This is a genomic window from Streptomyces sp. NPDC001231, from assembly GCF_042896885.1.
Taxonomy (GTDB): domain Bacteria; phylum Actinomycetota; class Actinomycetes; order Streptomycetales; family Streptomycetaceae; genus Streptomyces.
Window position 1 is genome coordinate 301,063 of record NZ_JBIAXS010000003.1, and the last position, 55,135, is coordinate 356,197.

The 55,135-nt window shown below is 72.9% G+C and carries 51 protein-coding genes and 1 riboswitch (2 of these 52 running past the window's edge); of the genes, 27 read left to right on the plus strand and 24 right to left on the minus strand.

Translation table 11 applies throughout. From position 1 onward, the window contains the following. Both ACFY3J_RS05910 and ACFY3J_RS05915 read right to left on the minus strand, forming a co-directional pair. A protein-coding gene (locus ACFY3J_RS05910; protein ID WP_390840369.1) for a xanthine dehydrogenase family protein molybdopterin-binding subunit crosses the window boundary here: on the minus strand, positions 1 to 95 show its 5' portion. 2,296 nt of this gene lie to the left of the window's left edge; 95 of the gene's 2,391 nt are visible here — the first part of the coding sequence; its start codon is at positions 93 to 95; the stop codon falls past the left edge of the window. After that, positions 92 to 598 carry a (2Fe-2S)-binding protein gene (locus ACFY3J_RS05915; RefSeq protein ID WP_390840370.1) on the minus strand — a complete coding sequence of 169 codons (507 nt, stop codon included), beginning with the start codon at positions 596 to 598 and terminating at the stop codon, positions 92 to 94. Before ACFY3J_RS05915 ends, ACFY3J_RS05910 begins: the two co-directional genes overlap by 4 nt. A gap of 253 nt (positions 599 to 851) precedes the next feature. Here ACFY3J_RS05915 and ACFY3J_RS05920 point away from each other — a divergent pair, with 253 nt between their 5' ends. Then, a complete protein-coding gene (locus ACFY3J_RS05920) occupies positions 852 to 2,822 on the plus strand; it encodes a GTP-binding protein (protein WP_390840371.1) in 1,971 nt (656 codons plus the stop codon). A gap of 494 nt (positions 2,823 to 3,316) precedes the next feature. On the opposite strand, the gene ACFY3J_RS05925 is transcribed toward ACFY3J_RS05920, so the two are convergent. From ACFY3J_RS05925 to ACFY3J_RS05935, 3 genes are all read right to left on the minus strand, one after another. After that, positions 3,317 to 4,546, minus strand: a complete 1,230-nt coding sequence (locus tag ACFY3J_RS05925) for a glycosyltransferase (RefSeq protein ID WP_382621267.1) — start codon at positions 4,544 to 4,546, stop codon at positions 3,317 to 3,319. A 100-nt stretch (positions 4,547 to 4,646) separates the two neighbouring features. Continuing rightward, a complete protein-coding gene (locus tag ACFY3J_RS05930) occupies positions 4,647 to 5,495 on the minus strand; it encodes a bifunctional 5,10-methylenetetrahydrofolate dehydrogenase/5,10-methenyltetrahydrofolate cyclohydrolase (protein WP_384181176.1) in 849 nt (282 codons plus the stop codon). A gap of 20 nt (positions 5,496 to 5,515) precedes the next feature. Further along, a riboswitch (ZMP/ZTP riboswitch) is annotated at positions 5,516 to 5,601 on the minus strand. A 233-nt stretch (positions 5,602 to 5,834) separates the two neighbouring features. Then, positions 5,835 to 6,200: a nuclear transport factor 2 family protein gene (locus tag ACFY3J_RS05935; protein ID WP_384181178.1), complete on the minus strand. Its 366-nt coding sequence runs from the start codon at positions 6,198 to 6,200 to the stop codon at positions 5,835 to 5,837. A gap of 176 nt (positions 6,201 to 6,376) precedes the next feature. Here ACFY3J_RS05935 and ACFY3J_RS05940 point away from each other — a divergent pair, with 176 nt between their 5' ends. The 7 genes from ACFY3J_RS05940 to ACFY3J_RS05970 all read left to right on the plus strand — a co-directional run bounded on the left by ACFY3J_RS05940 (position 6,377) and on the right by ACFY3J_RS05970 (position 11,756). Continuing rightward, complete coding sequence (locus ACFY3J_RS05940) at positions 6,377 to 6,676, plus strand: hypothetical protein (protein ID WP_384181180.1); 300 nt, start codon at positions 6,377 to 6,379, stop codon at positions 6,674 to 6,676. Between the two features lie 131 nt (positions 6,677 to 6,807). Continuing rightward, entirely contained in the window at positions 6,808 to 7,893 is a 1,086-nt protein-coding gene (locus tag ACFY3J_RS05945; RefSeq protein WP_225076613.1) for an S-(hydroxymethyl)mycothiol dehydrogenase, read from the plus strand. Beyond that, positions 7,893 to 8,522: an MBL fold metallo-hydrolase gene (locus ACFY3J_RS05950; protein WP_384181182.1), complete on the plus strand. Its 630-nt coding sequence runs from the start codon at positions 7,893 to 7,895 to the stop codon at positions 8,520 to 8,522. Before ACFY3J_RS05945 ends, ACFY3J_RS05950 begins: the two co-directional genes overlap by 1 nt. Before the next feature lie 171 nt (positions 8,523 to 8,693). Next, positions 8,694 to 9,608 (plus strand): SDR family oxidoreductase, encoded by a 915-nt coding sequence (locus ACFY3J_RS05955; RefSeq protein ID WP_384181184.1) that lies wholly within the window; start codon positions 8,694 to 8,696, stop codon positions 9,606 to 9,608. A gap of 146 nt (positions 9,609 to 9,754) precedes the next feature. Then, positions 9,755 to 10,561 carry an SDR family NAD(P)-dependent oxidoreductase gene (locus tag ACFY3J_RS05960; RefSeq protein WP_382621258.1) on the plus strand — a complete coding sequence of 269 codons (807 nt, stop codon included), beginning with the start codon at positions 9,755 to 9,757 and terminating at the stop codon, positions 10,559 to 10,561. Positions 10,562 to 10,710: 149 nt separating this feature from the next. Next, positions 10,711 to 11,406 carry a L,D-transpeptidase family protein gene (locus tag ACFY3J_RS05965; RefSeq protein WP_390840372.1) on the plus strand — a complete coding sequence of 232 codons (696 nt, stop codon included), beginning with the start codon at positions 10,711 to 10,713 and terminating at the stop codon, positions 11,404 to 11,406. A gap of 164 nt (positions 11,407 to 11,570) precedes the next feature. Then, positions 11,571 to 11,756 carry a hypothetical protein gene (locus ACFY3J_RS05970; RefSeq protein ID WP_141355396.1) on the plus strand — a complete coding sequence of 62 codons (186 nt, stop codon included), beginning with the start codon at positions 11,571 to 11,573 and terminating at the stop codon, positions 11,754 to 11,756. Positions 11,757 to 11,823: 67 nt separating this feature from the next. On the opposite strand, the gene ACFY3J_RS05975 is transcribed toward ACFY3J_RS05970, so the two are convergent. Continuing rightward, entirely contained in the window at positions 11,824 to 13,203 is a 1,380-nt protein-coding gene (locus tag ACFY3J_RS05975; protein WP_390840373.1) for a S1 family peptidase, read from the minus strand. Between the two features lie 130 nt (positions 13,204 to 13,333). Further along, positions 13,334 to 14,344 carry a DUF3800 domain-containing protein gene (locus tag ACFY3J_RS05980; RefSeq protein ID WP_390840374.1) on the minus strand — a complete coding sequence of 337 codons (1,011 nt, stop codon included), beginning with the start codon at positions 14,342 to 14,344 and terminating at the stop codon, positions 13,334 to 13,336. A 77-nt stretch (positions 14,345 to 14,421) separates the two neighbouring features. Here ACFY3J_RS05980 and ACFY3J_RS05985 point away from each other — a divergent pair, with 77 nt between their 5' ends. Together ACFY3J_RS05985 and ACFY3J_RS05990 are read left to right on the plus strand one after the other, a co-directional pair. Continuing rightward, a complete protein-coding gene (locus ACFY3J_RS05985) occupies positions 14,422 to 14,802 on the plus strand; it encodes a PPOX class F420-dependent oxidoreductase (protein ID WP_141355390.1) in 381 nt (126 codons plus the stop codon). Positions 14,803 to 14,876: 74 nt separating this feature from the next. Beyond that, positions 14,877 to 16,136 carry a glycosyltransferase 87 family protein gene (locus tag ACFY3J_RS05990; protein WP_390840375.1) on the plus strand — a complete coding sequence of 420 codons (1,260 nt, stop codon included), beginning with the start codon at positions 14,877 to 14,879 and terminating at the stop codon, positions 16,134 to 16,136. Positions 16,137 to 16,170: 34 nt separating this feature from the next. Here the strand turns inward: ACFY3J_RS05990 and ACFY3J_RS05995 are convergent, their stop codons facing one another. Both ACFY3J_RS05995 and ACFY3J_RS06000 read right to left on the minus strand, forming a co-directional pair. Continuing rightward, positions 16,171 to 16,584 carry a Zn-ribbon domain-containing OB-fold protein gene (locus tag ACFY3J_RS05995; RefSeq protein ID WP_384181308.1) on the minus strand — a complete coding sequence of 138 codons (414 nt, stop codon included), beginning with the start codon at positions 16,582 to 16,584 and terminating at the stop codon, positions 16,171 to 16,173. A gap of 146 nt (positions 16,585 to 16,730) precedes the next feature. Further along, the gene (locus tag ACFY3J_RS06000; protein ID WP_384181194.1) at positions 16,731 to 17,492 is read right to left on the minus strand and encodes a TetR family transcriptional regulator; all 762 of its coding nucleotides are present in this window, start codon (positions 17,490 to 17,492) and stop codon (positions 16,731 to 16,733) included. A 161-nt stretch (positions 17,493 to 17,653) separates the two neighbouring features. On the opposite strand from ACFY3J_RS06000, the gene ACFY3J_RS06005 reads away from it, so the two are divergent. Together ACFY3J_RS06005 and ACFY3J_RS06010 are read left to right on the plus strand one after the other, a co-directional pair. Then, entirely contained in the window at positions 17,654 to 18,487 is an 834-nt protein-coding gene (locus ACFY3J_RS06005; RefSeq protein WP_390840376.1) for a hypothetical protein, read from the plus strand. Positions 18,488 to 18,591: 104 nt separating this feature from the next. Then, the gene (locus ACFY3J_RS06010) at positions 18,592 to 19,320 is read left to right on the plus strand and encodes a peptidoglycan-binding protein (protein ID WP_384181198.1); all 729 of its coding nucleotides are present in this window, start codon (positions 18,592 to 18,594) and stop codon (positions 19,318 to 19,320) included. An 82-nt stretch (positions 19,321 to 19,402) separates the two neighbouring features. On the opposite strand, the gene ACFY3J_RS06015 is transcribed toward ACFY3J_RS06010, so the two are convergent. The 4 genes from ACFY3J_RS06015 to ACFY3J_RS06030 all read right to left on the minus strand — a co-directional run bounded on the left by ACFY3J_RS06015 (position 19,403) and on the right by ACFY3J_RS06030 (position 24,341). Then, the gene (locus ACFY3J_RS06015) at positions 19,403 to 21,871 is read right to left on the minus strand and encodes a SpoIIE family protein phosphatase (RefSeq protein WP_390840377.1); all 2,469 of its coding nucleotides are present in this window, start codon (positions 21,869 to 21,871) and stop codon (positions 19,403 to 19,405) included. A 77-nt stretch (positions 21,872 to 21,948) separates the two neighbouring features. Beyond that, positions 21,949 to 22,329 (minus strand): hypothetical protein, encoded by a 381-nt coding sequence (locus tag ACFY3J_RS06020; protein WP_172632751.1) that lies wholly within the window; start codon positions 22,327 to 22,329, stop codon positions 21,949 to 21,951. A gap of 332 nt (positions 22,330 to 22,661) precedes the next feature. Further along, positions 22,662 to 23,585, minus strand: a complete 924-nt coding sequence (locus tag ACFY3J_RS06025; RefSeq protein WP_390840378.1) for a MurR/RpiR family transcriptional regulator — start codon at positions 23,583 to 23,585, stop codon at positions 22,662 to 22,664. A 90-nt stretch (positions 23,586 to 23,675) separates the two neighbouring features. Next, complete coding sequence (locus tag ACFY3J_RS06030; RefSeq protein WP_384181204.1) at positions 23,676 to 24,341, minus strand: nucleoside/nucleotide kinase family protein; 666 nt, start codon at positions 24,339 to 24,341, stop codon at positions 23,676 to 23,678. Between the two features lie 216 nt (positions 24,342 to 24,557). Here ACFY3J_RS06030 and ACFY3J_RS06035 point away from each other — a divergent pair, with 216 nt between their 5' ends. Together ACFY3J_RS06035 and ACFY3J_RS06040 are read left to right on the plus strand one after the other, a co-directional pair. Beyond that, positions 24,558 to 25,310 (plus strand): beta-phosphoglucomutase family hydrolase, encoded by a 753-nt coding sequence (locus tag ACFY3J_RS06035; RefSeq protein ID WP_384181205.1) that lies wholly within the window; start codon positions 24,558 to 24,560, stop codon positions 25,308 to 25,310. Beyond that, a complete protein-coding gene (locus ACFY3J_RS06040) occupies positions 25,307 to 27,649 on the plus strand; it encodes a glycoside hydrolase family 65 protein (RefSeq protein WP_384181207.1) in 2,343 nt (780 codons plus the stop codon). Before ACFY3J_RS06035 ends, ACFY3J_RS06040 begins: the two co-directional genes overlap by 4 nt. A gap of 35 nt (positions 27,650 to 27,684) precedes the next feature. Here ACFY3J_RS06040 and ACFY3J_RS06045 read toward each other — a convergent pair whose 3' ends face one another. Further along, positions 27,685 to 28,578, minus strand: coding sequence for a M56 family metallopeptidase (locus ACFY3J_RS06045; RefSeq protein WP_390840379.1), 894 nt, complete (start codon positions 28,576 to 28,578; stop codon positions 27,685 to 27,687). Further along, positions 28,575 to 28,958, minus strand: a complete 384-nt coding sequence (locus ACFY3J_RS06050) for a BlaI/MecI/CopY family transcriptional regulator (protein ID WP_141355372.1) — start codon at positions 28,956 to 28,958, stop codon at positions 28,575 to 28,577. Before ACFY3J_RS06050 ends, ACFY3J_RS06045 begins: the two co-directional genes overlap by 4 nt. Positions 28,959 to 29,190: 232 nt before the next feature. Between ACFY3J_RS06050 and ACFY3J_RS06055 the strand changes: the two genes are divergently transcribed. Continuing rightward, the gene (locus ACFY3J_RS06055) at positions 29,191 to 30,687 is read left to right on the plus strand and encodes a hypothetical protein (protein WP_384181211.1); all 1,497 of its coding nucleotides are present in this window, start codon (positions 29,191 to 29,193) and stop codon (positions 30,685 to 30,687) included. A 110-nt stretch (positions 30,688 to 30,797) separates the two neighbouring features. Further along, complete coding sequence (locus tag ACFY3J_RS06060) at positions 30,798 to 31,031, plus strand: hypothetical protein (protein WP_384181213.1); 234 nt, start codon at positions 30,798 to 30,800, stop codon at positions 31,029 to 31,031. A gap of 392 nt (positions 31,032 to 31,423) precedes the next feature. On the opposite strand, the gene ACFY3J_RS06065 is transcribed toward ACFY3J_RS06060, so the two are convergent. Both ACFY3J_RS06065 and ACFY3J_RS06070 read right to left on the minus strand, forming a co-directional pair. Beyond that, positions 31,424 to 32,818 carry an NAD(P)/FAD-dependent oxidoreductase gene (locus ACFY3J_RS06065; protein ID WP_384181215.1) on the minus strand — a complete coding sequence of 465 codons (1,395 nt, stop codon included), beginning with the start codon at positions 32,816 to 32,818 and terminating at the stop codon, positions 31,424 to 31,426. A gap of 133 nt (positions 32,819 to 32,951) precedes the next feature. After that, positions 32,952 to 33,668: a TetR/AcrR family transcriptional regulator gene (locus ACFY3J_RS06070; RefSeq protein WP_384181217.1), complete on the minus strand. Its 717-nt coding sequence runs from the start codon at positions 33,666 to 33,668 to the stop codon at positions 32,952 to 32,954. Positions 33,669 to 33,936: 268 nt separating this feature from the next. Here ACFY3J_RS06070 and ACFY3J_RS06075 point away from each other — a divergent pair, with 268 nt between their 5' ends. Next, positions 33,937 to 35,574 carry an amidohydrolase gene (locus tag ACFY3J_RS06075; RefSeq protein ID WP_390840381.1) on the plus strand — a complete coding sequence of 546 codons (1,638 nt, stop codon included), beginning with the start codon at positions 33,937 to 33,939 and terminating at the stop codon, positions 35,572 to 35,574. A 7-nt stretch (positions 35,575 to 35,581) separates the two neighbouring features. On the opposite strand, the gene ACFY3J_RS06080 is transcribed toward ACFY3J_RS06075, so the two are convergent. Then, positions 35,582 to 36,658 (minus strand): LacI family DNA-binding transcriptional regulator, encoded by a 1,077-nt coding sequence (locus tag ACFY3J_RS06080; protein WP_390840382.1) that lies wholly within the window; start codon positions 36,656 to 36,658, stop codon positions 35,582 to 35,584. A gap of 148 nt (positions 36,659 to 36,806) precedes the next feature. On the opposite strand from ACFY3J_RS06080, the gene ACFY3J_RS06085 reads away from it, so the two are divergent. Genes ACFY3J_RS06085 through ACFY3J_RS06110 form a run of 6 tightly spaced genes read left to right on the plus strand, consistent with a single transcriptional unit; the run spans position 36,807 to position 43,576 of the window. Then, positions 36,807 to 38,447, plus strand: a complete 1,641-nt coding sequence (locus ACFY3J_RS06085; protein WP_384181223.1) for an ABC transporter substrate-binding protein — start codon at positions 36,807 to 36,809, stop codon at positions 38,445 to 38,447. Beyond that, on the plus strand, positions 38,447 to 39,400 hold the full coding sequence (locus tag ACFY3J_RS06090; protein WP_390840400.1) for an ABC transporter permease: 954 nt from the start codon (positions 38,447 to 38,449) through the stop codon (positions 39,398 to 39,400). Before ACFY3J_RS06085 ends, ACFY3J_RS06090 begins: the two co-directional genes overlap by 1 nt. After that, entirely contained in the window at positions 39,397 to 40,266 is an 870-nt protein-coding gene (locus tag ACFY3J_RS06095; RefSeq protein ID WP_384181227.1) for an ABC transporter permease, read from the plus strand. The genes ACFY3J_RS06090 and ACFY3J_RS06095 overlap by 4 nt, the downstream gene beginning before the upstream one ends. Before the next feature lie 5 nt (positions 40,267 to 40,271). Next, positions 40,272 to 41,249, plus strand: a complete 978-nt coding sequence (locus ACFY3J_RS06100) for an ABC transporter ATP-binding protein (protein WP_384181229.1) — start codon at positions 40,272 to 40,274, stop codon at positions 41,247 to 41,249. Then, a complete protein-coding gene (locus ACFY3J_RS06105; RefSeq protein ID WP_384181231.1) occupies positions 41,246 to 42,082 on the plus strand; it encodes an ABC transporter ATP-binding protein in 837 nt (278 codons plus the stop codon). Before ACFY3J_RS06100 ends, ACFY3J_RS06105 begins: the two co-directional genes overlap by 4 nt. A 42-nt stretch (positions 42,083 to 42,124) precedes the next feature. After that, positions 42,125 to 43,576, plus strand: coding sequence for an amidase (locus tag ACFY3J_RS06110; RefSeq protein WP_390840383.1), 1,452 nt, complete (start codon positions 42,125 to 42,127; stop codon positions 43,574 to 43,576). 184 nt (positions 43,577 to 43,760) lie between these two features. Here the strand turns inward: ACFY3J_RS06110 and ACFY3J_RS06115 are convergent, their stop codons facing one another. The 3 genes from ACFY3J_RS06115 to ACFY3J_RS06125 are packed head-to-tail and all read right to left on the minus strand — an operon-like array spanning position 43,761 to position 45,753. After that, positions 43,761 to 44,489: a phosphatase PAP2 family protein gene (locus tag ACFY3J_RS06115; protein WP_384181234.1), complete on the minus strand. Its 729-nt coding sequence runs from the start codon at positions 44,487 to 44,489 to the stop codon at positions 43,761 to 43,763. After that, positions 44,486 to 45,088: a phosphatase PAP2 family protein gene (locus ACFY3J_RS06120; RefSeq protein WP_384181236.1), complete on the minus strand. Its 603-nt coding sequence runs from the start codon at positions 45,086 to 45,088 to the stop codon at positions 44,486 to 44,488. Before ACFY3J_RS06120 ends, ACFY3J_RS06115 begins: the two co-directional genes overlap by 4 nt. Further along, the gene (locus ACFY3J_RS06125) at positions 45,085 to 45,753 is read right to left on the minus strand and encodes a DedA family protein (protein ID WP_384181238.1); all 669 of its coding nucleotides are present in this window, start codon (positions 45,751 to 45,753) and stop codon (positions 45,085 to 45,087) included. Before ACFY3J_RS06125 ends, ACFY3J_RS06120 begins: the two co-directional genes overlap by 4 nt. A gap of 355 nt (positions 45,754 to 46,108) precedes the next feature. Between ACFY3J_RS06125 and efeU the strand changes: the two genes are divergently transcribed. The 3 genes from efeU (at position 46,109) to ACFY3J_RS06140 (ending at position 50,564) form a co-directional block, all read left to right on the plus strand. Continuing rightward, complete coding sequence (efeU, locus tag ACFY3J_RS06130; RefSeq protein WP_390840384.1) at positions 46,109 to 48,634, plus strand: iron uptake transporter permease EfeU; 2,526 nt, start codon at positions 46,109 to 46,111, stop codon at positions 48,632 to 48,634. 56 nt (positions 48,635 to 48,690) lie between these two features. Further along, positions 48,691 to 49,971, plus strand: coding sequence for an iron uptake transporter deferrochelatase/peroxidase subunit (gene efeB / locus ACFY3J_RS06135; protein ID WP_390840401.1), 1,281 nt, complete (start codon positions 48,691 to 48,693; stop codon positions 49,969 to 49,971). Positions 49,972 to 50,072: 101 nt separating this feature from the next. Further along, positions 50,073 to 50,564 (plus strand): DUF5709 domain-containing protein, encoded by a 492-nt coding sequence (locus tag ACFY3J_RS06140; protein WP_390840385.1) that lies wholly within the window; start codon positions 50,073 to 50,075, stop codon positions 50,562 to 50,564. 13 nt (positions 50,565 to 50,577) lie between these two features. Here the strand turns inward: ACFY3J_RS06140 and sthA are convergent, their stop codons facing one another. Both sthA and ACFY3J_RS06150 read right to left on the minus strand, forming a co-directional pair. Then, entirely contained in the window at positions 50,578 to 51,981 is a 1,404-nt protein-coding gene (sthA, locus tag ACFY3J_RS06145) for a Si-specific NAD(P)(+) transhydrogenase (protein ID WP_384181245.1), read from the minus strand. Between the two features lie 100 nt (positions 51,982 to 52,081). After that, positions 52,082 to 52,288 (minus strand): hypothetical protein, encoded by a 207-nt coding sequence (locus ACFY3J_RS06150; RefSeq protein WP_141355358.1) that lies wholly within the window; start codon positions 52,286 to 52,288, stop codon positions 52,082 to 52,084. Between the two features lie 200 nt (positions 52,289 to 52,488). On the opposite strand from ACFY3J_RS06150, the gene ACFY3J_RS06155 reads away from it, so the two are divergent. Continuing rightward, positions 52,489 to 54,333 (plus strand): glycoside hydrolase family 15 protein, encoded by a 1,845-nt coding sequence (locus ACFY3J_RS06155; RefSeq protein ID WP_384181247.1) that lies wholly within the window; start codon positions 52,489 to 52,491, stop codon positions 54,331 to 54,333. Positions 54,334 to 54,364: 31 nt separating this feature from the next. Here ACFY3J_RS06155 and ACFY3J_RS06160 read toward each other — a convergent pair whose 3' ends face one another. Next, positions 54,365 to 55,135, minus strand: partial view of a chitosanase gene (locus ACFY3J_RS06160; RefSeq protein WP_384181249.1) — the 3' portion only. 54 nt of this gene lie beyond the right edge of the window; the window shows 771 of its 825 coding nt (coding positions 55–825); the start codon falls outside the window, past its right edge; it ends in the stop codon at positions 54,365 to 54,367.

Consider the following 55,135-nt stretch of genomic DNA (forward strand, 5'->3'; position numbering starts at 1 on the left):
TTGTCGGTCCAGTTGGTCTGCCCGGTGATCAGCCGGGCGTCCTCCTTGCGGAGCCGGGCCCTGCCGACCTCGCGTTCGACGGCCTGGTCGGTCATGCCGTCACCTCCTGGGCGGACCCGGTCCGCTCGCCGGCGGCCGTCTCCCCCTCGGCGACGGCGAGCACCGCCCGGACGATGTTCTGGTAGCCGGTGCACCGGCACAGGTTGCCCTCCAGGGCCTTGCGCACCTCGTCGGAGTCGGGGTGGGGGTTCTCGCGCAGCAGATCGCGGGCGGCCATGATCATCCCGGGGGTGCAGTAGCCGCACTGCAGCGCGTGCCGCTCGTGGAACGCGCGCTGCAGCTCCGTCCACTCGCCGTCCCTGGCCAGTCCCTGGACCGTGGTCACCTCGCCGCCGTCCGCCTGGACGGCCAGCACCGTGCAGCTCTTGACGCTCGCGCCGTCCAACTCGACCGTGCAGGCTCCGCAGTTCGAGGTGTCGCAGCCGATCGGGGTACCGGTCAGTCCGAGGCGGTCGCGCAGATAGTGGACCAGGAGCAGACGGGGTTCCACCTCGTCCTCGTAGGCCGTGCCGTCCACCGTGACCGAGATACGGGTCATCTTCCCTCCGGGGCCATATGGGCGTGGGTGGGGGAAATGTCGTCGACTGTGTGGTGTACGTCACTCTATGGCCGTGTCGGAGCGGCGGCGAGTGCTGCGGCAGGCGTCGTTGACCGTTAATCCATTGCCCCGGCGCTTCGGCTCTGCTGCACTGCACGTCACCACGTCGTCACCGAACGAGGAGCACCCATGCGCACAGCGTCCATGTCCACCCCGGAAGGAATCCCCGCCATCAAGAAGGACATGACGCCCGGTGCACTTGCTCAACCTCGGCATTCTCGCGCACGTCGACGCGGGTAAGACCAGTCTGACCGAACGGCTGCTGCACTCCGCGGGGGTGATCGACGCGCTCGGCAGCGTCGACGCCGGCAGTACGCGGACCGACACCCTCGCGCTGGAGCGGCAGCGCGGCATCACCATCAAGTCCGCCGTCGTCTCCTTCCCGGTCGACGACGTGACCGTCAACCTCATCGACACCCCCGGCCACCCCGACTTCATCGCCGAGGTGGAGCGGGTGCTCGGCGTGCTCGACGGCGCGGTACTCGTGGTCTCCGCCGTCGAGGGCGTCCAGGCGCAGACCCGCGTCCTGATGCGCACCCTGCGGCGGCTGCGCATCCCGACCCTGCTCTTCGTCAACAAGATCGACCGGCGGGGCGCCCGGCAGGAGGAACTGCTGCGTGCCGTCGCCCGGCGGCTGACACCGTCCGTCGTCCCCATGGGGCGGGTGACGGGAATCGGCGCCCGCGAGGCCCGCTTCGTGCCCGGCCTCGGCCCGTCCGCGCCGGACATCCTCGCCGAGCACGACGACGACCTGCTGGCCGCGTACGTCGACGGCACCCTCCGAGCCGACCACCTGCGCGCCGCCCTCGCGGCCCAGACCCGGCAGGCCCTCGTGCACCCGGTGTACTTCGGCTCCGCGATCACCGGTGCCGGAGTGGACGCGCTGATCGGCGGCGTCAAGGAACTGCTGCCCGCCGCGGACGGCGACCCCGACGGGCCCGTCTCGGCCACCGTGTTCAAGGTCGAGCGGGGTCCGGCGGGGGAGAAGGTGGCGTACGCGCGGATGTTCTCCGGCACCCTCCGGGTACGGGACCGCGTCCCCTACGGCGACGCCCGCACGGAGGGCAGGGTCACCGCGATCGGCGTGTCCGACCACGGCACGGAGGTCCGCGCCGAGGCCGTGTCCGCGGGCCGCATCGCCAGACTGTGGGGCCTGGCCGACATCCGGATCGGCGACACGGTCGGCGAGCCCGGCAAGGTCTACGAGCACTTCTTCGCGCCGCCGACCCTGGAGACCGTCGTCGTACCGGGCCCCGGGGTGGACGGCGGGGCCCTGCACCTCGCCCTCACCCGGCTGGCCGAGCAGGACCCGCTGATCGGGCTGCGCCACGACGAGGTGCGGCAGGAGACCTCCGTCTCCCTGTACGGGGAGGTGCAGAAGGAGGTCCTCCAGGCCACGCTCGCCGACGAGTTCGGGCTGTGTGTCACCTTCCGGGAGACCACCCCGCTGTGCGTCGAGCGGCCGGTGGGCACGGGTGCGGCCGCGGAGTTCAACAAGAAGGACGGCAACCCCTTCCTGGCCACCGTCGGGCTGCGCGTCGACCCCGCGCCGGCCGGCTCCGGGGTGGACTTCCGCCTGGAGGTCGAGCTGGGCTCGATGCCGTACGCCTTCTTCAAGGCGGTGGAGGACACCGTGCGCGAGACCCTCGGGCAGGGGCTGCACGGCTGGCAGGTCACCGACTGCACGGTCACCCTGACCCACAGCGGATACTCGCCCCGGCAGAGCCACGCCCACCAGGGCTTCGACAAGAGCATGTCCAGCACCGGGGCCGACTTCCGGGGCCTGACCCCGCTGGTGCTGATCGAGGCGCTGCGCCGCGCGGGCACGCTGGTCCACGAGCCGGTGCACCGCTTTCGCGTCGAGGTCCCGGCGGACACGCTCGGCGCCCTGCTGCCGGTGCTGTCCGCACTGCGCGCCGTGCCGCGGACGACCGTCACCCACGGATCCGTGTGCCTCCTGGAGGGCGGCGTCCCGGCCGCCCGGGTGCACGCGCTGGAGCAGCGCCTGCCGGGGCTGACCCGCGGCGAGGGGGACCTGGAGAGCGCCTTCGACCACTACGCACCGGTCACGGGCGACACGGTCCCCGAACGCCCACGCACCGACCACAACCCACTGGACCGCAAGCAGTACCTGCTCAACCTGACACAGCGGGTGGGACGATGACGGCCGGCTGCCCGCCCGCCGCGGCCCACGACCTCGCACCCACCCTCCGGGGTCCGGGACGCGGTGGGCGGCACGGTGGTGGCGGTTCGGGCGTGGGCGGAGAGGCGGCGCCCCGTGTCGCCGCGTCACGCCGCGGAGTCCACCGGCAGCGCCGACGGCCTCCGGCGCGGCCGGAGCACCCGCCGGGTCGCGACATTCCCCGGACGGGCCCGCCGCCCCGTCCCGCCGGTCGCCGGGCGTCCGGTGGTCTCCGGGGCGGGCGGAGGACGGCGCCCTTGGGCCCTGTCGTCACATCCCGCCTGCCGTGCGACGCCTTGCACGCACTCCCCCGAGCTCTTCGAGCAGGGGGGACCCCAGCCGCGTTGCCCGATCGCCCACGTTGCTCCGCCACGAGGGCGCTCCGGCGCCGTGCGATCGCACGCACCGGACGCCGCGCGGCCCGCCCTTCGGGCGGACGACGGGAATGTGACCAACAACGCCTCAGGTCAATACACCTAGCGGGCGAGTTGTTCGACCGCGTTCAGGACCGGTGCAAGGCCGTTCTCCTCGCGGATTCGGGCGCCCAGGGCCCGTGCCCTTTCACGATGTCCGTGGCCACGGGTGGCGCGGACCAGGGCCGCGGCGAGGTTGTCCGCGGTGAGGCCGCGCAGCGGAACCGAGCAGGGTGCCACGCCGAGGCCGACGAGACGATCGGCCCAGAAGCCCTCGTCGAACTGGACGGGCACGGGCACCGCGGGGACGCCGGCCCGCAGCCCGGCCGCGGTCGTGCCCGCACCGGCGTGGTGCACCACGCCCGCCAGCCGCGGGAACAGGGCCGAGTGCGGGACCTCGCCGATGGTCAGCATGTCCTCGCCGGACGCCTCCAGCCCGGCCCAGCCCCGCTGGACCACACCGCGCAGTCCGGCCCGGCGCAGCGCGCGCACGATGGTGTCGCTGAGCCGCCCGGGGTCGGGCACGGTGGCGCTGCCCAGCCCCACGTAGACCGGCGGAGGGCCCGCGTCGAGGAAGTCCCACAGGCCGTCGGGGAGTTGGGTGTAACGGTCGTACGGCCACCAGTACCCGCACACCTGGAGCCCACTGCGCCAGTCGTGGGGCCTGGGCACCACGAGCGGGCTGAAGCCGTGGTACACCGGCCGGCGCTGCCCCCGGCGGATGCGGCGGCCGGTGCCCGCGCGGGCGGGCGGCAGCCCCAGCCGGGTCCGCACGGCGGGTACGGCCGCCGAGAAGACCCGTTCCACGGCCAGGTTCACTCCATGTCCGGCGAGGCGGTTCGCAGTTCCGCCCCAGTGACCGCCGCCCAGCAGCGGAGGCGCGAACTCCCTTGTGGGGGAGAGGGGTTGCAGATGGGCGCCAATACTGGGCAGGTTCATCGCCTCGGCGATGGCGTGCCCGACCGGCCCGAGCGAGCCGGCGAGCAGCAGTACGTCGCTCTTCTCGGCCGCCGCGATCAGATCGTCCGTCATCCGGGCGATGGCCGCCCGCACCAGCCCCACGGCCCGCAGCACCTTGCCCGTGCCGGAGGCGCTGCGGTGGAGTCCCCGGCCGCGCGAGGACTCCAACTCGGCCCGCGGGTCCACCGGCAGCGGGTGGAAGCCGAGGCCCGAGCCCGCGACCAGCGGTTCGAAGCATCCGTGCGTGACCAGGGTGACCTCGTGACCCGCGAGAGCCAGGCCGTGCCCCAGTCCGGTGAAGGGGGCGACGTCGCCCCGGGATCCCGCCGTCATGATCGCTACGCGCACGACGGTCAGTATGGCCGCGCGGCCGCCCGCCGCCCGTGAACGACCCGAGGGGTGTCGCACCCCTGTTCCGGCCCCGGTACGCCGGTCACACCCCGAGCTGCCGGGCGGCGGCCGTCACGGTCTGCTCCAGCAGTGTGGCGATCGTCATCGGGCCCACCCCACCGGGCACCGGGGTGATCAGCGAGGCCCGCGCCACGGCGGAGTCGAAGTCGACGTCGCCGACGTTGCCCGGGTTGTAGCCCGCGTCGATCACCACGGCGCCGGGCTTGACGTCCTCGCCGCGGATGAGCCGGGGCCGGCCCACCGCGGCGACCACGACGTCCGCCTCACGCACGGCGGCCGGTAGGTCCGCGGTCCGCGAGTGGCAGTACGTCACCGTCGCGTCCCGCGCGAGCAGCAGCATCCCCACGGGCTTGCCGAGGATCGCGCTGCGGCCCACCACGACGGCACGCCGGCCGCGCAGCTCGACGTCGTACGCGTCCAGCAGCCGCAGGATGCCGCCGGGCGTGCAGGACACGAACCCCGGCAGACCGAAGCTCATCGCCGCGAACGAGGCGCAGGTGACCCCGTCGACGTCCTTCTCGGGCGCGATCGCCTCGAACGCGGCCCGCTCGTCGATGTGCTCGCCGACGGGGTGCTGGAGCAGGATGCCGTGCACGGCGGGATCCTTGGACAGCGACCGCAGCGTGTCGACGAGTTCCTCGGTGGTGGTCGCGGCCGGCAGTGCCACATGGCGGGAGTCGATACCGGCCTTGCGGCAGCGGTTCTGCTTCATCCGTACGTAGGTGACGGAGGCGGGGTCCTCACCGACCAGCACCGTCGCCAGACAGGGCGTCGTACCGGTGCGCTCGGTGAGTGCGGCGGCCTTCCGCGCGGTCTCCTCGACGACACGGCGGGCGAGCGCGGTGCCGTCCATCGGACGGGCCTGGGACATGGTCCACTCCTGGGCGTTCGGGGAATTGCCCAGGCGCGCGGCTCACGACTCTGCGTGGGCCGCTCCCCGGTGGTGCTCCACCTCAGCGCCAGTCACGGCCCCGCCTCACCCTAACCGACACGGCCCGCCGCGGTCGAAGGCCGCGCAACGCCGTACGGTCCGGACGCGGCCGCGCCGCCCGCAGCAGCGAGCGGACCAGCGCGGCGGACGCCAGGCGGGACACCGCGGTCGCGGGCCCCGGCCGGCGCGACCGGGCCGAGTGGGGCCGGCCCAGGCCGGCGCGGGCCGAGAAGGTCCAGGTCAGACGGGAGCTGACCTGGAACCTCGCGGCTCTCCTGCCTATTCGTCCCATGCCTGGATCAGTATCTGCTCGGCGATCCTGCCGTCGCGCAACGAGACCATGGACTCCGCGAGGACACGGCCGCCGTCCGCGTACTGGCAGGACTCCACGTACGCCGCATGGTCGCCCTGCACGACGCACTGCTCCAGCCGGTGCGTCATGTCGCGGCCGTAGACGTCCTGGAGCATCGTGGCGATCTCGTCCCGGCCGTGCAGGACCTTGGGGTTGCTGGGCTGGGTGTCGCGGTCCACGATGCGGATCTCCGCGTCGTCCGTGTAGAGCGACAGCAGCGTGTCCGCCGTGTCTCCTTCGATGCCGCGGCGGAGCGTGTCGGTGTCGAAAGCGGGGCTTGCCGAGGTGGACATGACGGGACCTCCTGCAAGGGCCGCGACCCTTGGGAGGGACGGGCCGCGGCGGGCCTCACAGTTCGAGACTCCTCCGCCCCGGCGGGCGCGGCAAGCCCGGTCCGGGCGCTGAGCCTGACGGGTGAGCGCGGCCGCGGGCCCGTGTCCGGGCGGGCCCGGACGGTGTTGCCGAGGGCATGATCCGCACTCGCCGCATCGTCGCCGCCGTCGGACTCGCCGTCTCGGTCACGGGCCTGACCGCGCTGCCCGCGAGCGCCGCGGGCGCCCCGTCCGTCGGCGGGCTCCAGCCCCTCGGCCTGCTCGGCTCGCTCCCCGGGACCGGCGTCCCGGCCGACCACCGGGCCGAACTGCCCACGGTCTGTGAACAGCTCTCCGGGGCCGACCGCGTACGCGATCTCAACCAGGTGGGCCGGCTGAGCCAGGTCACCGGCCTGGTCTCGCCGGTCTTCGGGCCGGTTCCCCCCATCCAGCACTGATCCTCCGCCCCGCGGGCCGGGCCCCCGCGCCCCGCCCGTCCCCGCAGATCAGAGGCCCCTCGGTGTCCCTTACCGATCAGTCGGACGTAGGGTCGGGGGACGTACACCGCTCGACGGAAGGGACCACCACCATGGCGCAGGAAGTGCGCGGCGTGATCGCACCCGGCAAGAACGAACCGGTGCGGGTCGAGACGATCGTCGTGCCGGATCCGGGGCCGGGAGAGGCCGTCGTGCGGATCCAGGCCTGCGGCGTCTGCCACACCGACCTGCACTACAAGCAGGGCGGAATCAACGACGAGTTCCCGTTCCTCCTCGGCCACGAGGCCGCGGGCGTCGTGGAGTCGGTCGGCGACGACGTCACCGACGTCGCGCCCGGGGACTTCGTCATCCTCAACTGGCGGGCCGTGTGCGGCAAGTGCCGTGCCTGTCTGCGCGGGCGGCCCTGGTACTGCTTCGACACCCACAACGCGCGGCAGCGGATGACCCTGACCGACGGCACCGAACTCTCCCCGGCGCTGGGGATCGGCGCGTTCGCCGAGAAGACCCTGGTGGCGGCCGGTCAGTGCACCAAGGTCGACCCGTCGGTCTCCCCGGCGGTGGCCGGGCTGCTGGGCTGCGGCGTGATGGCCGGCATCGGCGCGGCGATCAACACCGGCAACGTCGGCCGCGGCGACTCGGTCGCCGTCATCGGCTGCGGCGGTGTCGGCGACGCGGCGATCGCCGGTGCGTACCTGGCGGGCGCGGCGAAGGTCATCGCCGTCGACATCGACGACCGCAAGCTGGAGACCGCCCGCACCATGGGCGCCACGCACACGGTCAACTCCAAGGAGAACGACCCGGTCGAGGCCATCCGCGAGCTGACCGGCGGCTTCGGCGCCGATGTCGTCATCGAGGCGGTCGGCCGCCCCGAGACGTACCGGCAGGCCTTCTACGCCCGTGACCTGGCAGGCACGGTCGTCCTGGTCGGCGTGCCGACCCCGGAGATGAAGCTGGAACTGCCGCTGCTGGACGTCTTCGGACGCGGCGGGGCGCTGAAGTCGAGCTGGTACGGCGACTGCCTGCCCTCCCGGGACTTCCCGATGCTCATCGACCTGCACCTGCAAGGACGCCTGCCGCTGGACAAGTTCGTCACCGAGACCATCCAACTGGACGAGGTGGAGAAGGCGTTCGAGCGGATGCACCACGGCGACGTGCTGCGCTCGGTGGTGGTGCTCTGATGGCCGCCCGTATCGAACGCCTCGTCACCTCCGGGCAGTTCACGCTCGACGGTGGCACCTGGGACGTCGACAACAACGTGTGGATCGTCGGCGACGACCATGAGGCCGTCGTCATCGACGCCGCCCACGACGCCGAGGCCATCGCCGCCGCGGTCGGCGACCGCCGGCTGACCGCCATCGTGTGCACCCACGCCCACAACGACCACGTCAACGCCGCCCCGGCGCTCGCCGACCTCACCGGCGCGACGATCTGGCTGCACGCCGACGACCTGCCGCTGTGGAAGATGACCCACCCGAACCGGGACCCCGACGAGCACCTGGTCGACGGCCAGGTCATCGAGGCGGCCGGCGCCGACCTGAAGGTCCTGCACACGCCCGGCCACGCCCCGGGCGCGATCTGCCTGTACGACCCCGGACTCGGCGTGGTCTTCACCGGCGACACGCTCTTCCAGGGCGGTCCCGGTGCCACCGGCCGTTCCTACTCCCACTTCCCGACGATCATCGACTCGATCCGCGACCGTCTGCTGACACTGCCGCCCGAGACGAAGGTCCTCACCGGCCACGGCGACGCGACCACCATCGGCGCCGAGGCCCCGCACCTGGAGGAGTGGATCGCCCGCGGGCACTGACGCGGGAGAACCGGGCCGGGAGCCCGGGTGGCGGGCCGCACGAGACCGGAAGGCGCTCGTGCGGCCCGCCCGCGTTTCACCGATTCCCGCGCCGAAAGGCGACAGAAGGTGTCCGGTTTCCCCGGCACTCTCGATGACGGCATCGACGGAAGACGCATCGGGAGGTCGGACATGCCGGGCCCACTGGAAGGCAAGGTCGCGCTGGTCGCGGGGGCGACGCGGGGAGCGGGACGGGGAATCGCGGTGGAGCTCGGCGCGGCCGGCGCCACCGTCTACGTCACCGGACGCACCACCCGCGCCCGCCGCTCGGAGTACGACCGCCCCGAGACCATCGAGGACACCGCCGACCTGGTCACCGAGGCCGGCGGCCACGGCATCGCCGTACCGGCCGACCATCTGGAGCCCGGCCAGGTCCGCGCCCTGGTGGACCGCATCGCGCGCGAGCAGGACCGTCTCGACGTCCTCGTCAACGACATCTGGGGCGCGGAGCACCTCTTCGCGTGGGACACCCCGGTGTGGGAGCACGACCTCGACAAGGGGCTGCGGCTGCTCCGGCTCGCGGTGGAGACACACGCGATCACCAGCCATCACGCCCTGCCACTGCTGCTGCGTCACCCCGGTGGCCTGGTGGTGGAGATGACCGACGGCACCGCCGAGTACAACCGGGACACCTACCGCGTCAACTTCTTCTACGACCTCGCCAAGGCATCCGTCCTGCGCATGGCCTTCGCACTCGGCCACGAACTCGGCCCGCGCGGCGCCACGGCGGTGGCCCTCACCCCCGGCTGGCTGCGCTCGGAGCTGATGCTCGACCACTTCGGGGTCCGGGAGGACAACTGGCGCGAAGCCCTGGACCGCGTCCCGCACTTCGCCATCTCCGAGACCCCGCGCTATGTGGGCCGCGCCGTGGCCGCCCTGGCCGCGGACCCGGACGCGGCCCGCTGGAACGGCCGTTCCCTCTCCAGCGGCGGGCTCGCCCAGGACTACGGCTTCACCGACCTGGACGGCAGCCGCCCCGACGCCTGGCGGTACCTCGTCGAGGTCCAGGACGCCGGCCGGCCCGCCGACCCGACCGGCTACCGCTGACCGGGCCCCGCTCCGACCACGGCGTCGCATCTCCCGGCCCGCCGGCCACGACGTGGACGGGCGTGGGGAGTTGCGGTGGTCGCGGGAGCGACGAGATGCTGCGCGCCGACTGCCCGAGAGGCCCTTCGGGGAAGTAGGTTCGGCGCATGACGGACAGTGGGCGGTTCGACGGACACGGGGTTCTCATCACCGGCGCGGGCCGGGGCATCGGCGCTGCCACCGCGCGCAGGCTGGCCGAGGAGGGGGCCGGGGTCCTGGTCACCGACCTGGACGGGGACGTGGCGGAGCACACGGCGGCGGCGCTGCGTGAGCGCGGACTCACGGCGCGGGCGCACGCGTTGGACGTCGCGGACCGGGACGCGGTCCAGGCGGCCGTGGACCTGGCCGTCCAGGTCTTCGGATCCCTCGACGTCCTGGTCAACTGCGCGGCCCACTGCACGCCCGACACCCCCTTGTTCGAGGACGACCCGGAAGCGGTGTGGGCCCGCGACCTCGACATCACCCTGACCGGTGCCTACCGCTGCTGCCGCGCCGCCCTGCCCCACCTGGCGGCGGGCGGCAGGGGAGCGATCGTCAGCATCGGCTCGGTCAACGGCGTCCAGGACTTCGGCAACCACGGCTACAGCGCGGCGAAGGCGGGGCTGGCCTCGCTCACCCGCACCCTCGCCGGACACGCCGCCTCCCGCGGCGTCCGCGTCAACCTGGTGGTGCCGGGCACGGTCCGCACCTCGGCCTGGGAGGGACGGGAGGCCGAACTCGACCGCGTCCGCGGCCTGTACCCGCTGGGCCGGGTCGGCGAACCGGAGGACATCGCCGCCGCGGTGGCCTTCCTCGCCTCCCGCGACGCGGCCTGGATCACCGGCACCACCCTGACCGTCGACGGCGGCCTCACCGCGGTCAACACCGCTTTCCGCGCGGCCGTTCAGGAGGAGCGGGAGGAGGGGGACACCTGAGCGGGCCCGGACCCGGACCCGGACCCGGCCTCGACCGCCGGGCGCGTGTCACCGTTTCGTCTCGGCACGCGCCGCTTTGCAACCGATGTGCCCCGCCACGGGTCTAGGTGTCGGGAAGTGCCGGAACGCACCTAGGGGGCAAGGCCGTTATGAGGGACATCGGCAGGCGGGGAGTGGTCGTACTGGGCGTCACGGGACTGGTGGCGCCGCTCACGCTCGCGCTCGGTACCGCACCGGCGCAGGCGGCGAGTTGCACGACGCAGGCGGGGCCGTACCAGAAGCAGGTGGAGAAGTTCCTCGGGCGGCCGGTCGACGGACGGCAGTCGGCCGCCGACTGCAAGGCCATCCGGGCCTTCCAGAACAAGCACGGCATCACGCCGAACATCGGCTACGCGGGTTCCGTCACCTGGGGCGTGATGAACCTCATGAACAAGCAGAAGGCCGTCGGCAAGAAGCCCAACAAGAGCGGCAAGTGCCCGGTCAACAAGGGCCGCATAGCCTGTGTCGACCTCACCCTCCAGCTCAGCTGGATCCAGGACGGCAGCCGGCTCGTCTACGGGCCGGTGCCGGTGCGCACGGGACGCAAGGGGTACACGACCCGCACCGGCCTGAAGAAGATCTACTGGCGGGACATCGACCACGTCTCGACCGTCTACAACGTGCCGATGCCCTACAGTCAGTTCTTCGACGGCGGGCAGGCCTTCCACTCCGTCGGCCTGAGCATGTGGAACCCGCCGGGTTCGCACGGCTGCGTCAACATGACGACGAAGGACGCCAAGAAGTACTGGTCGCTGCTGAAGAAGGGCGACGACGTGTTCGTCTACGGGCGCAAGCCGGGCACCTGACGGCACGGGCACGGGCCGACGGCACAGGTACGGGCCGACGCCGCGGCCCGTCGGTCGAGTGTGAACTCACGACGGTGACCTGCCGAATTGACGTGATGAGTGACACGGTCCGATATGTCTGTATCGCTCGTACTTATTCACAGCGCCTTCACGTCGGGCGGCATATGCTTCACGGCATGTCCACCAGTGTTGAACCCGTCTCCGAGCGATCGGCCGCGGAGGTCAACGAGGAGATCCGGGCGCTGTGGCGCAGGTCGGGCGGGATACTGACCACCGAGCAGCGCGAGGAGTACCAGCGCCTGGTGATGGAGTGGGCCGCGGCCGCCCCGCACTCCGACAGGGCGGCCTGAGCCGGCTCCGACCTCTCCTTCCTACCTCCGTCTTCGGTCCGGCCGTCGCCGCCGTCCGTGCTTTCCGTCAGTTCCATGTCGCCGAGTAGTACCTCTGGTAGGCCTTGCGGTCCCGTTCCGCGCGGATCCAGCGGGTGGCCACCAGGGCGATCAGACTGCCCCCCATGATCAGGAGACCGGGGCCGACGTTTTCGGGGTCGGAGAGCCGGGAGAGCGGCGTGGTCCCGTCGGCGCTGCCGGCCACCGGCGCCGAGGAGCCGGGGGAGGCCGCGCCGGGGGCGATGGCGCTGTGGGTGGCCGGGGCGGACGGCTCCGCGCTCTGCCCGGTGTCCTGCCGCGCGTCGGACACGATCAGCCGCACGTCGAGCGCCGACAGCGCCTTGGTGACCGGCTGGAAGAACGTCGTACCGCCCCTTGTGCAGTCGCCGCTGCCGCCCGAGGTCACCCCCAGGGCGATCCCCTCGGAGAACAGCGGACCGCCGCTGTCGCCCGGCTCGGCGCACACCGTGGTCCGGATGAGACCGGTGACGGTGCCCTCGGGGTAGTTCACCGTCGCGTCCAGGCCGGTCACCTCGCCGTCGCGCAGCCCGCTCGTGCTGCCGCTGCGGAACACCCGCTGCCCCACGGCCGGATCGCCCGCCCTCGTGATCCGTACGCCGTTGCCGCCGCCGATCGCCACCACGTCGGCGCCCTGGCCCGCGCTGCCGGAGTCGTACCGCACCAGCGAGAAGTCGCCGCCCGGGAAGGACCCGGCGACCGTCCTGCCGAGCTGCCGGTCGCCCTGGCCGTCGGCGAACCAGAGGGAACCGGTGGGCCCGCAGTGGCCAGCGGTGAGGATGAAGTCGGTCCGCCCGTCGGTCACGTTGAAACCCGCCGAGCAGCGCCCGTCGGTCGACAGGATGGGCTGCGCCCCGTTGAGACGGGTGGTGAAGGCGCCCTCGGTGCGCTCCATGCGCACAAAGCCGCCGATCCTGCCGGCGACCTCGGTCATCCGGGCCCAGTCGGCGGCGGAGACCGTGCTGTCGCCCTCGACCGTCACCCGGTTGGCGCGGTAGTCCAACGTCCAGGCCGTGCCGGCCACCCGGGGCGCCGCGCGCAGTGCCGCGGTGGCCGCCTTCAGCTCGTTCATGCTGTGCCGCACGATCTTCGCCTCGGTGCCCGCCCGCCGCACCTCCGCCGCCGCCCGCTCGTCGGTCACGGCGACCACCGGGCGCCCGTCGGAGCCGATCCAGCTGCCCGCCGTGCGCGAGGTGCCGAGCCGGGCCACCAGGTCGGCGCCGGACGGGCCGGATGTGCCGGCCGGCCCCGCGGAGCCGCGCGCGGCCAAGGTGCCGGGAGGCTCGCTCGCCATCGCCGCCTGCGCGACCATCGCTCCTCCCAGTAGGAGTCCCGCGACGGCCGTCAGCCGTGTCACCCGCCGGACGACCCGTCGTCGTGCGTGCCCCATGCATGGCTCCCGAACCCGAACGCGCGGTCTCAACACCGCGGGGCGCTACGGTCGTTGAGCGCCCTTCCTCCATACGTGGCGCGGCACTGCCGTGTTCAGCGCTCGGATGATCTTCTTCGGGCGCGCCCGCTCAACAGGGGAGCCGCGCCCCCGAGCCGGCCCGCGCCTCCCGGCCGGGGCCGTCCGGGAGCGGGCCGAGGCGGGCCCAGCTCGGGGCGTCTCCCCAGACGGAGGAGATACCGACGTAGGGGCGCAGCAGCGCGGTGAGCACCGGGTCGCCGCGGCCGTTCAGCTCGTCGGAGGCGAGCTTGCGGGCGACGCCGGCGAGGAAGTCGGCGAGCTGCACCCGCGGGTCCAGCCGCGAGTGGACGAGTTCCACACCGTCCAGGACCACGCCCCGCTGCCGGGCCGTCCGCAGGAGCCAGTCGACGCGGTCGGGAGTGAGCATGTTCTGCCGGTCGTGCACGAGCCGCACGGCGGTTCGCGGCGCGCTCCACAGCGCGGCCGTCCGCAGGATCGCGGGCAGCAGCGGGTTGAGCGCGGGGATCAGGGGCGGGCCGGCGGTGACCCGGGCCCGGTAGGCCTCGGCGCGCTCCCGGCTGCCGGCCAGCCGCTCCAGAACCGCCGCGGCCGGTTCGGGAACCTCCACACGCCGCAGTTCCTCGACATGGGCGAAGAAGCCGTCCACCGGGTCCACGGGCTCCGCGTCGCTCCTGACCCGCAGCAGCCGGTTGGCCGCCCGCAGGAACCGCCGCCATCCGTCCGCGCCGAAGGCCTCCTGCCCCGCGCCGTACAGGGCCTCGGCCCCGGCCGCGTCCCCGCGCAGCAGGTCCAGGGCGCGGTCCACCACGAAGAACGCCTTCTCGGTGAGGTCCACCCGGGCGTGCCCGTACAGCGGCCCGGCAGGGGAGAGCACCCACTCCAGTACCGCCCGGTGCTTCTCCCGCAGCAGATGGCCGGCCTTGTACTCCTCCGCGGGCGAGCGGATCCGGTTCCGTATCTCCCGCACGCACCCGGCGGCGGACTCCACCGGCAGCAGCACGCTGGCGTGCGCGAAGACGTCGGTGTTGCCGTCGGTGAGGTTCTCACCGTCCGACCCCGACTCGTCGCAGGCGACCTCCCGCACCCCGTCCCGCATCATTTGTCTCCGCCCCGTCCTCGTCGTCCCGGACCACAGCCCGAGTCTTCCACTGTCACGCCGGGCCTAGACTGCGGCGCATGGACGACACCCTGGTGGAGCGGCTCGGAGCGGGGAAGTACCTGCTCGTCACCAGCTATCGCAGGAACGGCACCCCGGTCGCCACCCCGGTCTGGGTGGTGCGCGACGGCGACGCGCTCGGTGTGTGGACGACCGCCGACTCCTGGAAGGTCAAGCGGATCCGCAACCGCGCCGACGTCCTCGTCGGCCCCTGCGACCTGCGCGGGCATCCGACCGGGGAACAGGTGGAGGCGCGGGCGGAGATCTGCGACGCGGACACCACCGCCCGCTACCGCGGGCTGATCGCCCGCAAGTACGGCGTGATCGGCCGCCTCACCCTGCTGGGCAGCAGGCTGCGCCGCGGTCTGGGAGGAACCGTCGGAATCCGCGTGACCCTCTGACCGCGTGGCAGCCGCCGTACGCGGTACCCGCTGGGCTAGTGTGCGGGGCGCTGCGAGACGACGGGGCTGGTGCGGTGCAAGGGATCTGGGCCAGGATTCGGGGGATCGGACAGTGGCTCGCCGGCCATGCCGGCTGGTGCCTGGCCGTCTCCCTGGCGCTGCACGTCGTAGCCGTCGTCACCCACCCCACTCACCCGCTGGACCTGCGCGTCTACCGCGAGGCCGCGCCACACGTGCTCTCCGGCGGCCTGTACGACTACGCGCTGCGCACCACCCCGCCCATCCCGCGGCTGCCGTTCACCTACCCGCCCTTCGCCGCACTCGTGTTCCTGCCGCTCGCGCGGCTTCCCTGGGCGGCGCTGGTCGCGCTCTGGCAGGCGCTTTCCGTGGCGGCCCTGGTCGTCGTCGCCGTGTGCGCGGTGCGGCTGCTGGGCCCGTGTCCCGGCGGCCGGGTCCGGCAGCGCGCTCTGCTCTGGGCCGCCGTCGGGCTGTGGCTGGAGCCCGTGCGCCACACCCTCGACCAGGGTCAGGTCAATCTGCTGCTGGGCGCCGTGGTCCTGTGGGGCCTGGCCGTGCCGCGCGCGGCGCCGGGCAGGGGAGCGGGGGTGGGCCTGGCGGCGGCGGTGAAGCTGACCCCGGCCGTCGGGGGACTGTACCTGCTGGCGACCCGGCAGTGGCGGGCCGCCGCGTGGGCGGTCGCGGCCGCGGCGGCGGCGACGGCGCTCGCCTGGGGTGTCGCCCCGCGCGAGTCCGCCCGCTACTGGTCCACGCTCGTCACGGACACCGGCAGGGTCGGCCCGGTCTGGTCGGTGCGCAACCAGTCGCTGCGCGGTGCCGTCGCCAGGCTGCTAGGTCAGGACACCACCGCCGCCGTGGTCCTCTGGTCCGTGCTCGCTCTGGTGACCGTGGCGCTGGTGTGTGCCCTGCGCTCCGCCGTACGACGGCACGACCTGCTCGGTGTCCTGGTCGCCGTGGAGCTGTACGGGCTGCTGGTGAGCCCCGTCTCGTGGAGCCACCACTGGATCTGGTGCCTGCCCGCCATGATCTGGCTGGCCCACGGACCCCTCCGGGGCCGCCTGCTCAGCCGCGTGGTGCTCGCGTGGTGGGCCGTGGTCACCGTCGCCCGCGTGGTGCCCTTCCTGATCGGCGCCGAGGACCACCTGGTCCACCCCGGCGCCTATCCGGCGCTGCTCGCCTGGCCCGGCTGCGTCTACGCCGGGTGCGCCGTGCTGACGCTCACCGCCGTGGCGCTCCGACCCGCGGGGCGCGACCGGCCGGTCCTCGCCGCCGGCAGTGTGCCGGAGCGGGATCGCTCGGACATCGTAGGTGGTTGACGGCCGGGCAACGTCGTGGGCGGTTGACCGCCGGTCAGCTCCAGGCGCCGTACGGCTCGTCGACCAGCTGGAAGACCGGCTCGCCGCGCACCGGGTCCTTCGCCATGGACAGCCGGACCCGGTCGCCGCCGTGGATGCCGATGGGCGGCCCCATGACCCGGCCCCGTACGACGAAGCCCTCGCTCAGCTCGATCAGCGACACATTGCGCGCGGCGGGGGAGTTGCGGTTCACCACCGTGGAGTGGCGGACCGTGCCCGTACCCGCGCTGCGCTCGGTGCGCAGGTCGCTGCCCCGGCACACCGGGCACAGCAGCCGGTGGTACACGGCCGTCCCGCACCAGGTGCAGCGCTGGAAGTACAGGGCCCGCGAGTCGTGGGCCGCGGCCTCGAGAAGGCCGGTCGTGGAGCCCGCTGCCGCAGGAACGGTGTTTCCTGAGTGGTAGTACACGCTGGTCAACTCCCTGCGCTCGGCCGGAATCCCTTGTGCGCGGCGCCCCTGGGCACGCGTGTGCACGGTGGTCGCGCCGCCGTGCACACGCACAGCGTATGGCACTGGGTGTCACCCGTAAAGGCACTGCGTACCCTCAATTGCCCTCAGTTCGGGAGCTGCCGACCCTCCGCGAGCGCCGTCTCGACCTCCCGCACCACCTGCCACAGGGGCGCTCCGCGCCGCGCGACCACGACGACCACGTCCTCCTGTGCCGCCCCGGGCCGCCGTCCGGCGCGAGGGGCGGCCGGGTCGCAGAAGACGGCCTGCACATGGTTCAGCGCCTGGTCCACCGCCGCACCGGCGTCGCCCCGGCCGTCCGAACGCAGCCACGAGCGCAGGGCGTTGTTGTGCGCCGCGACCACCGCCGCCGCGATCACGTCCGCCCGCAGCGTCCCGTCGCGCCGCTGCGCGAAGCGGGTCCGCAGATACCCGGCGAGCGCGCGCTCGTAGCGCCACACCACCGACAACTCGTACGCCCGCAGCCCCGGTACGCGCTTGGTGATCCGGTAGCGCTGGACGGAGAACGCCGGGTTCTCGGCGTACATCCGCAGCACCAGGCGGGCCGCGTCGCAGGCCCGCCGCACGGGTTCGTCCTCGTCGCCGCCGGCGGCGAGGAAGGCCGTCATGTCGGCCAGGTACCGCTCGTGGTCGGGGAAGACCACGTCCTCCTTGGAGGGGAAGTAGCGGAAGAACGACCGCCGTCCGACGCCGGCGAGCGCCACGATGTCGTCGACGGTGGTCTGTTCGTAGCCGCGCTCCAGGAACAGCCGGAACGCCGCCGCCACGAGGGCCTCCCGCATGGGCGTCCGCCCGGCGGCCGTCCGCGCCTTCTCACCGCGGCGGGACGCGGCGCTGCTGGAGCTCATGGACGGGAACGTAGCATCCGGACGGGCGTAGCTGGCACTCGGTGCAGCTGATGGGGGAACCGAGTGCAAGGGGGAGCATCGGGCGGTGGGCGCAGTAACCTTTCCCCACCTTCTCCCGCTCCTCGTCCGTCCCACCGGACACCACGTTCCAGGAGACGCCCATGCCGCCCGTTCGCTCCCGTCTGCTCTACGTCACCGACCTGGCGTACCCGGCCCGCGGGCGCCGCTACTGCGACGAGGACATCCGGCTCACCTCGCGCCTGCGCGAGGACTTCGACCTGGCCCTGTGCCACCCCCGGGACGCCGCCGCGCTGATGGACGCCTTCGACGCCGTCGTCGTGCGCAACAGCGGACCCGTCCTGGAGTACCAGGCGGCCTACGACGACTTCCGGACCCGGGCCCTGGAGCGGAAGACACCGGTCTACAACCCGCTCACCGGCCGCGCGGACATGGCCGGCAAGCAGTACCTGCTCGACCTCAGCGCCGCCGGCCGCCCGGTCATCCCCACCGTCGACCGTCCCGAGGACCTGCACCGGCTGCCCGCGGCCGACCGCTACGTGGTCAAGCCCAAGCTGGGCGCCGACTCCATAGGCCTGCGCATCGTCCCCGCCGGGGAACTGCCCGGCCTGGCCGACGGCGGCCTCCTCGTCCAGCCGCACATCGACTTCGCCTACGAGGTCTCGTTCTACTTCGTCGACCACGACTTCCAGTACGCCCTCCACGCCCCGGACCCGGAACGGCGCTGGGAGCTGCGCCCCTACGAACCCTCCCGCGAGGACCTGGAGTTCGCCCGGAGCTTCGTCGAATGGAACACCCTCGCCCACGGCATCCAGCGGGTCGACGCCTGCCGCGCCCCGAGCGGCGAACTGCTGCTGGTCGAACTGGAGGACCTCAACCCGTACCTGTCCCTGGACGCCGTCGACGACACAGGGCGGGACGCCTTCGTCGCCGCGATGAAGTCCTCCCTGCGCCGCTTTCTCGCCGCCACCGGGTGAGCCGCCACCGCCCGCCGCACCACGGGCGGCGCTGAACCGGCCGGGCGGCGGCCGCGTATCACTCCTCGGGACGGGGCCCGGACGCAGAGCGTGAGGAGTGCAGTGTGTCGACACCGCCCGGACACGGACAGCCGCACGGCGGGGCGCCCCTGGAGCCGGTACGCGTCATCCGGCCCAGACGGACCGACGCCCTCGCCGAGCTCATGAGGGAGTTCAGGGAGTACCAGCGGGACACCGGCGGCGAGAATCCGCCGGGGCCGCCCGACGGATCCGTCGAGGACGCGGCGACCGAGGAACTCCCGGCCGCACCGGCCGGGAGTTCCGCACCCCGGGGCCCCGCACCTCGAGGTCCCGCACGCCGCCGGGCGCCGGTCCGGGAGCCGGACGCGGCGGGGCGCTCACTGCGCGGGGCCGCCGTCGCGGTCGCCGTGGCCTCGGCCGCGCTGCTCGGTTTCGGCTGCGCCCTCCTGCTGCCCGCCCGGGGCGAGGCCGCCGGCGCGGCGGCGGCCCCACCCCGACCGTCCGCGAGCGCCGCCACGCCCACCCGGGCCGCGACCCCCACCGACAGCGGCACCGCGCCGGCCGATCCGGACGGCCCCGGCACCCTGCGCGAGGGCGACAGCGGCCCGGAGGTCACCGAACTGCAAGAACGCCTCCTGCGCGTCCCGGACGTCTACCGCGACGGCTCCGCCGACGGCCGCTACGACGGCGAACTGAAGGCGGCCGTCGCCCGCTTCCAGCTCTGGTACGGCATCAGCGGCGACGAGACCGGCGTCTACGGCGACGACACCCGCCGCGCGCTGGAGTCCCGTACGACGGTCGACGGCGGATGAACCGGTCGGAGGCGGCCGCGCCGGACCGGCGTCACCCGGCGGCCGTGGCGGACGGTGCGGTGAGGGCCGCGGCGAGCGGGGCCTACACCGGCTGAGCGGGCACCCGGAGGTCCAGGACGCAGACGTCGTCGCGGCGTTCGCCCTCCAGCATCGAGGCCAGCAGCGGCCCCAGCGCCCCGGCCGGGCCGCCGCGGCCGGTCGCGGCCGCCGCGGCGAGTCGCTCCAGGCCCTCCTGGATGCCCTCCCCGGGCCGCTCGACCAGGCCGTCGGTGTACAGCAGCAGCCGGTCTCCCGGCTCCAGCCGGCACTCCGCCTCCTCGAACGCCGGGGTTCCGGTCGCCCCGAGCAGGACACCGCGCGGACGGTCGAGGTAGCGGGGCTCGCCCCGGCGCAGCAGCAGCGGCGGCGGGTGTCCCGCCTGGGCCCACAGCAGACGGCGCTCGGCCGGCTTGTAGCGGGCCAGCACCATGGTGGCCGTGCGACGGGTGTCCCGGGAGTGGAGCAGCAGGGTGTTCAGCCCGAGGAGCGCGTCCGTCAGCGCCGAACCGGTGAAGATCATGCCCTTGGCCGTGAAACGGAGTTGGGCCATGGTGGCCACCGCGTCGATGCCGTGCCCGGCGACGTCGCCGATCACGAACAGCGCGTCACCGCCCGGCAGTTCGATCGCGCTGAACCAGTCACCGCCGACGTGGATACCGGACTGCGCGGGCAGATAGGCCACGTCGACCCGCAGCCCGGCCAGCCGCACGGGCCGCCGCGGCAGCGGCAGCAGCGCGTGCTGGAGCCGGCCCGCCAGCGTCCGCTCGGCCTGGAGGATCCCGTGCTGCGCCAGGATCGCCCGCTCGCTCTCGACGAGGGCGAGTTCGGCGCTGCGCTGCGCGGTGAGGTCCTGTACGAAGCCGTGCACCTGGACCGGTGTGCCCTCGGCGTCCGGGACGGCCTCGGCGACGAGCCGCAGATGCCGTACCCCGGCCGCCGTCCTGATCCGGAACGGCACGTCGAACGGCTTGCCCTCGGTGAGCAGTTCGCGCACCACCCGGGCCAGCCCGGGTGCGTCCTCGGGCAGGGCGAGCTCCGGCAGCTCGGCCAGGCGGACCGGTCCGTCGCCGGGGTCGCGGCCGCACAACTCGTAGACCTGGTACGACCAGACCGACTCCTGGGTGACCAGGTTCCAGGTGGCCCAGCCGAGGTGGCCCAGCCGCTGGATGTCCGCCAGGCGCTGCTCCTGCCGGTCGGAGGACTCGTGCCGCAGCCAGGTGACCACCAGTCCGTCGCCCAGGCGGGCGGCCCGCACCGAGTACGTGGACAACTCCTGCCCACCCGCCACCAGTTCCTGCCGCGCGAACGGCTCGCCCTCGTAGGGCTCCCCGCCGGTCAGCGTGTCCAGCCAGCCCTGCCACAGCGGCTCCCGGGCGGCGGCCGGCCAGCATTCGAGGAGCCGCCGGCCGACCAGTTCGCGTCCGCCGCGGCCGACCGTGTCGACGGTCTGCGCCGTCGCGGCGTCTATGCGGTAGTCCTCGACCTCGCCCGACGGTGACCGCAGCGGGGTGAGCAGCAGTGTGGTGCCGGGCAGCGCGTCGAACAGCGCGCGGACCACCGCCTCGGCGCCGTCCGCGGTGCCCGCCACGGCGGGCTCCGGCCGGGCGGCGAAGGCGCGCAGCCGGCCCGCGCACAGCCGGGTCACTCCGCGCAACAGCTCCCGGACGTCCGGGAGGAACGGGCCGGGGCGGTCGCGCAGCACACCGATGACGGCGTCCGCCGCGTCCCCGTTGAGCACGGGCAGCCAGGCGCGGGTGAGCCACGGTCCGGCCGGGCCCCCGATCGGCAGGTACCGCTTGCTGTCCTCGGCGAGGTCCTCCAGCCACAGTTCCTCGCGGGTGTCGAGGGCGTGGCGCGCGGCCACCCCGCTGACCGGGGGCACGTGCCGCCACAGGTCGGCGAACACGTCGTCGATGCCGGCGTGGCCGATCAGCCTCAGCTCTCCGGCGGGCAGCCGCCGGTAGATCATCACCGCGGCGGCCCCCGCGGGCACGGCGAGGTGGTCCAGCAGGCACCGGGCGAGGTCCCGCGGGGTGCCGACACGGACGAGGGCCCGGCCGAGCACGGCGAGCACGTCCGAGCCGCCGCTTCCGTCAGGGACGTCCGTCCCGGTCTCGGCGGGTGCGGGCCCCGCGTCGGAGGGTGCGGGCCGTGCGGGGGAGGCCGCGGCGCCCGCGGGTGCGGGGGGTGGGGTGGCCGGCTCGGGGCCGGCGTGGTCCGGCCGGGACCGAAGGGCGCCGAGCGTGATCCAGCACTCCTCCATGAGCGTGCGGTTCGCGGCCCTGGACCGCGCCAGCAGCTCCTCGTACGCGGCCTCCGCGGCGCAGCCGGTCAGCGCCATCAGCGCTCCCTCGGCCCGCTCCAGTACGGCCGAGGCCGCCGCCTGGTCCTGGAGCCGGTCGAGCTCGGCCCGCTGCCTTGCCACCACCTTGGCCAGCGCCGCCGTGTCGGGGACGGTGCCGGACTCCGCGGGAACGGCGGGCTCGCTGGTCACGCGTCGAGCATCGCACATACCGGCCGGTCCGATCACCGGATTGCCGGCCCGGATTCACACGCGACCCTGGGCGTGGTGGGCGCGGCCGGGACGTCTCACCGATGTCCGGCGCGCTCCACGAGTGCCTCCGTCACCGCGCGGACGCTGCGGGCGATGTGCTGGAGTTGCAGCAGTTCGGCGGCGTACAGCTTGATCGTGTGCTCGATGACCGACTCGGGCATGCCCAACCGGGGCAGCTCGGTGCGCGCGGTCTGGAGGGCGGTGCGGGCCACCCGGATCTCCTGCTCGACCTGTATCCGCGCATGGCGGGCGAGCAGCACCGGGTGGCGGATCAGCGCGGGGTAGCTGCCGTAGCGCGCCGGGACCAGTTCGCGCAGCCACTTGGCCGCGGAGCGTTCCCAGTCGTAGCTGCCGGGGGTCTTGACCTGGCGGGGCCAGTCCGGGCTGAGGCGCGTGGTCGTCGGGGGCATGGTCATCGCTTCCGGGTGTGCGGCGTCGTGAAGGGGTGGTACGACGAGGTGAGCGGCCCCGGCCTAGGGGATGACCGGGGCCGCCGCGGGCGTTCGCGCAGGCGATGCCCGACCCGGCACCCCGTGTGCCGACGCCGGTGGGAGACGGCGGCTCGGAGTGCCCGTGCAGGGTGTGGCACGTACCGGGGTTGGGCCGGGCCGTGATCCGTGAGCAGTATTTATATATGCCGTTCGGTTGGCAAGGAGTATGTAAACATTCACGCCCGCTTGCATTGCCCGCCAGGAAACGGCGGTCCTCCGATGCCGCGCCGACCGTGGAAGACCGGTGGTGAGCCCGGTCAGTCCCGGAGGAAGAAGTGGTGCTGGTCGGCGATCTGCTCGTACTCCTCCAGCCGGGCGTGGGTCCGTTCCGGGTCGGCGTCGGTCATGGCCTGGAGCAAAGCCGCGCACATCACGCCGGGCGCCGCGTAGGAGTCGAAGACCAGGCGGGACCCGGTCCCGGTGGCGAAGGTGACGTCGGCCTCGTCGGCCACCGGCCCGAGCGCCAGGTCGGTGATCACGGCCACCTTGAGTCCGGCGTCGCGGGCGACCCGTACGGCGGCCAGGGTCTCGTGGGCGTGCCGGGGCATGGAGAAGGCCAGCACCCAGGTACCGCCGGCCTCCCGGGCCTGCAACAGCGCGTCGTAGGCGACGCTGCCGCCGCGGGTCACCAGCCGCACGTCCGGATGGATGCGCCGCGCCGCGTAGGCGAAGTACTCGGCGAGCGACCCCGAGATGCGCAGGCCGAGCACGGTCAGCGGGGTCGAGCGCGACAACTCGCGACCGGTGTCGATCACGAGGCCGGGGTCGGCGAAGTCCCGGCGCAGGTTCTCCAGGTTCCCGATCTCCGCGTCGACGGCCGCCTGGAGTTCGTTGCTCCGGTCCTGCACGGCCGTGCCCGGCCCGCCCGCCAGCGTCCGCAGCGCGATGGACTGGAGCCTCTCGCGCAGCGCCGGGTAGCCGCTGAAGCCCACCGCCGCGGCGAACCGCGTCACCGACGGCTGACTGACGCCGACCCGGTCGGCGAGCTCCGTGATCGACATGAACGCCGCCTCGGTGATGTTCTCGATCAGGTACTGGGCGATGCGGCGCTGCCCGGGAGACAGATGGGGCCCGTCGAAGATCGTTCTGAGCTGGGACGTAGGGGCGGCCTCCGCCCGTGGAACCGACTTTCCCGAGGTGATCGCGGACGCCTGTGCGCGTGCCTGCTGCGGCGATGGCACCGAGGCGCCTCCTTTGTCTCCCACAGAGGCCCAACATAGTCCAACGCGGCAGGGGCGCCCGTCGCGCCGGACGACCGGGACCGGGCGGGCTCAGGCCGCGCGGGTGCGGGGCGGCAGGGCCGATCGCGGCACGATCAGGTCCGCGCGGGACCGGGTCGCCGCGACCAGGTCCGCGTTGCGCTGGTCGGTGCCCAGGACCCAGGCCACCGCCTCCTGGTGCGACTTGCCGAACTCCTCGTGGCGGGCCACCAGGCGGCGTACGCGCTCCGGCTCGTCGAGTTCGCAGAACCAGACCTCGTCCAGCCGGGGCCGCACCCGCGCCCAGAGTCCGGTGTCCAGCAGCAGGTAGTTGCCCTCCGTCACCACCAGCCGGGCCGACGGGGGTACCGGGACGGTGCCGGCGACGGGCTGCTCCAGGACGCGGTCGAAGCAGGGCGCGTACACCGTCTCGTCCGGCTCCTCGCGCAGCCGTCGCAGCAGCGCCGCGTACCCCGCCGCGTCGAAGGTGTCCGGCGCGCCCTTGCGGTCCCGGCGGCCGAGCCGGTCGAGTTCGACGTCGGCGAGGTGGAAGCCGTCCATCGGGACGTGGGCCACCCATGGCTCCCCGTCCCCGTCCCCGTTCAGTGCCCGCACCAGGTGCTCGGCCAGGGTCGACTTGCCCGCGCCTGGGCTGCCCGCGACACCGAGGATCGCCCGGTGTCCGGCACGGGGTAGGGCTCGGGCACGGGCGAGGAGGTCGTCGAAGGCCGGCGGCATGCGGCACAGTGTGTCACCCGGTTGGCGGGGGCGGATCCCGGCGCCGAGGGGAGGACGCGCCCGCGCAACCGGCGTACGCCCGCCGCCGGGAGCACGATGGCCGCGGGACTGACGACCGTTCGCCGCGACTGAACGTCGGAGAACGCCGGATGTGGCATCGGCCGGATGTGGCACCCGACACCCTCTCAAAGCCGCGATGCGGGGAAAGGTGCCTTTATGACACAGCTCGGTCTGCCCGAAGACATCACCGTCTGCCTCTTCGACCTCGACGGGGTGGTCACCAAGACGGCCGTGGTGCACGCGGTCGCCTGGAAGGAGACGTTCGACGCCTTCCTGCGCGAGCGGGAGGGCGTCGGCTTCCGGCCCTTCGACCAGGTCGCCGACTACGACGAGTACGTCGACGGCCGCCCCCGCGCCGACGGGGTGCGCACCTTCCTCGCCTCCCGCGGCATCGAACTGCCCGAGGGAAGCCCCGACGACCCGCCGGACGCCCCGACGGTCAACGGGGTCGGCAACCGCAAGAACGAACTCCTCCTGGAGAAAATCCGTACCGAGGGTGTGGAGGCGTACGAGGGCACCCTGCGCTACATCGGGGCCGTCCGGGCCAAGGGCCTGCGGACCGCGATCGTCTCCTCCAGCGCCAACACCCGGGACGTCCTGCGCTCCATCGACGCCGAACGCCTCTTCGACGTCCGCATCGACGGAGTGGTCGCCCGCGAACGCGCGCTGCCCGGCAAGCCCCGGCCCGACACCTTCCTGGCCGCCGCCCGCGACCTCGGCGTCGACGCCGGGCGGGCCGCCGTCTTCGAGGACGCGCTGGCCGGCATGGAGGCGGGCCGCTCGGGCCGCTTCGGATACGTCGTCGGCGTCGACCGCGTGGGCCAGCGCGACGCGCTGTACGCGCACGGCGCCGACGTGGTCGTCAAGGACCTCGCCGAACTTCTCGGCGCGGGAGGAGGAACCGCGTGATCACCCACCGTTCGTACGCCGTCGAGCCGTGGACCGTACGCGAGACGGAACTCAGCCTCGACGTCCTCGCCCAGAGCGAGTCCGTCTTCGCGCTGTCCAACGGGCACATCGGCTGGCGCGGCAACCTCGACGAGGGCGAACCGCACGGACTGCCCGGCTCCTACCTCAACGGCGTGTACGAGGTGCACCCGCTGCCGTACGCGGAGGCCGGCTACGGCTACCCCGAGTCGGGCCAGACGCTCATCAACATCACCAACGGCAAGGTGCTGCGGCTGCTCGTCGACGACGAGCCGTTCGACCTGCGCTACGGCCGGCTGGTCTCCCACGAGCGCACCGTCGACCTGCGCCGCGGGGTGATGGAGCGGACCTGCGAGTGGATCTCCCCGGCCGGCACGACGGTCCGGGTGCGCTCCACCCGCCTGGTCTCCCTCACCCAGCGCTCGATCGCCGCGATCGCCTACGAGGTGGAGCCCGTCGGCTCCCAGGCCCGCGTGGTCATCCAGTCGGAGCTGGTGGCCAACGAGCAGATGCCGCAGTCCGACGGCGACCCCCGCGCGGCGATGGCCCTGGAGTCCCCGCTGGAGCCGGAGGACGACTTCGCCTCCGGCGAACGGCTGCGGCTGGTCCACCGCACCCGGCACAGCGGCCTGCGGGTGGCCGTGGCCGCCGACCACGTGATCTCCGGCCCCGAGCACACCACGACCGACAGCGAGAGCCATCCCCACCTGGCCCGGTTGACGGTCGCCTCCGTCCTCGAACCGGGACAGCCGCTGAGGGTGGAGAAGTTCGTCGCGCACGGCTGGTCCGGCGCCCGCTCCCTGCCGGCGATGAGCGACCAGGTCGACGCGGCCCTGGCGGCCGCCGCGCACGGCGGCTGGACCGGCCTGGTCGATGAACAGCGGGCGTACCTCGACGACTTCTGGTCCTGTGCCGACGTCGAGGTGGACGGCGACGAGGAGATCCAGCAGGCCGTGCGCTTCGCCCTCTTCCACGTCCTTCAGGCCGGCGCCCGCGCCGAGGAACGGGCGATCGCGGCCAAGGGGCTGACCGGCTCCGGCTACGACGGGCACGCCTTCTGGGACACCGAGATGTTCGTGCTCCCCGTGCTGACCTACACCTCGCCCGACGCCGTGACCGAGGCGCTGCGCTGGCGGCAGAACACCCTGCCCGCCGCCCGGGAGCGCGCCGCCCAGCTGGGCCTGCGCGGCGCCGCGTTCCCCTGGCGGACCATCGAGGGCCAGGAGGGGTCGGCGTACTGGCCGGCGGGCACCGCCGCCTTCCACGTGAACGCCGCCATCGCGCACGCCGTGGTGCGCCACGTCGCGACGACGGGCGACGAGGACTTCGAACGCGACACCGGAGTGGAACTGCTGGTGGAGACGGCCCGGCTGTGGCGCTCCCTGGGGCACCACGACCACCACGGCACCTTCCACATCGACGGTGTCACCGGCCCCGACGAGTACAGCGCGATCGCCGACGACAACACGTACACCAACCTGATGGCCCGGGCGAACCTGCTGGCCGCGGCCGACGTCGTCGAACGCCATCCGAAGGAGGCGGAGCGGTTCGGCGCCGACGACGAGGAGAGCGCCACCTGGCGGGACGCGGCCGAGGCGATGAACCTCCCGTACAACGCCGAGCTGGGCGTGCACGAACAGCACGCGGGTTTCACCCGCTACCAGCGCTGGGACTTCGCCGGCACCCGCGCCGACCAGTACCCGCTGCTGCTGCACTTCCCCTACTTCGACCTGTACCGCAAGCAGGTGATCAAGCAGGCCGACCTGGTGCTGGCGATGTACACCTGCGGCAGCGAGTTCGACGAGGAGCACATCGCCCGCAACTTCGCCTACTACGAGCCGCTGACCGTGCGGGACTCCTCACTGTCGGCCTGTGTGCAGGCCGTCATCGCCGCCCAGGCGGGCCATCTGCGCCTGGCCTACGACTACGCGGCCGAGGCCGCCCTCATGGACCTGGAGGACCTGGAGCACAACACCCGCGACGGGCTGCACATCGCCTCCCTGGCCGGTACCTGGCTGGCGCTGGTGGCCGGGTTCGGCGGCACCCGCAGGGCCGGTGAGGAGCTGTGGTTCTCGCCGCGGCTGCCGGAGAAGTTCAGCCGCCTCGCCTTCACACTCCAGTTCCGCGGCCGCCGGCTGCGCGTGGAGGTGACCCAGCAGAGCGCCACGTACTCGCTCCTCGACGGGCCGACCCTGACGATCCGTCACCACGGTGACCCGCTCACGCTCCGCCCGGGAGTCGCCACGGCCCGCCCGGTCCCACCGCCGAAGCACCTGCCGGCCCCGGAACAGCCCCCGCACCGCGAGCCCAATCCCCACTGACGTGTGCGCTCCTCGTCGTACGGGACGCCGTCGGCCTACGGGACGATGTGCACCAGCAGCCGCAGCAGGTCGCCCGTGGCGTCGGCGGCGCCCAGGGCGGGCAGCGCACCGAGGGCGAGGACGGCCGCCGCGACCGAGCGCAGATGCGGCGGCGGGGCGGACTGGAGCGCCGCGATACGGCGGGTGACGGCGCGATCGGTGAAGCCCAGCGCGCACGAAGGCTCCGCCCGTCCGGCCGTGAGCGCCGCGCGGGCGAGCGCGCGGGCGGTGGTGGTGCGGTCGCCGACCGCCGCGGCGGCCCGTTCGTCCGCCCAGCGCTCGACGAGGAAGGCCACCTGGTCGCGGACCGGCCCGAGCAGCGGGTTGGCCGCGAAGGCCAGCGTGGCCGCCGTCACCAGCAGCGCGTGCCGGTGCGCCAGATGGGCGCGTTCGTGGGCGAGCAGCACCCGGCGCTCGACCGGCTCCAGCGCGCCGAGCATCGCCGCGGTGACCAGGATCCGGCCCGGTGAGCCGGGGATGGCGAACGCCCGCGGCACGGGCGAGGCGGCGACGATGAGTTCGGTGTCCCTCGGCTGCCCCTCGCACAGCCGCCGCAGCGTGCGGCGCGTGGCGTACTCGGCGCGGACGGCCCGCCACAGCCGGTGGGCGATCAGCGCGAGGGCCGGGCAGGCGGCGATCCCGATCGCCTCGGGCACCGGGTCCGGGACCGCGTGGCCGGCCTCCCGGGCCTCGGCGACGACCGGCGGGGCGTCGTTGAGGAGGGTGGCGGCCAGCAGCACGAGGGACCACACGGTGGCGGCGGCCGTCACCACGGCGGCGGCGGTCAGCACGCGCGCGGCCAGGGCGGGGGCCACCCGCCGGCCGACCGCGGGACTGATCGCGGCGAGCAGCGCGGACAGCGCCAGCGGGGTGTAGACGTCGACCGTCACGCGGCCCCTCCGGTGAGCAGTTCGCGCAGGGCCCGCTCCTCCTCGGGGCTCAGCCCGGTCACGAACTGCTGGAGGGCGGCGATCGGGTCGGGGCCGCGGTCCAGGGCGTCGTGCATCGCCTGGGCGGTCAGCTCGGCCGCGTTCTTGGCCGGCCGGTAGGCACCCCGCCGCCCGTCCACCTCGCGCAGCACCAGGCCCTTGTCGTACAGGCGCTTGAGGATGGTGTGCACGGTGTTGTAGGCCAGGCCGCCGCCGATCTCCAGCTGGATCTCGGCAGGGGTGAGCGGGTGCTCCGTGGACCACAAGGCCGCGAGGACCTCGCTCTCCAACTCGCCCGAACTGCGCCGTTCCACCCTGCCGTGAGGCCCTCTGCCAGCCATGCCCTCAACCTTACAGCGCGTAGGGGGGTCAGGCGTCCGGCGGCGTCCCGCCCGGCGCGTGGGCGCGGCGCGGGTTAGTTTGTCCGTGTTTTCCCTGACGTCGTACCTGTTCTCCCCGACGTCTTACTTGTTTCCCTGACGTCCTACCTGGTTCCTGCTTACCTGGTTCCCGCGCCGGTGGCGCGGAACGCGGGGAGTCCGAAACCCCGCGGTGCGGGGGTGAGGGGTGGAGATGGCCGACAGTACGCACGCCATACCCGTCGGGATGCGGCGAGCGGGACCGGGATCCGGCTCCGCCCGCGCCCGCCGGGCCCGCGGCGACGTCCTCGTGGCGGCGGTGGCCGCCGCCTTCACCCTCGCCCAACTCCTCCTCGTCCGCCCCGGCATGGGCCTCGGCTGGGACGAGTCCATCTACGTCAGCCAGGTCAGCGGACACGCACCGGCAGCCTACTTCAGCGCCCCGCGCGCACGCGGCGTCTCGCTGCTCGTCGCGCCGGTCGCCTCCTGGTCGTCGTCCACCACGCTGCTGCGCGTCTACCTCGCGGTACTCTCCGGGCTCGCCCTGTACTTGGCCCTGCGCGTGTGGCGGCATACGTTCCGCTCCGATGTCCTGGCCCTGGCCGGCGCCCTGTTCGCCTCTCTGTGGGTGACCCTGTTCTACGGTCCGCAGGCCATGCCCAACTACTGGGTGGCCATCGGCGCCCTCGCCTGTGCGGGCTGCTACCTGCGGGTCCGTACCGCCCGGCGGGACGGCGCCGCACTGTGGGGCCTGGCAGGGGGCGCCGCCCTCATGGCGTTGATGCGCCCCATGGACGCCGTCTGGGTGGTCCTGCCCCTGCTCGCCCTCGCCCTGCTGGAGCGGCACTGGAAGCCGCTCGCCGCGCTGCTCGCAGGACTGGTCGCCGGGTCAGCCGAATGGGTGATCGAGGCGTACGTCGCCTACGGGGGCCTGTTCCAGCGGCTGTCCGACGGCTCCGCCGTACAGGGCGGCCTGGGCTGGCACTTCGCCGTGGCCGACCAGCTGCGCAGCCTGGGCGGGCGCGCCCTGTGCCGGCCGTGCACCGGGGCGCAGCCGAATCCGGTTGTCACCGCCTGGTGGTACGTCCTGCCCCTGCTCGCCCTGCTGGGCCTCGCCCTCGCCGTGCGCGCCCGGCGGACCCCGCCCACGCTGGTCGCGCTGGCCTGCGCGGTCACGGCCGCCTTCCCGTACCTGTTCATGATCGGATATGCGGCGCCCCGCTTCCTGCTGCCCGCCTACGCCCTGCTCGCGATCCCGGCCGCCGACGCCCTCGTCCAACTGCTCAGGGCGCCGAACGGCAGGTGGCGGCCCCTCGCCGTGTCCCTGGCCGTCCTCGGCCTCGCCGGACACCTGGCGGTGCAGTACGCCGTCCTCGCCCACACCGTCCACCGCACCACCACCGACCGCCGCGCCTGGTCCGTCACCGCCGCCGCGCTGCACCGCCTCGGAGTGCGCCCGCCCTGTCTGCTCACCGGTGAGGAGGCCATCCCGATCGCCTTCTACACCGGCTGCGGTTCGGCCGCGACCGCGGGCCCCAACACCAACAGCACCCCGGCGGCCATCGACCAGGCCGCACGGCGCCTCCCGGTCGCCGCCCTCACCACCGCCGACGGCACCCCGCCCGCGTACGCCCGCACCTGGCCCTCCCACCGCTTCGGCGACCTGCGCCTGTACGTCGCGCCCCAGGCGCGCAGGGCCACCGGTCCCTGACGCCGGGAGCTCCGCAACCGTCACCAGGGCGCGCGTAGTTCGCCGCCGGCGCCGCCCACCACGTACTGGCCGCCGGCCTCGGGGCGGGCGCGGTCGACCTGTGGTTCCTGATGCGGTGCGGCCCGTCCGCGGGCCGCACCGCGAGCGCGCTCACCGTGCGGCGCCCGGTCGTCGTACTCGCCGTGGCCTGCCCGGGCGTCCTGCGGATACCGCACTTCTCCGTCATGGCCGTGGCCATCGTCCTCGGCGCCGCCGTGCTGGTGGCGGCGGCGGTGCGGGGCCCGCTGCGGTCGCGGTGCCGGTCCATGGTCGCGGCGGTGCTGAACGACATCGCGACCGTGTAAAACCGGCCGCGGCGGGCCGCCGCCCTGTGGGGCGGCCCGCTCGCCTTCGCCGCGGCCCGCCCCGGTCCGGGTGGCGTTCCTCCACCTCGCCGCCACCCGTGCCGCCGCCCTGCTGCCCACTCCCGGCGGACTCGGCTCCCTGGACTTCGCCCTCGCCGCGGGCGGGGCCCCGGCTGCCTCCGCCGCCCTCGGCCACCGGCTCCTGACCGTCCGGCTCCCCTGCTCTCCCGCCTGGCGGTCCTGGTCGCACTCGTCCGCCGCGGGGCGGTGTGCGACGCGCGGCATCGGACGCCTGGGCCGCACGGTGCCGCCCACCCGGCGGGCCGAGACCCGTTCGCGGCAGTCAGGATGCCTTCAGGTCTCCGGCCTCGCCCCGCGGCCCTGTCGTGCCGTCAGCTGTCGAAGCCGAGGCCGAACCGGTCGAGGGTCTTGAGCCAGAGGTTGCGGCGTCCCTCGTTCTCGTCCGCCCGGGCGAGGGACCACCTGGTGGCCTGGACTCCCGCCCAGCGGATCGGTTCCGGCGGGAACGGCAGGGGCTTGCGCCGCACCATCTCCAGGGAGGTGCGCTCGGTGCGCTCGCCGGCCAGCAGGTCGAGCATCACCTCGGCGGCGAAGCGAGTCGCGCCCACGCCGAGGCCGGTGAAGCCGGCCACGTAGGCGACCCGGCCCCGGTGGCTGGTGTCGAAGAACGCGCAGAAGCGGCTGCAGGTGTCGATCGCGCCGCCCCAGGCGTGGGTGAAACGCAGGCCCTCCAGCTGAGGGAAGGTCTGCAAGAAGTGCCGGGCCAGGGTCGCGAAGGTCTCGGGCCGCTGGTCGTGTTCGGCGCGCACCCGGCCCCGGTAGTGGTAGACGGCGTCGTAGCCGCCCCACAGGATGCGGTTGTCGGCGGAGAGCCGGACGTAGTGGAACTGGTTGGCGCTGTCCGAGAACCCCTGCCGGTTGCGCCAGCCGACGGAGGCGAGCTGTTCGTCCGTCAGTGGCTCGGTCATCAGTGCGTAGTCGTACACGGGGATGGTGTACGGGCGGTGCCGCTTGACCAGGGAGGGGAAGACATTGGTCGCCAGCGCCACGCGGCCGGCGAAAATGCGGCCGTACGAGGTCCGCACCGCGATCCCGGTGCCGGCCTCGGCGAGGGCGGTGGCCCGGGTGTGCTCGTGGATGCGTACGCCAAGACTCAGGCAGGCCTGCTTGAGCCCCCAGGCGAGACGCGCCGGATTGACCAGCGCCGTGCCGTCCTTGTCCCAGAGTCCGCCCAGGAAGGTCGGCGAGTCGATCTCGGCGCGGATCTGGTCGGCGTCCAGCACCGTTGGCGCGGTGCCGTAGCGGGCGGCGAGTCCGGCCAGTTCCCGCAGGTCGTCGAGTTGGTACCGCTCGGTGGCCACGCTGAGGGAGCCGGTGCGCTCCCAGTCGCAGTCGATGCCGTGGCGCTTGATCGTGTCCTCGATCGCCTGGAGATTCCGGGTGCCCAGCTCCTCGAGCTCGGCGATCTCACCGGGCCAGCGCTCCATGCCGTTGCCCAGGCCGTGGGTGAGGCTGGCCTCGCAGAAGCCGCCGTTGCGGCCCGAGGCCGCCCAGCCGACCTCCTCGCCCTCGATCAGCAGGACGTCGAGGGAGGGGTCGCGGTCCTTGGCGATCAGGGCGGTCCATAGGCCGCTGTAGCCGCCGCCGACCACCAGCAGGTCGCAGCGGGTGCCGGCGACCAGGGCGGAAGCGGCCTGCGGGCGATCGGGGTCGTCCAGCCAGAACGGAGTGGGGCAGGCGTCCTGGAGCGCGCGGACGGGATCCATGGTGGTGCTCCTTGTGTGCATGGAGGGGCCGGCCTCCGGGGTCCTCCCATCAGAACGCTGTACGCCAAGTAAAGTCAATGGTGTTGACATAAGGCTTTCCGATGTCGCGAGCGCGTGCGGACCGGTTGCGCGCTCAGTGCGCCCGCCCGCCCGCCCCGGGCAACCTGGCGGCGACGGCGTCGAGCAGCAGTTCCAGGGCGAACGGGTACCCGCTGAGCTGCATGTCGGCGGCCAGCAGATGGGCGGTGGCGGCGATGTTGGGGTGGGTGCTCGCCCCCAGGCGGCCGTAGCGGGCCTGCCAGACCCCACGCTCGGCCTCCTGGGCCGGGGCCGGCAGGGAGACCGCGGCGGCGTCCAGAGCCGCGAAGGCGAGCCCCTGGTCCACGAAGGCGTGATAGATCCGCACCGCGTCCTCGTCCTGGAAGCCCGCCGACCGCAGCAGGCCGAGGATCTCCTCCACGGCCCGGGTCTCGTTGTCCCGCCCGGTCGTCCGGTGCGCGGCCAGCAGGGCCGCCTGCGGGTGCGCCTGGTAGGCGGCATGGATGCGCAGGCCCACCTCGCGCAGGCCGGCACGCCAGTCGCCGCTGGGCTGCCAGCCCTGCAGGGCGCGGCCGATGAGCTCGTCGGCGATGGCGAGCAGAAGGTCGTCGGTGTTGTGGAAGTACCGGTACAGCGCGCTGGGGTCGGCGCCCAGCGCGGCTCCCAGCCGGCGGACCGTCAATGCGTCGGCGCCATGCTGGTGGATCAGTCGCAGGGCGGTCTCGATGATGGTCTGCTCGGACAGTACCGTGCCCTGTTTGGTCGGCTTTCTGCGCCGCCGCTGCGGCTCGCGCACCACACGCTCAGTCATGCCCCGGATCTTATGACAACAGCATTGACGTTTGTGTGAACCCAGGCTTTCATGCCTGTCGTCCGGCCCTCGGGCCACCTCCTCCCCCGAGTGGCCCGCGGATGCCCTCGGAGTGTCCTCACCTGCCCGCGGCCTGCGGCGCGGGCCCTGACGGCGACCCGAAAACGCCCCGGCGCCCCGGCCGTTCGGTGGTGCCACCACAGGCGGCAGCACCTGGTTCCTCACTGCGGACCGCTCGCGCGGACCGCCGATCCCTTGGAGTACCACCATGACCAAGGCCGACCTGGTCTTCGTCCAAGGCCCCGTGCACACCGGGGACCCCGCACGCACCCGGGTGAGCGGCCTGGCCGTCACCGGGGAGCGGATCTCGGCCGTCGGGCACGACGAGGTGCGCGAGCTGATCGGCCCCAGGACCGAGGTGGTCGACCTCAGCGGCAAGCTGCTGCTTCCCGGCTTCCAGGACGCGCACGTCCACGCCGTATACGGGGGGTTGGAGCTGGGCGAGTGCGACCTCACCGGCACCGTGGGAGTCGACGAGTACCTGCGGCGCATCCGCGAGTACGCCGACGCTCACCCCGACAGCCCCTGGATCACCGGCGGCGGCTGGTCCATGGAGAGCTTCGAGGGCGGCCTTCCCACCCGGCAACTGCTCGACTCCGTGGTGCCCGACCGGCCGGTGTACCTGCCCAACCGGGACCATCACGGCGCCTGGGTCAACACCCGCGCGCTGGAACTCGCGGGCCTCTCCCGCGACACCCCGGACCCTGCCGACGGCCGGATCGAGCGGGGGAGCGACGGCACACCGAGCGGCGTCCTGCAGGAGGGCGCCACCGCTCTGGTGGCCCGCCTGGTGCCCGACAAGACCGCCGGTGATCGCCTGGCCGGCTTGCTGCGCGCCCAGCGGCTGCTCCACTCGCTCGGCATCACCGGCTGGCAGGATGCCCTGCTCGGCACGTTCAACGGCCAGTCCGACCCCTCCGACGCATATCTCACCGCCGCCCGCGAGGGCACCCTGACAGCCAGGGTCGTCGGCGCGCTGTGGTGGGACCGCGCGCGCGGCGCCGACCAGATTCCCGAACTGGTCTCGCGCCGCGCCGAGTTGACTCACGGAAGGTTTCGGGCCGGCTCGGTGAAGATCATGCAGGACGGCATTGCGGAGAACTTCACCGCCGCGATGACCAGCCCTTACCTGGACAGCTGCGGCTGCGTCACCGCCAACAGCGGCCTGAGCTTCGTCGACCCGGTCGAGCTGCGCTCGCACGTCACCGCGCTGGACGCGCTCGACTTCCAGGTGCACTTCCACGCCCTCGGCGACCGCGCGGTGCGCGAGGCACTGGACGCCGTCGAGGCGGCCCGCACCGCCAACGGCCGCCGTGCCACCCGGCATCATCTGGCCCACCTTCAGGTCATCCACCCCGAGGACATCGCGCGCTTCGCCCGGCTCGGCGCGATCGCCAACATCCAGCCGCTCTGGGCCGCGCACGAGCCGCAGATGGACGAGCTCACCATCCCCTTCCTCGGACCCGAACGCGCCGCCTGGCAGTACCCCTTCGGTTCCCTGCTGCGCGCCGGCGCCACCCTTGCGGCGGGCAGTGACTGGCCCGTGAGCAGCCCCGACCCGATCGCCGGGATCCACGTCGCCGTCAACCGAATGGTGCCCGAGACCACGGACGACCGCGTCTTCCTGCCGGAACAGCGCCTAGACCTCTCCACTGCCGTCGCCGCGTACACCGCCGGTTCGGCCCATGTCAACGGCCTGGACGAGGCCGGCAGCCTCCGTCCCGGCAACCTCGCTGACCTGGTGGTCCTCGACCGGGACATCTTCACCGCCCCGGCCGAGGAGATCGGTACGGCCCGGGCCGTGCAGACCTATGTAGGGGGAGAACTTGTCCACTCCGCCTCCTGACCGCCCGTCAGCGCGGCCCGGCCGCACCTCGCGGACCGCGGCCGCGCTGCGAGGACGCCCTGAGCTCCAGCTTCGCCGGCACCACGGTGCCCGTAGGCTCCTGGCTCCCGCTCTCCAGTGCCGCGATCAACTGTGCGACGCCCGTCGCGGCGATGAGGTGGGGCTGGAGACTCAGCGTCGTGATGGGCGGGTCGGCGTACGCCGCCGAGGAGTCCTCGCTCGCGCAGACCAGCAGCAGGTCGCCCGGCACCGACAGGCCCAGGCGGCGCGCGGCGTCGAGCACCAGCGGCGGATTGGCCTCAGCCAGCACGAAGAGGGCGTCGGGGGCAGCGGAAGAGGTCAGGGCCCGCTCCACCGCCTCCACGACCGGTCCATTGCCCGGGCGCTCGGAGCGCGTGATACGAGGCGTGGCCTTCCGCTCGGCGCACCAGTGCCGGTAGACGTCCAGTGCCTCCCTGTAGAAACGGGTCGGGACGTCGGGCGCCACGACCGCGATGCGCTGGGCGCCCTGGGCGTGCAGATGGTCCAGCACCTCGCGCACGGCCGTGCCGGTGTCTATGTCCACCCAGTGCGTGCCGGGGCGGCCCTCGACCGAGCGGTCGGTGGACAGCGGGACGCGGGCGGCGATGAAGTCCTCGACCAGCGGGTCGTCGGCGAGGGGGTCCGCGATGATCGCGGCGTCCAGTGGCAGGTCGGCCCACTCGCTGGGCGAGGAGCTGGTGGGCAGCAGCACCAGGGCGTAGCCGTGGTGCAGGGCCGCGGTCGCGACGGCGCTGGTCAGCTGCGCGAAGTACGGGGAGTCCATGTAGGACCCCGGGGTCGTGGGGTGCTCCCCGACGGCGTACCCGATGAGTCTGGCGTGCCCGGCGCGCAGCAGCCGCGCGGTCGCATTGGGCCGGTATCCGAGCCGGCGCGCGGTCTCACGGGCGTGCTCACGCACGGCAGGCGAGAGGCGTCCGGTCCCGTTGAGCGCGGCGGAGACGGTGGTCTTGGACAGGCCCGCCTCACGAGCGACGTCGACGAGGCGGACCCGGGGCGCGGCGGCCGGGATGCCCCGGCCGCCGCGGCGGGGAGTTTCGGTCATGTGCTGATGCTGCCAGCTCCGCGGTCCGTCGTCACGCGGCTCTGACCTCGGAAAAACCGATCCCGCAAACCCTTGTGAAGGAACGTTCCCGCACCCATACTTGCCGGAACCTCAAAACCCCCATTACCCCAGGAAAGGGGCGGCTTCCTTGCGTGCCTCCAGACTGACCAGCCTGCTCGCCGGTGCGGCCGTCGCGGCAGCGGCCCTCTCCGGCTGCTCCGGTGCCTCCTCCACCGGCACCGACGCGGCCAAGGGCGGCGCGCCGTACAAGGTGGCGCCGGACACGCCCCCGGCCAAGGGCCCGATCCCGTCGTTCACCTGGTCGCTGTACGCCGAGCCCTACTCCCTCGACTACACGCAGGCGTACGACTACCCGCCCAACACCGTGTTGGCGAACATCTGCGAGCAACTGTTCCGCACCACGCCCGAGATGAAGATCGTGCCGGCCCTGGCTGTGAAGTCGGCCAATCCCGACCCGCTCACCTGGGTGTACACCCTGCGCTCCGGGGTGAGGTTCCACAGCGGTGGAACCATGACCGCGGACGACGTCGTCGCCTCCCTGAAGCGCCATCTGAATCCGCGTGTGGGCTCGGCCTGGGACAGCACGTTCAGAAACGTCGCCTCGATCTCCAAGACCGGTCCGCTCGAGGTGACGATCAGGCTCAAGAAGCCCGACGTGCTGCTCAACGAGATGCTGGCGGCCTCCCCCGGCACCGTCGAGAGCGCCCCCTTCCTGGCCGAGGCCGGCCGTGACTACGGCAGCCCCAAGGGCGGAGTCGACTGCACCGGCCCCTACGCGCTCGACAAGTGGGCCCAGGGTGAAAGCATCACCCTGAAGAAGAACCCCGCCTACTGGGACGCCTCGTTGAAGCCCAAGGCGGACCGCGTGAAGTTCGTCTTCATCGCGGACCCGGCCGCACGCACCAACGCCTGGCTCTCCGGCACGGTCGACGGCGGGTACCTGATCCCCTCCTCCGCGTTCCCACAGCTCAGGGCGACCTCGCAGGGCAAGCTGTACTTCGGCCCCAATACCGCCGCCTCCGATCTCGCGGTGACGAACCTCAAGGGCACGCTCGGCGACCTGAAGACCCGTCAGGCCCTGTCCATGGCACTTGACCGGAAGAGCATCATCAAGGCCGCCGCCGGCGGAGTGGGCGTCCCCGCCAAGGCGCCGACCGCACAGGGCGCGTGGCTCACCGCGCCGGACCGGACGGCCCGCTACTTCGACGCTCTTCCTGAGCCGGTGTACGACCTCGAAGGTGCCAAGAAGCTGGTCAAGGAGGCCGGAGCCACCGGCAGGAAGGTCGTCATGGCCACCAGCACCCTCGCTCCCGAGATCAGTGTTGTCGCCAACGCGGTGCAGGCGGCGGGCAAGCAGATCGGACTCGACGTGCGGCTCAAGCCGGTCTCGCCGGACGGGTACAGCGCGCTGTTCACCGACCCGCACGCCCGTGCCGACGTCGATCTGGTGTTCACCAACGGCTACACCAACTCGCCGGACCCGCTGGAGTTCTACCAGTCGTTCCGCACGGGCGACTTCGCCAACTACGGCAAGTACTCGAACCCGGAGTACGACGCGGTCTACGACAAGGCGGCCGCGACCGACGACCCGGCCGCCCGTGCCGACCTGACCAGCGAGCTGCAGAAGATCATGGTGCGCGAGCTGCCCGCGATCCCGCTCTACGAGGCTCCCCACTCGGTGTTCCTGGGCAGCCGGATCACCGGCGCTCCGGCCGGCATCGCCCAGCTGTACTACCCGTGGGCCGCGACGATCGGGTCGGCGAACTGATGTCCCGTTACATCATCGGCCGGCTCCTGGGGCTGGTGGCAGTGCTGCTGATCACCTCGTTCCTGGTGTTCAGCGCGGTGCATCTGGCTCCGGGGGATCCGGTGTCCTTCCTCCTCAAGGGCCACCCGGTGTCGCCGGAGACCAAGGCCGCGATCCGCGCCCAGTACCACCTCGACGACCCGTTCTTCGTCCAGTACCTGAAGTGGGTCGGCAACGTTCTGCACGGCGACTTCGGGCGCTCCGTGCAGTTCCGGCAGGACGTCGGCTCCCTCATCGGGTCGCGCCTGCCGAGCACGGCCCTCCTCATCGGCTACTCGGCCGTCCTGGTCTGCCTCGGCGGTGTGCTGGCCGGCGTCCTCGCCGCGCTGCGCCCCGGCGCGGTCGACCGTCTCGTGCTGGTGGGCACGGGCGTGGCCACGGCGACCCCGCCGTTCGTCAGCGCCGTCGTGCTGGTGTCGCTGTTCTCGGTCCAGTTGGGCTGGTTCCCGGGGCCCGGTGCCACCGGCACCGGTTTCGCGGACCGGCTCTACCACCTGACCCTGCCCGCTGTCGCCCTCGCGATCACCCTTGCCGGGCTGCTGGCCCGGGTGACCCGCTCCTCGATGCTCGACCAGTTGCGGCGGGAGCACGTCGAGGTGGCGCGTTCCCGCGGAGTCGCCGAGGGCGACGTGGTGCGGCGGCACGTGCTGCGCAACGCCCTCGGCCCGATTGTCACCGTCGGCGGCACGATGCTCGCCGGACTGCTGGTGAGCACCGCGATCGTGGAGACCGCCTTCAACGTGTCCGGGATCGGCTCACTGCTCGTGCAGGCGGTGACGGTCAAGGACTTCCCCGTGGTGCAGGCGATCACACTGTTCATCGTCGCGGCGTTTGTGCTGGTGAACATGGTCGTGGACCTCCTCGCCCCGCTCATCGACCCCCGGCTGACCCTCACCCGGCGAGGTGCCTCATGACCGCGATCAACGCCACCGAGCTGAACCGGCGCCCGGGGCTGCGCCGCCTGCAGGTGTTCGGGCAGGGACCGCTGTTCACGGCGGCCGTCGTGCTGCTGGCCGCACTGGTGGCCGTGGCCGTCTTCGCGCCGCTGCTCGCGCCGTACGACCCCGACGCCCTCGATCTGCAGGCCACCCTGGCCGGCAGCAGCGCCGACCACCTTCTGGGCGCCGACCAGTCGGGCCGCGATGTGCTGTCGCGGCTGCTGTACGGCGCGCGCTCCGGGCTGCTCGGACCGCTCCTGGTCGTCGGGTTGTCGACCCTGCTGGGCATCGTGGTCGGCGTGGTGGCCGCCTGGCGTGGCGGCTGGGTCGACTCGGTCCTCTCCCGGTCGATGGACCTGGTGTTCTCCTTCCCCGGCCTGCTCGTGGCGATCATGTTCGTAGCAGTCGTCGGACCGGGCATGACCGCGCCCGTCATCGCCATGGCGGTCGCGTACATGCCCTACGTGGGGCGCCTGGTGCGCAGCCTCGCCCAGCAGGAGAAGGCCCGTCCGTACATCGAGTCCTACCGCGTGCAGGGCTGGTCGGGCTGGACGATCTGCGTCCGGCACCTGCTGCCCAACATCGCGGCGACCGTGCTCGCCCAGTCGGCGATCAACTTCGGCTACGCCCTGATGGACCTCGCCGCGCTGTCCTTCCTCGGCTTCGGCGTGCAGCCGCCGACCGCCGACTGGGGCGCGATGATCAACGAGGGCGAGGGCGCGCTGCTGCAGGGGGCGATGCTGCCCGCGCTCGCACCGTCGGTGTGCATCGTGCTCGCCGTCGTGGCGTTCAGCATCGTCGGCGAGGGCATCGCCGACCGTGTCGCCAAGAGGGAGAGGTGAGGGGGATGACCGAGCAGCAGACTCTTCTGGAGATCGACGATCTCACCGTGCGGTTGCCCGAGGGGCGCGCGGCCCGGCCCATCCTGGACGGCGTGTCACTGCGCGTGGCGGCGGGCGAGACCGTAGGTCTGGTCGGCGAGTCGGGTTCGGGCAAGTCGGTCGCGTGCCGCAGTGTGCTCGGGCTGCTGCCCGAGCACGCGCGGACGGACGGTGAGGTCCGCGTGGCGGGCCGCGACGTGCTGACCCTGGACCGGAACGGGCTGAAGGAACTGAGGGCCCGGCAGGTCTCGATGGTCTTCCAGGACCCGCGCGCCTCGGTCAACCCCATGCGGCGCGTCGGCGACTTCCTCACCGAGGGGATGCGGGGGGCCGGCGTACCCGCGTCTGCGGCACGGGCCCGTGCCGAGGAACTCCTCGACGCCGTGGGCATCCGTGATCCGGGCGGCGCGCTGCGGCGCTATCCGCACCAGTTCTCCGGCGGCATGCTCCAGCGCGTCGTCATCGCGGCGGCGCTCGCGACCGAGCCCTCGCTGCTGGTCGCCGACGAGCCGACGACCGCGCTGGACGTGACCACTCAGGCCGAGGTCGTCGCGATCCTCACCCGCCTGCAGGCCGAGCGGGGCACCGGCATGCTCTTCGTCACTCACGACTTGGAACTGGCCGCGGCCATCTGCGACCGCATCTACGTCATGTACGCGGGGCGGATCGTCGAGACGCAGACCGCCGGAAAGCTCTTCGAGCACCCGCGCCACCCGTACACCTCCGGACTGCTCGCCTGCACACCCCGTCTCGAGCCGGACGCGGGGCCGCCACGGCCCATCCCCGGCCGTCCGGTCTCGCTCGCCGAATCGCCGTCCGGGTGCGCGTTCGCCGCCCGGTGCGCGCATGCACAGGAGCGCTGCTCGGCCGAGAAGCCCGTCCTTGAACAGTACGGCGAGGGCCTGAGTGCCTGCCTGCGCGCCGGAGAAGGGATCCCGCTGTGACTGCCGTGACCGCCGAGAGGGAGGCGACCGCCACGTCCGGCCTCGTGGTGGAGGGACTGCGCAAGGAGTTCGGCGGCCACGTGGCCGTGGACGGAGTGTCGTTCACGTTGGCACCGGGCGGTTCACTGGGCATCGTGGGCGAGTCCGGGTGCGGGAAGACCACCACCGCGCGCATGCTCGTGGGCCTGGAGCCGCACGACGCCGGCACCATCCATCTCGACGGACGCGACCGCTCGACACGGGCCCGCGGGCAGGCCGAACGGCTGGCCAGGGCCCGCGAGATCCAGATGGTGTTCCAGGATCCCTACCTGTCCCTCGACCCGCGCATCAGCGTGAGTGTGTGCATCGAGGAGGTGCTGCGCCTGCACTTCCCGCTCGATGCTCCGGCGCGGCGCAGACGGGTCGCCGAACTCCTCGACCAGGTGGGACTGGGCGAGCGTGAGGCCGCGGCGCTGCCGCGCCGGTTGTCGGGTGGGCAGCGCCAGCGGGTGGCCATCGCCCGGGCGCTGGCGGCCCGTCCGCAGGTGCTCATCCTCGACGAGGCGGTCGCCGCACTCGACGTGTCCATCCAGGCACAGATCCTCGACCTGCTCGCACACATCCGGCGTGAGGAGGGCATCGGCTTCCTCTTCGTCAGCCACGACCTTGCCGTGGTGCGGCACATCACCGATGAGGTGGTGGTGCTCAGGTCCGGAAAGGTCGTCGAGTCCGGCCCCACCGCCACCGTCCTGTCCAACCCACAGCACGCTTACACCCGCCTGCTGCTCGACTCCGTCCCGCGGCCCGGGTGGGATCCGGCCCGCATCTCCGAAGGCCGTCGCGCACTCATCTGACCGCTCGATCCATCTTGAAGGGCCATCGCAGTGACCAACCCCATGAATTCCGCCGGCTCCGTCGGCTCCACCGACCTCACCGACCTCGCCTACCTGCCGGCCACCGAGGCCCTGCGACGATTCCGCGACCGCACGCTGTCGCCCGTCGAGCTGATGAACGCGGTCATCGCGCGTGCAGAGGCCGTCGAGCCCAAGGTCAACGCCCTCGCCGAGCAAACGTTCGAGGAGGCGCTCGCCGCAGCCCGCGATGCCGAGGCGCGGTACGCGGGCAAGGGGGAGCCTCCCCGTGCGCTGGAGGGTCTCGCCGTCGCGGCGAAGGAGGAGCAGCCCATCGCGGGCCGCCGTGCCACGGACGGCTCCCTGGTGTACCAGGACCAGGTCGCCGGGGAGACGCACCCGGTCATCGAGCGGATCCAGGCCGCCGGCGGCATCGTGCACGCGCGGACCACAACCCCCGAGTTCAGCTGTGCGGCGTTCACCCAGTCACGGCTGTGGGGGGTCACCCGCAACCCGTGGAACCTGGAGTTCTCCCCGGGCGGTTCCTCGGGTGGATCGGGCGCCGCGCTCGCGGCGGGCGAGGCGACGCTCGCGACCGGCTCCGACATCGGCGGCTCGATCCGCATCCCCGCCTCGTTCACCGGCACGGTCGGCTTCAAGCCGCCGTACGGGCGGGTGCCGGCGATGACTCCGTTCAACCTCGACACGTACTGCCACGACGGTCCGATGGCGCGTACCGTCGCCGACTGCGCCCTGCTGGAGAACGTGATGGCGGGGCCCCACCCGCTGGACGCCGTCTCGCTGCGACCCAAGCTCGTCCTGCCGGAGCAGTTCGAGAGCGTCGAGGGTTTGCGGGTGGCGCTGTCGGTCACTCTCGGAGACTGGGTGGTCGACCCCGAGGTCGAGGCCAACACCCGGGCGGTCGCACAGGCGTTGCGAGCGGCCGGGGCCATCGTCGAGGAGGTCGAGGTCTCGATCACGCGGGCGGACGTGTTCCGGGCATCGCTGATCCACTTCGGCTCGATCTTCGGCCCGTACATCACGTCGATCGCCGCCGAGCACGGCGAGCTCCTCACGGACTACGCGCGCGACTTCGCCGAGCGGGCCGGCGCGGCCGCCCGCGAACCGGGCAGCTTCCTTCAGGGCCTCGAGATCGAGGGTGTGGTGCAGGCGGAGCTCGGTGCCCTGCTGGACCGCTACGACGTGCTGCTCTGCCCGACCGCCGCCATCCCGGCGTTCGCGGCCGACGACGACCACCTCTCGACCAAGGTCGTGATCAACGGCGTCGAGCTGGACTACTACTTGGAGGCCGCGATGACCACGGTGTTCAACATCGCCAGCCGGTGCCCGGTGCTGAGCGTGCCGTCCGGCTTCGCCTCGACAGGGGTGCCGACAGGCGTCCAGGTCGTCGGGCGTACCTACGACGACACCACTGTGTTCCGCGCCGCCGCCGCGATCGAGGCCGTCCGGCCGTGGAACCGGATACCCGTTCTCTGACCTGAAACCGGCATGCCGGCGGCCGCTCTCCCCCCTCATCTCTCGCAGGCGGTGAACGGCCACGGGCGCCAGAGGCGTGCTGCCGCGGTGGTGCTCCCAGACAGTCGTCGCCCGCCCGCCGGGAAACCGGACAGCCGGTCGCTCAACGGGTGGTGCGGTCGGGAAGACCACCGGGGAGACGCGCTCAGGCCGGGCGTGACCGTCCTCGACCACCCGGAGTCTGGCCCGCGTGGTCCTCCACCGGTCCTCCGGCTGTCGCCGTCAGTCCGGACACGAGGCCGGCGGGCAGCCACCAGGTGGCCGCGCACAGGCACACCCCGAGCCAGCCCGCGGCGAACAGCCAGCCGCCGATCACGTCCGTGAACCAGTGCACCCCGAGATACACCCGGGTCAACCCCACCAGCGCGCCCCAGCAGCCGACGACGAGGCAGAACGCCCTACGACCGCGCGGGGCACGCACGGACGTCGCCAGGATCACCAGCCCGGCGGTCAGTGCGGAGGTGGTGGTGTGCCCGGACGGGAACGACCACGCCGAGGCGTGGGCCGCCCAGTCCTGCCGCGGCGGACGCGGCCGGGAGATCAGCTCCATCACGCCGTAGCGCAGGGCCTGGCCCGCCACCAGGCAGCCGAGGCCGAGAGCGGCCGCGACCGCACGCTGCCGGGCCGTGCGCCCGACGGCGAGGCCGGCCAGCGCGACGATCAGGTACGGGACGACCCCCGTCCCCGTGGCGGTGAGCCCGCGGGCCACCGCCACGGCCACCGCCGGGCGGTGATCGAGGGACCAGGAGAGCAGGGTGTCGTCCACGGACAGGGGGGTGCCATGGCCGCCGACGACCAGGCCGAGCACGGCGAACGCGGCCCAGGCGCCGAGCCCCGCGCTGCCCGCGAGGTCGGCGGTGTCCCGGGGCCTCATGACACCAGCAACGGCCGCAGCCGCGTCGTGACCAGGCGCCGGGCGAGTATCTCCGGCCGGCGCAGCAGTGCCTTCATCACGACGTAGGCCACCAGGGCACCGGTCAGGAGCCCGGCCACCACGTCGTGCGGATAGTGGGCGCCGACCCAGACCCGGGAGGCGGCCATCGCGACCGCGGCCACGCACGCGATCGCGCCGAGCCGGCGCGAGACGAGGAACAGCGCCACCGCGGCCGCGGCGGCGATCGCCGCGTGGTTGCTGGGGAAGGACCAGTCGGTGCGGGCCGGGCAGGCCTCCAGGGTGACCACGTGCAGCGTGCGGCACGGGCGCACCTCGCGCACGAGCAGCTTCACCAGCGAGTTGACGGCGTAGGCGAGCACCACGACGAGTGGCACCATCAGGGCCGTGACCGCCGCCCCGGCGTCCACCCGGCGGGAGCGCCACCAGACCGCGAGCATCAGCACGGCGAACACGGCCAGGCCGTAGGCCGACCACACCGTCACCATGTCGTCCCACCACACGGGGGAGTGGCGGGCCAGGTCCACCACGTCCGAGTACAGGGGGCCGTCGATGGACGAGCCCGACAGGGCGAGGATCATCCGCGCGCCTCCTTGGCCTTCGCGGCCCGGCGCGAGCGCAGGACCTCCGGGACGAGCGGGATCAGCGACACGATCACGATGAGTCCGATCACGGGGAGCAGATACTTGTCGATGTTCGGGACGGAGGAGCCCAGCGCGTACCCCGCGAGGGTGAGGCCGACGCTCCAGACGAGACCGCCGACGACCTGCCACAGGGTGAACGTACGGGTCGGCACGCCCAGGGCGCCGGCCATCGGGTTGAGTACCGTACGCACCACCGGCACGAAACGGGCCAGTACGATCGCCTTCGCGAACCCGTACCGCTCAAGGAGTTCCTCGGCGCGACCGGCTCCCTCGTGCAGGCGCGGGGAGCGGCTGCGGGCGAGCAGGGCGCCGCCCGCCTTGCGGCCCAGCAGGAAGCCGCACTGTGACCCGGCGAGCGCGCCGACGACGGCCGCGACCAGCAACGGGGCCAGCGACAGCTTCACACCCCGGTCGGCCGTGCCGGTGCACAGCAGGCCCGCGGTGAACAGCAGCGAGTCGCCGGGCAGGAAGAAGCCGATCAGGAGCCCCGTCTCGGCGAACATCACCACGCCGACGCCGAGCACGCCGAAGGCGGCCAGCAGCGACTGCGCGTCCAGCACGTTGACAGCGAGCTGCGACGACAGGTGCGGGGGTGCGATCATCGTCGCGGGCCCTTTCCGTCGGGTCGGCGGGCGCGCGGCTGAGGGCACCGGCCGAGTGACTACAAATCTGTAGACCGTCTACGCCAATGTAGACGATGGAGACCCCCGGGGCGTTCCCGTGGTCGCCCGAACGAGTGAACCGGATCGCCCGGCCGGACCCCGCATGCGGTTCCTGCGAGGCGAGAACGGCTGTGACCGAGGACTCTCGTGCGCGCGTCGATCTTTACCGGTCCATTGCTGCTTCATGACCAGTCGACTACACGCCTGTAGTCATGATGGGTCACGAAGTTAGGCATGCCTTCGCTAACCCGGTCCCAGAGCGGCCGGGGCGGTGTGCCAGGGAGGGCCGTACGGCATGTGGGACGACGCGTTTCCGAGTTTCCTGATCGGACTGCGAGAGGGACTCGAAGGCGGGCTGATCGTCTCCATCCTCGTCGCCACCCTGGTCCGGGCCGGAGCCAAGTCCCGGCTGCCGCAGGTGTGGACCGGCGTCCTCGCGGCCATCGCGCTCGCGATGAGCTTCGGCGCGGTGCTCACCTTCACTGCGGCCTCGCTGTCCGCGACCGCGCAGGAGGCGTTCGGCGGTGCCCTTGGCGTCGTGGCCGTCGCGTTCGTCACCGCCATGGTGTTCTGGATGCGCCGCTCGGCCCGCAGCCTCTCCGGTGAGATCAAGGAGAAGGTGACCGGCGCGCTCGGCATGGGCGCGGGCGTGCTGATCCTCACCTCCTTCCTCGCGGTGGGCCGCGAGGGCCTGGAGACGGCCCTGTTCCTGTGGACCACCGCCCGCGCGGCCGGTGAGTCCGGGGGACCGCTGACGGGCGCCGGGATCGGTCTGGTCCTGGCGGCCGGCCTGTGCTGGGGCCTGTACCGGCGGGTGCTGAAGATCAACCTCGCCAAGTTCTTCACCGCCACCGGCGCCGTACTGATCGTGATCGCGGCCGGCGTCCTGGGCTACGGCCTGCGCGACCTCCAGGAGGGCGGAGTCCTCCCGGGCAGGGCGGCGTACGCCGTCGACCTCGGCGGCACCGTCGACGCGGGCTCCTGGTACAGCACCCTCGTCCAGGGCGTCTTCAACCTCACCCCGACGATGACCTGGCTCCAGGTCCTCGGCTACGTCGGCTACCTCGCCGTGGTGATGACCCTGTTCCTCCGCGGTGTACGCGCCACGAAACCGGCGCCCGCCACGGCGCCGACCGGCACGACGACCGCTGCTGTGCCGGAGGCCGCGCGGGGCGCCGGTGCCGAGAGCGGGCCTCGGGCAGCCGCTGCGAGCGGGCCGCGCGCCGCGTCCGGGGCCCCCGACGACAGCCCTGCCGGGTTGGTGGCCGAGGCCGGGCCGTCGGCTGCCGTGGCGGCTGAGGGCGGGGACCGAGCCGCCGCCGGGCGGGAGGTGGGTGCCGCCACTGCGGCGACGACAGCGGTGGCGAGCGGAACTCCTGCAGCGTCCCACGCCGAGACGTCCGCCGTGTCCCGGGCCGAGACGCCCGACGCCTCCCGCTCGGAGACGTCCGCCGCCTCCCACGCCGAGACGTCCGCCGTGTCCCGGGCCGAGACGCCCGACGCCTCCCACGCCGAGACCCCCGCAGTCTCCGGGGCCGACGACCCGTCCCGTGCTGGCGGCGGTGGGGTGTGGGCCGAGGGGGCTGATCCGTCGCGGAGGCCGGAGCGCGGGGTCCGCGAGACACCGGCCGAATCGCCCGCCCAGGCGGCCGTCGCCCGCCGGAGGCGTCCCGCCTGGGTCGTGCCCGTGGCCGTCGTCGCGGTGCCTGCGGTCGTCGCAGGACTCGTGGTCGCCCTGGGACGGCCCAAGCCCGCCGGAGCCCAGACCGTCGCCGTCTCGGAGACCGAGTGCGGCAAGGGCTTCACCGCGCCCGAGCCGGGACGGCAGACGTTCCAGATGCGGAACACCGTGTCGAAGACATCCGAGGTGTACCTGATCGACCCGGCCACCAACGCGGTCTACGGCGAGATCGAGGGCCTGGCCCCCGGCACCACCCGCGACCTGGTCGCCACCGTCGCGGGCGGCAGCTACGCCTGGCGCTGCGTGCCCACCGGCGGCACGGCCGTCACCTCCAAGGCCGTCCGGGTCGGCGGCGGAGCAGGGGCCACGGCGGTCGTCCCGGTGTCCGAGCAGGACCTCGCCACCCCGCTCAAGGAGTACCGGCAGTACGTGGAACGGGGTCTGGCCACGCTCGTCGCCCAGACCGGCCGGCTGGACGCCGACATCCAGGGCGGCGATCTCGACGCGGCCCGCACCGACTGGCTGACCGCCCACCGCACCTACTCCTCCCTCGGCGCCGCCTACGGCACCTTCGAGGACTTCGACAAGAAGATCAACGGCCGGCCCGACGGGTTGCCCGGCGGAGTGGACGACGAGGACTTCACCGGCTTCCACCGCATCGAGTACGGCCTGTGGCACGGCCAGAGCGCGGACCGGCTGAAGGCCCCCGCCCGGCAACTCGCCGCCGACGTCGCCGGCCTGCGCAAGGCCTTCCCCACGCAGGCGTTCGACCCCGGTGACCTGCCGCTGCGCGCCCACGAGATCCTCGAGAACACCCTCCAGTTCGAACTCACCGGCCAGGCCGACCAGGGCAGCGGCACCGAGCTGGCCACGGCCGACGCCAACCTCGCCGGCACCCGCGAACTGCTCACCGTGCTCAAGCCGCTGCTCACCTCCCGCGCCCCGCACCTGCTGCCCACCGTCGACGCGGACACCGCCCGGCTGGGGAAGCTGCTCGACGCGGCCCACCACGGGAACGCCTGGACCCCCGTGAACCGGCTCGACGCGATCACCCGGGCCCGCCTCGACGGGGCCATCGGACAGCTCCTGGAGGACCTCGCTCCCGTACCGGACCTGCTGGAGATCCGGAAGTCCGCCTGATGACCGCACCGCACGCCGTGACACCCGAGACCGTACGCACCGAAGGGAACCGCTCCATGCCGTCCGCCGAAACGTCCGCACCCGAGGGCGGCTGCCCCGCCGGTCACGGGCGCCGCACCTTCGTCAAGACGGCCCTGGGCGCCGGTGCCGCCGGCGCGGTGCTGGCGGGTGGCGGCTTCACCCTCGCCCAGAGCGGCGCGGGCCGGGCGCACGCCGCGGACGGCACCGGCGCGGCGGCGGTCCCGTTCCACGGCGTCCACCAGGCAGGCGTCCTCACGCCCGCCCCCGCGGCCGCCGCCTTCGTCTCCTTCGACGTCATCGCCGAGGACCGCGAGGAACTCGCCGGACTGCTGCGGACCATCACCGAGCGGGCCCGCTTCCTCACCGCCGGCGGCACCCCCACCGACCTGGGCGTCGGCGCCCCGCCCTCCGACAACGGCATCCTCGGTCCCGAGATCCCCGCCGACTCCCTCACCGTCACCGTCGGCGTCGGTGCCTCCCTCTTCGACGACCGCTTCGGGCTGGCCAAGGCGATACCGCGTCAGCTCACCCCCATGCGGACCTTCCCCAACGACAACCTGAACCCCGCCGAGTGCCACGGCGACCTGTCCCTGCAGATCTGCGCCGACCGCCAGGACACGGTGCTGCACGCACTGCGCGACATCGCCCGGCACACCCGGGGCGCCCTGCAGATCAAGTGGCGCGTCGACGGCTTCCAGAGCGGCCCGCGCCCCACCGGCGCCCAGCGCAACCTGCTCGGCTTCAAGGACGGCATCGCCAACCCGGACGTCGCCTCCGCCCGGGAGATGAACCGCCTGGTCTGGGTGGGCGACGGGCAGGGCGAGCCGGCCTGGGCGGCCGGCGGCAGCTACCAGGTGATCCGGATCATCCGCATGCTGGTGGAGTTCTGGGACCGGGTGTCGCTGACCGAGCAGGAGAAGATGTTCGGCCGCCGCAAGGACACGGGCGCCCCGCTGGACGGCGCCGAGGAGACCGACGTCCCCCACTACGCCAAGGACCCCAAGGGCACGGCGATCCCGCTGGACTCCCACATCCGGCTGGCCAACCCGCGCACCGCCGACACCGACGCCTCCCGCATCCTGCGCCGCGGCTACAACTACGACCGCGGCGTCGACAACGTCGGCAACCTCGACATGGGCCTGGTCTTCTGCTGCTACCAGCAGGACGTCGTCCGCCAGTTCGAAGCCACGCAGACCCGGCTGATCGACGAGCCCCTCGTCGACTACATCTCCCCGACCGGTGGCGGCTACTTCTTCGCCCTGCCCGGCGCCCGCGACTCCTCCGACTGGCTCGGCCGCGGACTGCTGTCCGCCTGACGGACGCCGGACCATCCCCTCCCCGCCGCCGCGGTGATCGGGACCGGCCCCGCGGGAAACGCGGATCACGACGTGCCGCAAGGCCCGCCAGGGAGGAACCCGTGAGCACCGATCCGTTGGCAGACGACGCCTACCAGCTCACCGGGGACAACGGGGAACAGGGGCACGCCGCGCCGCCGGACATGGAGAACGCGGTGGGGGAGCGGACCTACGGCGACGTCCTCGACGAGGGCTGCTCCCCGCCGGAGAAGCCGCTGGGCGTCACCAAGTACGGCACGACGGCCGCCGCACAGCAGGCGGGCGAGAGCCTCGACCAGCGGCTGGCGCAGGAGCGGCCCGGCGAGGGCGGGCCCGAGGGCGACGGGGTGGGCGACCTGCCCGGCGGCGAGGGCGAACCGGTCGACCCCGAGGCGGGCGGGGACCGCGCCGGCCGCCTCGTCGCCCGGGACGAGGGCGCCCACGGCGACACCACCAAGGAGGAGGTCGCCGCCGACATGGGCGTCGGCGTCGACGCGGGAGCCGCCGGTGCCGAGGAGGCCGCCGTCCACATCGTCGACGACGACACGCCGCCGGACGACGGCACCCAGCCCTGACCCGGCCCCGGGGTCAGCCCCCGATCCGGTCGATCTGCCGCAGCTTGTTCGTCGCGTCCAGGGCGGCCACCTTGTACGACTCCGCGAGCGTCGGGTAGTTGAACACCGCGTCGACCAGGTAGTCCACCGTGCCGCCGCAGCCCATCACCGTCTGCCCGATGTGGATGAGTTCGGTGGCCCCGGCGCCGAAGCAGTGCACCCCGAGCAGCGTGCGGTCCTCCGGCGAGACCAGCAGTTTCAGCATGCCGTGCGAGTCGCCGATGATCTGCCCGCGGGCCAGTTCCCGGTAGCGGGAGACGCCCACCTCGAACGGCACCCGGTCCTCCGTGAGCTGGTCCTCGGTCCGCCCGACGAAGCTGATCTCCGGGATCGTGTAGATGCCGATCGGCTGCAGGCCGTTCATCCTGCCGACCGGCTCCCCGCAGGCGTGGTACGCCGCCGCCCGCCCCTGTTCCATCGAGGTCGCCGCGAGCGCGGGGAAGCCGATCACGTCGCCGACCGCGTAGATGTGCGGCACCTGCGTGCGGTAGTGCTCGTCGACCGCGATCCGGCCGCGCGCGTCGGCGCTCAACCCCGCCTTCTCCAGGTCGAGTCCGTCGGTGAGGCCCTGCCGGCCCGCCGAGTACATCACCGCGTCGGCCGGTATCTTCTTGCCGCTCTCCAGCACGGTGAGCGTGCCGTTCTCGTGCCGCTCCACGGCGGCCACCGTCTCCCCGAAGCGGAAGGTGACGGCGAGGTCCCGCAGGTGGTAGCGGAGCGACTCCACGATCTCGACGTCGCACATGTCGAGCATGCCAGGCCGCCGTTCGACGACGGTCACCCTGCTGCCGAGCGCGGCGAACATGGAGGCGTACTCCATCCCGATGACCCCGGCGCCGACGATGACCATCGACCGCGGCACCCGCTCCAGCGTGAGCACGTTGTCGGAGTCCATGATGGTGCGTCCGTCGAACTCCACGCTGTCCGGACGGGCCGGCCGCGTACCGGTCGCGATGACGATGTGTTCGGCCGTCAACAGCCTTTCCTCGCCGTTCACTTCACGCAGCGCGACGGTGTGCCCGTCGACGAAGCGGCCGGTCCCGGCGAGCAGGGCCACATGGTTGCGGGAGAGCTGGCTGCGGATGACGTCGACCTCGAGGCCCACCACGTGCTGGGTGCGTGCGGTCAGATCGGCGACGGTGATGTCCTCCTTCAGCCGGTAGCTCTGACCGTACAGATCACGCTGGGTGAGTCCGGTGAGGTAGAGCACCGCCTCGCGCAGGGTCTTGGAGGGAATGGTTCCGGTGTGGATCGAGACCCCGCCGACCATGTCGGGTCTGTCGACGACAGCGACCCGGCGGCCCAGCTTGGCCGCGGCGATGGCGGCCTTCTGGCCGCCCGGTCCGGATCCTATGACGATCATGTCGAAGTCGGGCACGCCCCGGAGTCTCGCAGAGCGACGCGCCCCAGGGAAAGGGACGGACGAAAGGGACCGGAACGACAGGGCTCCGATCCCTTTCGCACGCGGCCCGGAAAAGCTAGGGCAACAGCTTGTCCAGGGCGGCCGGGCCCTCCGTCTCGATCTTGCGCTTGGCCCACTCCAGGTTGCGCGGGGTGATGTCGCGGCCCGCGGCCAGCACCACGTCCTCGGGCGAGACGTCGGTGCCGGTACGGGCGTGGAGCACGTCGTCCGGGGTGCAGCGCTCCCCGGGCTCGCGGGATGCATCGGGTTGTGACGTCGACATGTGACCTCCTCGGGTCCGGCTGGGTCCCCGCCCGGGTCCGGACTGCGGCCCTCGTGCTGCGGGAGCGGGACCTCCTCCCACGATTGCCCGTCGGACGGCACCCTGCATCCGGAAGGCCGCTCCTAAGCTGGAGGAACCGCGACAGCCGCGAGTACCGGTCCGCGCGAGGGGGAACAGCGAGGGGACAGGAGGCAGCCGCGATGGCCGACACCCGAAGCCGAGGGCCCGAGACGGGCACATCCCGCTACGTTCCGATCGCCGACCACGGCCTGATCGGCGACCTGCGCAGTGTCGCTCTCGTCGGCACCGACGGCACGATCGACTGGTACTGCTGCCCCGCCTTCGACGCCCCGAGCGTCTTCGCCGCGATCCTGGACGCCGAGCGCGGCGGCAGTTTCGAGCTCGCCGTGGCCGAGGCGGCGCACACCAAGCAGTTCTACTTCCCCGACACCAACGTGCTGATCACCCGGTTCTTCACCGAGGACGGCGTCGGCGAGGTGCAGGACTTCATGCCGGTGAGCGGAGACCGGCAGGGATCCGCCGAGACCGAACGGCACCGGCTCATCCGGCGCGTGCTGTGCGTACGCGGCACCCTGCCGTTCCGCGCCCGCGTGGCTCCCCGCTTCAACTACGGCGCCGACCCGCACACGGTCCGGATGGAGGGCTGCACGGCCCTGTTCGAGTCGGAGACCCTGTCCCTCGCTCTGACGTCCACCGTGCCCCTGGAGAGCGACGGCACGGACCTGCGCGCGGACTTCAAGCTCGCCGAGGGCGAGTCCGCCGTCTTCGCGCTGGACCAGGTCGGCGGCGAGGTGGTCCCACGGCGGTGCGCCCACGCCGAGGCCGAGGACCAGTTCTGCGCCACGGTCGCCTACTGGCGCCGCTGGCTCGCGCAGTCCCGATACCGCGGCCGCTGGCGCGAGATGGTCCACCGCTCCGCGCTCACCCTGAAACTGCTCACCTACGCCCCGACCGGCGCCATCGTCGCCGCGCCCACCACGAGCCTGCCCGAGCGGGTCGGCGGTGAGCGCAACTGGGACTACCGCTACGTCTGGGTGCGCGACGCCGCGTTCGCCGTCTACGCGCTGCTGCGGCTCGGCTTCGCCGGCGAGGCCGAGGCGTTCATGCGCTTCCTGACCCGGCACATCAGCCCCGGCGACGGCAAGGCGACCGGCCCGCTGCAGATCATGTACGGCATCGACGGCCGCAGCGAACTGCCCGAGCGTGAACTCGGCCACCTGGAGGGACACCGGGGTTCCGCGCCCGTACGGGTCGGCAACGCCGCCGCCGACCAGCTCCAGCTCGACATCTACGGCGCCCTGATCGACTCGATCTACCTCTTCGACAAGTGGGCCCAGCCGATCTCCAGCGCCCAGTGGGACGACGTGTCCGCGCTGGTGGAATGGGTGTGCGAGAACTGGGACCAGCCCGACGAGGGGGTGTGGGAGACCCGGGGCGGCAGGAAGAACTTCCTGTACTCGCGCCTGATGTGCTGGGTGGCCGTCGAACGCGCCATGCGGCTGGCCAACCGCCGCGGCCTGCCCGCCGACCTGCCCCGCTGGCGGCAGAGCCGGGACGCCATCTACCGCCGCATCATGGACCGCGGCTGGTCCGCAGAGCGCCAGGCCTTCGTCCAGTACGAGGACGGCGACGTACTGGACGCCGCCGTGCTGATGATGCCGCTGGCGAAGTTCATCGCGCCGACGGACCCCAAGTGGCTGTCCACCCTCGACGCGCTGACCGGCGACCTGGTCTCCGACTCGCTCGTCTACCGGTACGACCCGCAGGCCAGCCCCGACGGGCTGCGCGGCGACGAGGGTACGTTCTCCATCTGCTCGTTCTGGTACGTCGAGGCCCTCACCCGGGCCGGCCGCCTCGACGAGGCCCGACTCGCCTTCGAGAAGATGCTCACCTACGCCAACCACCTCGGCCTGTACGCCGAGGAGATCGGCCCCACCGGCGAGCAGCAGGGCAACTTCCCCCAGGCCTTCACGCACCTGTCCCTGATCAGCGCGGCCTACAACCTCGACCGCGCCCTGGGCTGACGCCGACCGCGGGCCTCGGTCCGCCGCGGCGTCAGCCGATGCGGTAGCCGTCCCCGTACACCTTCCAGTCCAGCGGCGGTTCCAGATCGAGGTTGCCCCGGCGCAGGAAGACCCGCTGCCCGGTGTCGACCCTGCTGGTCTCACGGTGGGCCGGCTCCTGCCGCATGGCCCACAGGCGTGCGTCGAGGAACGCGTTCAGATACGTCACCTCGTCGCCGCCCCGGGCCGGGGGGAGGGCCGTGCGCAAGGCCCGCTCGCGGATGCCGCGGAAGCCGGTCAGGCCACCGCCGCCGTGCATCACGATCGCGTCGTAGTAGGCGAACTGGCCGAGGGCGCGCAGCCCGTCCGCCTTGCCCTGTGCGACGGCCGGGTCGAAGTAGACGCGGTCGCGCTCGTCGTTCTGGGTCTGCTGGAACGCGGTGTCCCGCGCCGCCCGGCGCCAGTCCTCGGGGAAGCCGGGGTCCAGTCCCTGGTGCGAGTCGGTGCCGTGGACGCGGCCCAGCGCCGGGAGGTACCCGGCCAGTACGTTGCGCGGCCTGCGGTCGGTGTAGCGCCGCACCAGGCCGAGCATGTCGCCGGTGCCGGAGCAGAAGCCGACGATGCCGGCCGTGTAGCCGCGTTTGTCGCCGAGGTCCTCGATGTACGCGTACTGGGCCTTCCAGTCGAGCGTGGAGTTCTCCGCGCTCGACACCAGTTTCATGGCGATCTCCTTCTTCGCGGGGCTGTCCAGGCCCGGGGCCGCTGCGACGCCCCGGGCGCCGAGGAGGGGGAGGGCGACGAGCGAGCCGCCGATCAGGGCGAG

What these genes read in the sequence shown, in the direction of transcription:
- ACFY3J_RS05915 (WP_390840370.1), bottom strand. Translation starts at nt 598, where the DNA reads ATGACCCGTATCTCGGTCACGGTGGACGGCACGGCCTACGAGGACGAG.
- ACFY3J_RS05925 (WP_382621267.1), bottom strand. Translation starts at nt 4,546, where the DNA reads ATGACGGCGGGATCCCGGGGCGACGTCGCCCCCTTCACCGGACTGGGG.
- ACFY3J_RS05930 (WP_384181176.1), bottom strand. Translation starts at nt 5,495, where the DNA reads ATGTCCCAGGCCCGTCCGATGGACGGCACCGCGCTCGCCCGCCGTGTC.
- ACFY3J_RS05935 (WP_384181178.1), bottom strand. Translation starts at nt 6,200, where the DNA reads ATGTCCACCTCGGCAAGCCCCGCTTTCGACACCGACACGCTCCGCCGC.
- ACFY3J_RS05940 (WP_384181180.1), top strand. Translation starts at nt 6,377, where the DNA reads ATGATCCGCACTCGCCGCATCGTCGCCGCCGTCGGACTCGCCGTCTCG.
- ACFY3J_RS05945 (WP_225076613.1), top strand. Translation starts at nt 6,808, where the DNA reads ATGGCGCAGGAAGTGCGCGGCGTGATCGCACCCGGCAAGAACGAACCG.
- ACFY3J_RS05950 (WP_384181182.1), top strand. Translation starts at nt 7,893, where the DNA reads ATGGCCGCCCGTATCGAACGCCTCGTCACCTCCGGGCAGTTCACGCTC.
- ACFY3J_RS05955 (WP_384181184.1), top strand. Translation starts at nt 8,694, where the DNA reads ATGCCGGGCCCACTGGAAGGCAAGGTCGCGCTGGTCGCGGGGGCGACG.
- ACFY3J_RS05960 (WP_382621258.1), top strand. Translation starts at nt 9,755, where the DNA reads ATGACGGACAGTGGGCGGTTCGACGGACACGGGGTTCTCATCACCGGC.
- ACFY3J_RS05965 (WP_390840372.1), top strand. Translation starts at nt 10,711, where the DNA reads ATGAGGGACATCGGCAGGCGGGGAGTGGTCGTACTGGGCGTCACGGGA.
- ACFY3J_RS05970 (WP_141355396.1), top strand. Translation starts at nt 11,571, where the DNA reads ATGCTTCACGGCATGTCCACCAGTGTTGAACCCGTCTCCGAGCGATCG.
- ACFY3J_RS05975 (WP_390840373.1), bottom strand. Translation starts at nt 13,203, where the DNA reads ATGGGGCACGCACGACGACGGGTCGTCCGGCGGGTGACACGGCTGACG.
- ACFY3J_RS05980 (WP_390840374.1), bottom strand. Translation starts at nt 14,344, where the DNA reads ATGATGCGGGACGGGGTGCGGGAGGTCGCCTGCGACGAGTCGGGGTCG.
- ACFY3J_RS05985 (WP_141355390.1), top strand. Translation starts at nt 14,422, where the DNA reads ATGGACGACACCCTGGTGGAGCGGCTCGGAGCGGGGAAGTACCTGCTC.
- ACFY3J_RS06000 (WP_384181194.1), bottom strand. Translation starts at nt 17,492, where the DNA reads ATGAGCTCCAGCAGCGCCGCGTCCCGCCGCGGTGAGAAGGCGCGGACG.
- ACFY3J_RS06005 (WP_390840376.1), top strand. Translation starts at nt 17,654, where the DNA reads ATGCCGCCCGTTCGCTCCCGTCTGCTCTACGTCACCGACCTGGCGTAC.
- ACFY3J_RS06015 (WP_390840377.1), bottom strand. Translation starts at nt 21,871, where the DNA reads ATGTGCGATGCTCGACGCGTGACCAGCGAGCCCGCCGTTCCCGCGGAG.
- ACFY3J_RS06020 (WP_172632751.1), bottom strand. Translation starts at nt 22,329, where the DNA reads ATGACCATGCCCCCGACGACCACGCGCCTCAGCCCGGACTGGCCCCGC.
- ACFY3J_RS06030 (WP_384181204.1), bottom strand. Translation starts at nt 24,341, where the DNA reads ATGCCGCCGGCCTTCGACGACCTCCTCGCCCGTGCCCGAGCCCTACCC.
- ACFY3J_RS06035 (WP_384181205.1), top strand. Translation starts at nt 24,558, where the DNA reads ATGACACAGCTCGGTCTGCCCGAAGACATCACCGTCTGCCTCTTCGAC.
- ACFY3J_RS06050 (WP_141355372.1), bottom strand. Translation starts at nt 28,958, where the DNA reads ATGGCTGGCAGAGGGCCTCACGGCAGGGTGGAACGGCGCAGTTCGGGC.
- ACFY3J_RS06055 (WP_384181211.1), top strand. Translation starts at nt 29,191, where the DNA reads ATGGCCGACAGTACGCACGCCATACCCGTCGGGATGCGGCGAGCGGGA.
- ACFY3J_RS06060 (WP_384181213.1), top strand. Translation starts at nt 30,798, where the DNA reads ATGCGGTGCGGCCCGTCCGCGGGCCGCACCGCGAGCGCGCTCACCGTG.
- ACFY3J_RS06065 (WP_384181215.1), bottom strand. Translation starts at nt 32,818, where the DNA reads ATGGATCCCGTCCGCGCGCTCCAGGACGCCTGCCCCACTCCGTTCTGG.
- ACFY3J_RS06070 (WP_384181217.1), bottom strand. Translation starts at nt 33,668, where the DNA reads ATGACTGAGCGTGTGGTGCGCGAGCCGCAGCGGCGGCGCAGAAAGCCG.
- ACFY3J_RS06075 (WP_390840381.1), top strand. Translation starts at nt 33,937, where the DNA reads ATGACCAAGGCCGACCTGGTCTTCGTCCAAGGCCCCGTGCACACCGGG.
- ACFY3J_RS06080 (WP_390840382.1), bottom strand. Translation starts at nt 36,658, where the DNA reads ATGACCGAAACTCCCCGCCGCGGCGGCCGGGGCATCCCGGCCGCCGCG.
- ACFY3J_RS06090 (WP_390840400.1), top strand. Translation starts at nt 38,447, where the DNA reads ATGTCCCGTTACATCATCGGCCGGCTCCTGGGGCTGGTGGCAGTGCTG.
- ACFY3J_RS06095 (WP_384181227.1), top strand. Translation starts at nt 39,397, where the DNA reads ATGACCGCGATCAACGCCACCGAGCTGAACCGGCGCCCGGGGCTGCGC.
- ACFY3J_RS06100 (WP_384181229.1), top strand. Translation starts at nt 40,272, where the DNA reads ATGACCGAGCAGCAGACTCTTCTGGAGATCGACGATCTCACCGTGCGG.
- ACFY3J_RS06110 (WP_390840383.1), top strand. Translation starts at nt 42,125, where the DNA reads ATGAATTCCGCCGGCTCCGTCGGCTCCACCGACCTCACCGACCTCGCC.
- ACFY3J_RS06115 (WP_384181234.1), bottom strand. Translation starts at nt 44,489, where the DNA reads ATGAGGCCCCGGGACACCGCCGACCTCGCGGGCAGCGCGGGGCTCGGC.
- ACFY3J_RS06120 (WP_384181236.1), bottom strand. Translation starts at nt 45,088, where the DNA reads ATGATCCTCGCCCTGTCGGGCTCGTCCATCGACGGCCCCCTGTACTCG.
- ACFY3J_RS06125 (WP_384181238.1), bottom strand. Translation starts at nt 45,753, where the DNA reads ATGATCGCACCCCCGCACCTGTCGTCGCAGCTCGCTGTCAACGTGCTG.
- efeU (WP_390840384.1), top strand. Translation starts at nt 46,109, where the DNA reads ATGTGGGACGACGCGTTTCCGAGTTTCCTGATCGGACTGCGAGAGGGA.
- efeB (WP_390840401.1), top strand. Translation starts at nt 48,691, where the DNA reads ATGCCGTCCGCCGAAACGTCCGCACCCGAGGGCGGCTGCCCCGCCGGT.
- ACFY3J_RS06150 (WP_141355358.1), bottom strand. Translation starts at nt 52,288, where the DNA reads ATGTCGACGTCACAACCCGATGCATCCCGCGAGCCCGGGGAGCGCTGC.
- ACFY3J_RS06155 (WP_384181247.1), top strand. Translation starts at nt 52,489, where the DNA reads ATGGCCGACACCCGAAGCCGAGGGCCCGAGACGGGCACATCCCGCTAC.